This is a genomic window from Limosilactobacillus agrestimuris (assembly GCF_943193105.1).
Classification (GTDB): domain Bacteria; phylum Bacillota; class Bacilli; order Lactobacillales; family Lactobacillaceae; genus Limosilactobacillus; species Limosilactobacillus agrestimuris.
In genome coordinates, this window is the sequence record NZ_CALPCW010000016.1 from 1 (window position 1) to 40,923 (window position 40,923).

The 40,923-nt window shown below is 40.0% G+C and carries 58 protein-coding genes and 2 pseudogenes; 9 read left to right on the forward strand and 51 right to left on the reverse strand.

What is annotated here, in order from left to right:
* The 39 genes and pseudogenes from NFR46_RS08590 to NFR46_RS08770 all read right to left on the reverse strand — a co-directional run.
* A pseudogene (locus tag NFR46_RS08590) lies at positions 1 to 1,328 on the reverse strand (gp58-like family protein); the annotation flags it as partial.
* Positions 1,315 to 3,657: a phage tail protein gene (locus NFR46_RS08595; RefSeq protein ID WP_251576514.1), complete on the reverse strand. Its 2,343-nt coding sequence runs from the start codon at positions 3,655 to 3,657 to the stop codon at positions 1,315 to 1,317. The pseudogene NFR46_RS08590 and the gene NFR46_RS08595, both read right to left, overlap by 14 nt.
* Positions 3,654 to 4,616 (reverse strand): phage tail domain-containing protein, encoded by a 963-nt coding sequence (locus tag NFR46_RS08600; protein ID WP_251576516.1) that lies wholly within the window; start codon positions 4,614 to 4,616, stop codon positions 3,654 to 3,656. Before NFR46_RS08600 ends, NFR46_RS08595 begins: the two co-directional genes overlap by 4 nt.
* Positions 4,617 to 9,071: a tape measure protein gene (locus tag NFR46_RS08605; protein WP_251576518.1), complete on the reverse strand. Its 4,455-nt coding sequence runs from the start codon at positions 9,069 to 9,071 to the stop codon at positions 4,617 to 4,619.
* Positions 9,071 to 9,346, reverse strand: coding sequence for a hypothetical protein (locus NFR46_RS08610; protein WP_251576520.1), 276 nt, complete (start codon positions 9,344 to 9,346; stop codon positions 9,071 to 9,073). Before NFR46_RS08610 ends, NFR46_RS08605 begins: the two co-directional genes overlap by 1 nt.
* Before the next feature lie 71 nt (positions 9,347 to 9,417).
* Positions 9,418 to 9,954 (reverse strand): tail assembly chaperone, encoded by a 537-nt coding sequence (locus NFR46_RS08615; RefSeq protein WP_251576522.1) that lies wholly within the window; start codon positions 9,952 to 9,954, stop codon positions 9,418 to 9,420.
* A 22-nt stretch (positions 9,955 to 9,976) separates the two neighbouring features.
* Positions 9,977 to 10,576 (reverse strand): hypothetical protein, encoded by a 600-nt coding sequence (locus NFR46_RS08620; protein ID WP_251576524.1) that lies wholly within the window; start codon positions 10,574 to 10,576, stop codon positions 9,977 to 9,979.
* A gap of 12 nt (positions 10,577 to 10,588) precedes the next feature.
* Entirely contained in the window at positions 10,589 to 10,978 is a 390-nt protein-coding gene (locus NFR46_RS08625) for a hypothetical protein (protein WP_143455752.1), read from the reverse strand.
* 29 nt (positions 10,979 to 11,007) lie between these two features.
* Positions 11,008 to 11,538, reverse strand: coding sequence for an HK97-gp10 family putative phage morphogenesis protein (locus NFR46_RS08630; protein ID WP_251576526.1), 531 nt, complete (start codon positions 11,536 to 11,538; stop codon positions 11,008 to 11,010).
* Between the two features lie 4 nt (positions 11,539 to 11,542).
* Positions 11,543 to 11,893, reverse strand: a complete 351-nt coding sequence (locus tag NFR46_RS08635) for a hypothetical protein (RefSeq protein ID WP_251576528.1) — start codon at positions 11,891 to 11,893, stop codon at positions 11,543 to 11,545.
* Complete coding sequence (locus NFR46_RS08640; protein WP_251576531.1) at positions 11,886 to 12,245, reverse strand: phage head-tail connector protein; 360 nt, start codon at positions 12,243 to 12,245, stop codon at positions 11,886 to 11,888. The genes NFR46_RS08635 and NFR46_RS08640 overlap by 8 nt, the downstream gene beginning before the upstream one ends.
* Positions 12,246 to 12,389: 144 nt before the next feature.
* On the reverse strand, positions 12,390 to 13,433 hold the full coding sequence (locus tag NFR46_RS08645; RefSeq protein WP_251576533.1) for a replication protein: 1,044 nt from the start codon (positions 13,431 to 13,433) through the stop codon (positions 12,390 to 12,392).
* Between the two features lie 42 nt (positions 13,434 to 13,475).
* The gene (locus NFR46_RS08650) at positions 13,476 to 14,096 is read right to left on the reverse strand and encodes a DUF4355 domain-containing protein (RefSeq protein WP_251576535.1); all 621 of its coding nucleotides are present in this window, start codon (positions 14,094 to 14,096) and stop codon (positions 13,476 to 13,478) included.
* 130 nt (positions 14,097 to 14,226) lie between these two features.
* Positions 14,227 to 15,213, reverse strand: coding sequence for a minor capsid protein (locus NFR46_RS08655; RefSeq protein WP_251576537.1), 987 nt, complete (start codon positions 15,211 to 15,213; stop codon positions 14,227 to 14,229).
* Positions 15,213 to 16,904: a phage portal protein gene (locus NFR46_RS08660; RefSeq protein ID WP_251576538.1), complete on the reverse strand. Its 1,692-nt coding sequence runs from the start codon at positions 16,902 to 16,904 to the stop codon at positions 15,213 to 15,215. The genes NFR46_RS08655 and NFR46_RS08660 overlap by 1 nt, the downstream gene beginning before the upstream one ends.
* Before the next feature lie 13 nt (positions 16,905 to 16,917).
* Positions 16,918 to 18,189: a PBSX family phage terminase large subunit gene (locus NFR46_RS08665; RefSeq protein WP_251576541.1), complete on the reverse strand. Its 1,272-nt coding sequence runs from the start codon at positions 18,187 to 18,189 to the stop codon at positions 16,918 to 16,920.
* Positions 18,176 to 18,649, reverse strand: a complete 474-nt coding sequence (locus NFR46_RS08670) for a small terminase subunit (protein WP_251576543.1) — start codon at positions 18,647 to 18,649, stop codon at positions 18,176 to 18,178. Before NFR46_RS08670 ends, NFR46_RS08665 begins: the two co-directional genes overlap by 14 nt.
* A 50-nt stretch (positions 18,650 to 18,699) precedes the next feature.
* A pseudogene (locus NFR46_RS08675) lies at positions 18,700 to 19,886 on the reverse strand (DNA modification methylase).
* Positions 19,861 to 20,094 (reverse strand): hypothetical protein, encoded by a 234-nt coding sequence (locus NFR46_RS08680; RefSeq protein WP_251576545.1) that lies wholly within the window; start codon positions 20,092 to 20,094, stop codon positions 19,861 to 19,863. The pseudogene NFR46_RS08675 and the gene NFR46_RS08680 overlap by 26 nt, the downstream one beginning before the upstream one ends.
* Positions 20,095 to 20,238, reverse strand: coding sequence for a hypothetical protein (locus NFR46_RS08685; RefSeq protein ID WP_251576547.1), 144 nt, complete (start codon positions 20,236 to 20,238; stop codon positions 20,095 to 20,097).
* Positions 20,238 to 20,495 carry a hypothetical protein gene (locus NFR46_RS08690; protein WP_251576548.1) on the reverse strand — a complete coding sequence of 86 codons (258 nt, stop codon included), beginning with the start codon at positions 20,493 to 20,495 and terminating at the stop codon, positions 20,238 to 20,240. Before NFR46_RS08690 ends, NFR46_RS08685 begins: the two co-directional genes overlap by 1 nt.
* Before the next feature lie 97 nt (positions 20,496 to 20,592).
* Complete coding sequence (locus NFR46_RS08695) at positions 20,593 to 21,246, reverse strand: hypothetical protein (RefSeq protein WP_251576551.1); 654 nt, start codon at positions 21,244 to 21,246, stop codon at positions 20,593 to 20,595.
* Positions 21,247 to 22,329: 1,083 nt separating this feature from the next.
* Positions 22,330 to 22,776 (reverse strand): hypothetical protein, encoded by a 447-nt coding sequence (locus NFR46_RS08700; protein ID WP_251576553.1) that lies wholly within the window; start codon positions 22,774 to 22,776, stop codon positions 22,330 to 22,332.
* Positions 22,777 to 22,861: 85 nt separating this feature from the next.
* A complete protein-coding gene (locus NFR46_RS08705; protein WP_251576555.1) occupies positions 22,862 to 23,329 on the reverse strand; it encodes a hypothetical protein in 468 nt (155 codons plus the stop codon).
* A 9-nt stretch (positions 23,330 to 23,338) separates the two neighbouring features.
* Entirely contained in the window at positions 23,339 to 23,851 is a 513-nt protein-coding gene (locus NFR46_RS08710) for a DUF1064 domain-containing protein (protein WP_251576557.1), read from the reverse strand.
* Between the two features lie 109 nt (positions 23,852 to 23,960).
* Positions 23,961 to 24,131: a hypothetical protein gene (locus tag NFR46_RS08715; RefSeq protein WP_251576559.1), complete on the reverse strand. Its 171-nt coding sequence runs from the start codon at positions 24,129 to 24,131 to the stop codon at positions 23,961 to 23,963.
* Between the two features lie 3 nt (positions 24,132 to 24,134).
* Positions 24,135 to 24,284: a hypothetical protein gene (locus tag NFR46_RS08720; protein WP_251576561.1), complete on the reverse strand. Its 150-nt coding sequence runs from the start codon at positions 24,282 to 24,284 to the stop codon at positions 24,135 to 24,137.
* A 91-nt stretch (positions 24,285 to 24,375) separates the two neighbouring features.
* Positions 24,376 to 24,552 carry a hypothetical protein gene (locus tag NFR46_RS08725; RefSeq protein ID WP_251576563.1) on the reverse strand — a complete coding sequence of 59 codons (177 nt, stop codon included), beginning with the start codon at positions 24,550 to 24,552 and terminating at the stop codon, positions 24,376 to 24,378.
* 166 nt (positions 24,553 to 24,718) lie between these two features.
* On the reverse strand, positions 24,719 to 24,844 hold the full coding sequence (locus tag NFR46_RS09410) for a hypothetical protein (RefSeq protein ID WP_277612866.1): 126 nt from the start codon (positions 24,842 to 24,844) through the stop codon (positions 24,719 to 24,721).
* A gap of 11 nt (positions 24,845 to 24,855) precedes the next feature.
* Positions 24,856 to 25,668 (reverse strand): ATP-binding protein, encoded by an 813-nt coding sequence (locus NFR46_RS08730; protein ID WP_251576565.1) that lies wholly within the window; start codon positions 25,666 to 25,668, stop codon positions 24,856 to 24,858.
* 5 nt (positions 25,669 to 25,673) lie between these two features.
* Entirely contained in the window at positions 25,674 to 26,549 is an 876-nt protein-coding gene (locus NFR46_RS08735; protein ID WP_251576567.1) for a hypothetical protein, read from the reverse strand.
* 3 nt (positions 26,550 to 26,552) lie between these two features.
* Positions 26,553 to 27,263, reverse strand: a complete 711-nt coding sequence (locus tag NFR46_RS08740) for a putative HNHc nuclease (RefSeq protein ID WP_251576569.1) — start codon at positions 27,261 to 27,263, stop codon at positions 26,553 to 26,555.
* 12 nt (positions 27,264 to 27,275) lie between these two features.
* Positions 27,276 to 27,860, reverse strand: a complete 585-nt coding sequence (locus NFR46_RS08745) for a DUF669 domain-containing protein (RefSeq protein WP_251576570.1) — start codon at positions 27,858 to 27,860, stop codon at positions 27,276 to 27,278.
* A 2-nt stretch (positions 27,861 to 27,862) separates the two neighbouring features.
* Positions 27,863 to 28,543: an AAA family ATPase gene (locus NFR46_RS08750; protein WP_251576571.1), complete on the reverse strand. Its 681-nt coding sequence runs from the start codon at positions 28,541 to 28,543 to the stop codon at positions 27,863 to 27,865.
* Between the two features lie 10 nt (positions 28,544 to 28,553).
* On the reverse strand, positions 28,554 to 29,048 hold the full coding sequence (locus NFR46_RS08755) for a host-nuclease inhibitor Gam family protein (protein WP_251576572.1): 495 nt from the start codon (positions 29,046 to 29,048) through the stop codon (positions 28,554 to 28,556).
* On the reverse strand, positions 29,048 to 29,176 hold the full coding sequence (locus NFR46_RS09415; protein ID WP_277612867.1) for a hypothetical protein: 129 nt from the start codon (positions 29,174 to 29,176) through the stop codon (positions 29,048 to 29,050). Before NFR46_RS09415 ends, NFR46_RS08755 begins: the two co-directional genes overlap by 1 nt.
* On the reverse strand, positions 29,176 to 29,385 hold the full coding sequence (locus tag NFR46_RS08760) for a hypothetical protein (protein ID WP_251576573.1): 210 nt from the start codon (positions 29,383 to 29,385) through the stop codon (positions 29,176 to 29,178). The genes NFR46_RS09415 and NFR46_RS08760 overlap by 1 nt, the downstream gene beginning before the upstream one ends.
* Positions 29,386 to 29,417: 32 nt before the next feature.
* Positions 29,418 to 29,609: a hypothetical protein gene (locus tag NFR46_RS08765; RefSeq protein WP_251576575.1), complete on the reverse strand. Its 192-nt coding sequence runs from the start codon at positions 29,607 to 29,609 to the stop codon at positions 29,418 to 29,420.
* Positions 29,610 to 29,944: 335 nt separating this feature from the next.
* Positions 29,945 to 30,214, reverse strand: coding sequence for a hypothetical protein (locus NFR46_RS08770; RefSeq protein ID WP_251576577.1), 270 nt, complete (start codon positions 30,212 to 30,214; stop codon positions 29,945 to 29,947).
* Between the two features lie 75 nt (positions 30,215 to 30,289).
* Here NFR46_RS08770 and NFR46_RS08775 point away from each other — a divergent pair, with 75 nt between their 5' ends.
* Complete coding sequence (locus NFR46_RS08775; RefSeq protein WP_251576579.1) at positions 30,290 to 30,550, forward strand: hypothetical protein; 261 nt, start codon at positions 30,290 to 30,292, stop codon at positions 30,548 to 30,550.
* On the opposite strand, the gene NFR46_RS08780 is transcribed toward NFR46_RS08775, so the two are convergent.
* From NFR46_RS08780 to NFR46_RS08795, 4 genes are all read right to left on the reverse strand, one after another.
* Positions 30,537 to 30,743 (reverse strand): hypothetical protein, encoded by a 207-nt coding sequence (locus NFR46_RS08780; protein WP_251576581.1) that lies wholly within the window; start codon positions 30,741 to 30,743, stop codon positions 30,537 to 30,539. The genes NFR46_RS08775 and NFR46_RS08780 overlap by 14 nt on opposite strands.
* A 360-nt stretch (positions 30,744 to 31,103) precedes the next feature.
* On the reverse strand, positions 31,104 to 31,328 hold the full coding sequence (locus NFR46_RS08785) for a helix-turn-helix domain-containing protein (RefSeq protein WP_251576583.1): 225 nt from the start codon (positions 31,326 to 31,328) through the stop codon (positions 31,104 to 31,106).
* Positions 31,315 to 31,614, reverse strand: a complete 300-nt coding sequence (locus NFR46_RS08790) for a hypothetical protein (RefSeq protein ID WP_251576585.1) — start codon at positions 31,612 to 31,614, stop codon at positions 31,315 to 31,317. The genes NFR46_RS08785 and NFR46_RS08790 overlap by 14 nt, the downstream gene beginning before the upstream one ends.
* Positions 31,615 to 31,618: 4 nt before the next feature.
* Positions 31,619 to 31,828, reverse strand: a complete 210-nt coding sequence (locus NFR46_RS08795) for a sigma factor-like helix-turn-helix DNA-binding protein (protein WP_338146936.1) — start codon at positions 31,826 to 31,828, stop codon at positions 31,619 to 31,621.
* Positions 31,829 to 32,076: 248 nt separating this feature from the next.
* Here NFR46_RS08795 and NFR46_RS08800 point away from each other — a divergent pair, with 248 nt between their 5' ends.
* From NFR46_RS08800 to NFR46_RS08830, 7 genes are all read left to right on the forward strand, one after another.
* Positions 32,077 to 32,382, forward strand: coding sequence for a helix-turn-helix domain-containing protein (locus NFR46_RS08800; protein ID WP_251576588.1), 306 nt, complete (start codon positions 32,077 to 32,079; stop codon positions 32,380 to 32,382).
* A 1-nt stretch (position 32,383) separates the two neighbouring features.
* Entirely contained in the window at positions 32,384 to 32,785 is a 402-nt protein-coding gene (locus NFR46_RS08805) for an ImmA/IrrE family metallo-endopeptidase (protein WP_251576590.1), read from the forward strand.
* Positions 32,786 to 32,834: 49 nt separating this feature from the next.
* Entirely contained in the window at positions 32,835 to 33,830 is a 996-nt protein-coding gene (locus NFR46_RS08810) for an SHOCT domain-containing protein (protein WP_251576592.1), read from the forward strand.
* A gap of 49 nt (positions 33,831 to 33,879) precedes the next feature.
* The gene (locus tag NFR46_RS08815; RefSeq protein WP_251576594.1) at positions 33,880 to 34,272 is read left to right on the forward strand and encodes a hypothetical protein; all 393 of its coding nucleotides are present in this window, start codon (positions 33,880 to 33,882) and stop codon (positions 34,270 to 34,272) included.
* Positions 34,265 to 34,528, forward strand: coding sequence for a hypothetical protein (locus NFR46_RS08820; RefSeq protein ID WP_251576596.1), 264 nt, complete (start codon positions 34,265 to 34,267; stop codon positions 34,526 to 34,528). Before NFR46_RS08815 ends, NFR46_RS08820 begins: the two co-directional genes overlap by 8 nt.
* A 129-nt stretch (positions 34,529 to 34,657) precedes the next feature.
* Positions 34,658 to 34,975 carry a hypothetical protein gene (locus NFR46_RS08825; protein WP_191683965.1) on the forward strand — a complete coding sequence of 106 codons (318 nt, stop codon included), beginning with the start codon at positions 34,658 to 34,660 and terminating at the stop codon, positions 34,973 to 34,975.
* Between the two features lie 2 nt (positions 34,976 to 34,977).
* Positions 34,978 to 36,108 carry a tyrosine-type recombinase/integrase gene (locus NFR46_RS08830; RefSeq protein WP_251576598.1) on the forward strand — a complete coding sequence of 377 codons (1,131 nt, stop codon included), beginning with the start codon at positions 34,978 to 34,980 and terminating at the stop codon, positions 36,106 to 36,108.
* Between the two features lie 117 nt (positions 36,109 to 36,225).
* Here NFR46_RS08830 and rplS read toward each other — a convergent pair whose 3' ends face one another.
* The 8 genes from rplS to NFR46_RS08870 all read right to left on the reverse strand — a co-directional run bounded on the left by rplS (position 36,226) and on the right by NFR46_RS08870 (position 40,723).
* Positions 36,226 to 36,585, reverse strand: coding sequence for a 50S ribosomal protein L19 (gene rplS / locus NFR46_RS08835; protein WP_251576600.1), 360 nt, complete (start codon positions 36,583 to 36,585; stop codon positions 36,226 to 36,228).
* Between the two features lie 113 nt (positions 36,586 to 36,698).
* A complete protein-coding gene (locus NFR46_RS08840) occupies positions 36,699 to 38,135 on the reverse strand; it encodes an APC family permease (protein WP_251576602.1) in 1,437 nt (478 codons plus the stop codon).
* 12 nt (positions 38,136 to 38,147) lie between these two features.
* Positions 38,148 to 38,906 carry a tRNA (guanosine(37)-N1)-methyltransferase TrmD gene (gene trmD, locus NFR46_RS08845; RefSeq protein WP_251576604.1) on the reverse strand — a complete coding sequence of 253 codons (759 nt, stop codon included), beginning with the start codon at positions 38,904 to 38,906 and terminating at the stop codon, positions 38,148 to 38,150.
* Positions 38,906 to 39,415: a ribosome maturation factor RimM gene (gene rimM / locus NFR46_RS08850; protein ID WP_251576606.1), complete on the reverse strand. Its 510-nt coding sequence runs from the start codon at positions 39,413 to 39,415 to the stop codon at positions 38,906 to 38,908. The genes trmD and rimM overlap by 1 nt, the downstream gene beginning before the upstream one ends.
* 57 nt (positions 39,416 to 39,472) lie before the next feature.
* A complete protein-coding gene (locus tag NFR46_RS08855; RefSeq protein WP_251576608.1) occupies positions 39,473 to 39,733 on the reverse strand; it encodes a KH domain-containing protein in 261 nt (86 codons plus the stop codon).
* Between the two features lie 12 nt (positions 39,734 to 39,745).
* The gene (gene rpsP, locus NFR46_RS08860) at positions 39,746 to 40,021 is read right to left on the reverse strand and encodes a 30S ribosomal protein S16 (protein WP_003717360.1); all 276 of its coding nucleotides are present in this window, start codon (positions 40,019 to 40,021) and stop codon (positions 39,746 to 39,748) included.
* An 83-nt stretch (positions 40,022 to 40,104) separates the two neighbouring features.
* The gene (locus tag NFR46_RS08865; protein WP_251576610.1) at positions 40,105 to 40,317 is read right to left on the reverse strand and encodes an LPXTG cell wall anchor domain-containing protein; all 213 of its coding nucleotides are present in this window, start codon (positions 40,315 to 40,317) and stop codon (positions 40,105 to 40,107) included.
* A gap of 46 nt (positions 40,318 to 40,363) precedes the next feature.
* Positions 40,364 to 40,723: a hypothetical protein gene (locus NFR46_RS08870; RefSeq protein WP_251576612.1), complete on the reverse strand. Its 360-nt coding sequence runs from the start codon at positions 40,721 to 40,723 to the stop codon at positions 40,364 to 40,366.
* 118 nt (positions 40,724 to 40,841) lie between these two features.
* On the opposite strand from NFR46_RS08870, the gene NFR46_RS08875 reads away from it, so the two are divergent.
* On the forward strand, positions 40,842 to 40,923 hold an 82-nt coding region (locus NFR46_RS08875), incomplete at its 3' end, for a helix-turn-helix domain-containing protein (RefSeq protein WP_251576614.1).

A 40,923-nucleotide genomic window follows, 5' to 3' on the forward strand; every position in this document is an offset into this window, starting at 1 on the left:
GGAATAAAAGCTTTACCAGAGAAAACAACCGAATCTGCATCTAAGAAAAGTTTCTTCGATTGAATCAAAGTCTGCCCTGCTTCTAGGTTAATCTGACTGATTAGGTCACCCTTTTGCACACGAGCGTTAATATCGTCACCAAGCTGTGTGATAGCACTCTTATAGTCATCCTGATTAACCTTTGTACTGATTAAGTTGGTAAGCTGAGTGATTTGACTCACATCAGCCTTGTTCTTCACGGTGGCTTGAACCCCGTTCAGATCAGCCGTGATATTTTGAATATTACCATTGATTGATGTAATCGACTCATTAATCTTGTCGTTAGCCTGCTTAATCGAAGACTCAACAAAATCCTTACCAACCGCACCAGCGACTTTAGTCGACAGTCCGTCAACACTGGTGTTGATTTCCGTGAGTTGTTTCTGGTTGTTGGTGATCGTTTCTTTCATACCAGTTGCATCTTGCTTGATGGTGTTGATATCGTTTTGTTGATTACCAATGGTGGCCTGAATGCCCTTAGCGGTTTGTTCAACCGTACTGATTCGCCCGTCTTGATCTTTGATGGAAGCGTTAATCTTATCAGCAGTCGCATTAACCGAAGCAATGTCTGACTTGGCGTTTTGCAGGTCGATTGAGGCGCTACTTGCCGTGACTTGCAATTGAGTGATATCGCTCTTGTTGTTTGATGCCATGACTGCCGTAGCACTCGCATTGATCTTTAACTCGGCCACATCACCCTTGGTGTTAGCAACGTCCGCTGTGATTTCTGCAGTGGACTTTTTTAGATCAGCAATGTCTTTGCCTTGATCCTGTGCGGTCTTAGCATACTGAGTCATTTCTGATCGAGCATTATCTAACTCTTTGCTAGTGCTATCCAAGTTCTTGAGCTGATCGGTCACGCTCGACTTCATCGCATTAGCGATATTAGTAGCGTTCTGAGCATCACTCTTAGCTTCACTTGCCGCTGATTGCATTGCTTTAATTGCATCGGAGTTAACCTTGCTATTGGCTACCGCTGAATCGGCTCGTTTAACAGCTTCACTAGCATTTGAAACAGCACTAGGAATTTCAGCAGTAGCAGAATCAACCTCTTTTTTGACTTTATCCTTAGTACCAGCATCCCATATAGCATCAATGTCTGACCCGTCAAAAATGAATCCATCAAAAGAAGCAAAGACATGAAAGTTTAGACCGTTATCACGTGAGTATCCCATGCCATATAGCTTAGGATTATCAGTATCCCAACCTAATTTGCCAATGATCGGTTGAATATATTTATCGTTATCGCCTGGGCTTTGTACATTCTCATGTTGATTATTTGTCGCCATTGCCTTTACCCTCCGATCTGCTGATTTTGACCATATCATCCACCTGGTTTTTAGAGAATAATAAGTTGTCAAAATGATTTTCATTACGGCCACCAATAGCACCATAATAATCAAGTTGATCAACGTTTTTGTTAATTTGATTAATGTCTTGATACATAGCAAAAATGGCATCTTTCATAGTCAAACCATTGTTGTTCCAAGTTAGTTCAGAATCGGCATTGGGATTGAACGGGTTAAAATGATACCCCATTAGCGTGACCTCTGTGTTCATGCTATTCTCTGGGACGACAAGTCTTCCTGTATTGCCTAAATGAATGTCCATGTTACCAACATCAACAACGTTATTGCTCAAGGTTGTTGGCGGATCATGCTTGACAGTATTTTCTGTATAGTTCTTTAATGCATTCATATCATAGATAGAGTCCATAACGATTTGTGGGCCCCGATGCAGGCCATACTTCTTGATGCTATCTTCATCACGATAGTGGAAGTAAAGAGCATAATAAGTTTCTGATACAGATTGGGAGTTATCACTACTGTTAGATGGAATATTAGCACCACCTGATTTAATCATTGCTTGTGGGTCTAACCACGTTCCATCGTTGCTAAAAGCATGGTGAAAAGCTTCAGGGAAGCTGTGTCGAGTAATACCAACATGTAAATGATTAGTAGCCCGACGACCAATTACTTGGCCCGTTTGAACATTGTCGCCAACGTTTACATAGATATCACTTGCAGAACCAAAGGCTTCCTGATATTCAACGTTCAATCCAGTTGAATCAGTGATTACGCAATACCAGTTAATGCCACCACTACCCCAAGCACGGCTAATTGTACACTTACCGCCGTGAATGGCATGTACTTCTGAACCCGGATGATCAATTGAACCAAAATCAAGGCCGTCGTGAAAACTATTAGTACGATAACCGCCATCATAGCCGAACTTTTGGCCTTGTGAGAACGTGCCTTCACCACAAGGGAAAGGCCATCCCCATCCACCTCCGCCTCCAGAAGCGACAGTATGGCCTCCCCATGCTTTGATTTGGTTGACACATCCTTGCAATGGTTTTCCATATCGTCCCATGTTTTCGTTAGCTAGTTCCATAACAGCCGCCGCAGTTCCTTGCAAATAAAGCCTACCAATAGTGCCTTTACCAAACTCTTGGTTCCACTGCGCAGTTAATTGTGGACTAGCGTACGCTCCATATCCTGAAGCAGGTGTAAAACCGTCACTGAAAGCCCATTGTTTTATCCAATTGCATACACGCTGTGCATCGGCATACGGGTCGGACAAATGGTTTCCAAAGTGATTTAACCAACTAAATGATGTCGGATTGCCTTCTTGTAAGTCATATGCAAAAAACCACTCGGGACTAACGCCAGCACTCTTCACAGTATCGTATAGCTTATTAACATCTACTCCCCAAGCACGAACACGAACATCACGGTTAGCGAAGTCTTGACACATTTGGCCCTTATTAACACCAAAGCTAGCGTTAATCGGCGATTTAGCAAATCCAACAGCGCTATCAAGGTTACCACCGCCACCAGCACCACCATTAATGTCTTTTTCCATCTTCCCACCATAAACATCACATTCATTAACCATGTCGTTACCATCCATTTGAATGTTGACATTGGTTGTGTTGTTCATGTAGTAAAAGACTTGATCGGTTGGCCGTTTCAAAGATGGTAAGTCGTAAATTTCAAGAACAAAATTGTTAGGGATATAGTAAGCACCAAAAGTTACTAAATTTTGCCCTAGCCACTCATACAGTGATCCCGTGCAGTCAACAGCCGCTTGCGGGAAATCACCATGTAACTCATATTTAATGCCTTGATCGTTACCGTTAAAGAATTGATCTAACCGGTTCTGAAGTGTATAAGTTTGCTGTTCATCGGTTTTCTTAATTACTTCAGCTGGTTGTTGCTGATCACTCTTATCGTCACTAGAATCAGACGAATCATTTCCGCTTACATCAGGATTATCTTCAGTAGGCTGTTTTTTATCCAAGCGAACGTTTTTCATTAGATCAATCAACATAGCATTTGCTGTTACGTGCATCGTTGGCAAGCCATTCTCATCAAGTCCTTCTTCTAACTGCTGAATTACATAATATTGATCTTTGTACCACAGATAACGCTTCATTTTTAGCATGTTGAAAGCGTACTTATACTGTTCAGTATAAGTTGCAGTAAATGAGATTTCATATGCAGAGTTAATTTGAAAATTAACTTGAAATGAATTAAATAGATCGTTCCAGTCAAAAGGTTCAGCCATTGTATCAGTCTGATTATTCAGACTATTAGTAATTTCGAGCAACTTCATGATAGCCACCAGAAAGGAAAGTCAAAAGCAACTTTTCCTGAGAAGTTCTGAATTTCAATGGTATTTGGGCCTTTGTCGAGAACTATAACGCCACCATCGCAATTTAGATAATCAGATTTACCATTTAGTGTTGGCCTAATACCATTGATAACATACCTACCACTAAAATCAGACTTCTTGGTTTTGCTTCCATCTTTTGAATCAGTAACCATTCCAGTTCTACCAAACTCGGTATTAGTTGTCTTGTTAAAAATTCTCATATTGCCACTTGAACTCCCGTCAAGAGTTATCTTCAGCTCATGTCCACGCCGTTGTGGGTCAATCATGACGTTTGACGAGTTATAAACAGTAAAAGAGTTGCTGGTGAATGTGTAATGTAGTTTCTTATCAGGGAAATTATTACCAAATCCAAGGTAGTCTTCATAGTTGACCGATGTAGTAACACTTCGACTCAATCCGATAAGGTCAGTAAAGGTTACCGTAGCAGACCAGCTATTAGCGGTAAACGTAGGCGCTGATAGTTTGGCTCTAACATAGTACATTCTTTGAGGCCATTGAGAGAAACAAATCCAGTAAGCTTCACGGCTAACCAGAAATCTCTGTAATGCGTCATAAGCTAATAGAGAATCGCTTTCATCAATGTTATCCATTGTAACTACCTGCATTGTAATCTGTCGAGTATCGTACGAGCTTGAAAGTAATCGTTGTCCGTCCATTAGCCCAACCTTTTTCAGGTTGTCGGTTTGAACAGCCGGCTGAACGTCAGGAGAACGATAACAGTAAACTCCCTCAAGATCCGGAACATCAAAACAACTATCCCAAGTCTTACCATCAGCTGAAATTGAATACTCAATCGGTTGGTAATGATAATACTTTCTTGCACCTACCCCATTCTCAGTAGGAAGCAAGAAAGGATACATACTTGGCACATCCTTTTTAGTTGAGAAAACTTGAACCATCTATCTTCCTCCCTTCATCATTCCAATTCGTTTAGCGTTGTACTTATTAGTAGCTCTAGCAGCGTCATCAACAAAGGCAACAGGTTGTAGGTTAATCCCATCAATCCGTTCAATTACCTGTTTTACTAATCCTACAAGTGGGTTAGTAGAATCGTTGTTCTGCGATACTGGGTAATTTGCTGGTTGATATTGAGCAGTCGTTATTTTAGGCATGCTAAATCGAATGTTAGGGTTTCGATGTACAACGTCTCTAGCTGCTTCTTGAATCAATTTCATGGCATTAGGCTTATTAGGGTTGATGACGTATTCGTCACCATCTTCACCAACCAAGCCAAACTGAGCCTGCATGATGTGACCACCATTAGCCCAGCCATGACCGTTACCGATGTTCCCCCAGCCACCTTCACCACCGTGATTAAGGGCATTAATGGCAGCTAAAATTTGGTCAAAACCTTTATTGATATCGTGATACTTACCAACCGCCCACGTGTTAAACGTTGACGGAATGAACTGAAGCAACCCTTGCGACGGATGCCCCGCCTTAGCGTTGCTATCCCAATTGTTGGTAATTACTTCACGACCGCCTGATTCAGTCTGAATCTGACGTAACAATTTAGAAATTTGCCAACCAGCAATGTGAAAATGAAGTAAGCGAGCAGCGGATTTAATTACGGGAGTCCAGTCACCATTGATTGGTTCCTTAATGATTCCTAGTAAGTCCTTTAAGACATTAGCAATTCCACGAGAGAAGCCAATAGCGGTCGCCTTACCAAAAGTTGGCACAATTGGGGTACTTGAACTCCAATTAGTAACCTTTAAGACTAAGTCGCGCGAAGCCTTTACCGGATTATTAATAAAGGCTTCCGCAATCTTATCCTGTTCATCCTCTGAAAGTGTCCCGCTGTCATAGTGCGGAATTGAATTAGCGCGTAAGATTGAGTCAGAATGTTCAGCGTCAATAACTTGGGAACCGGGTTCTAGATTAACTAGACGATTTAACCCAGCAAATACTTGCCAACCACTTGATGGTTGCCAAACAAGTTCTTGCTTATGTGGGCCAAGACCATCATTGACCATTGCCAGGCCACCTGGGTGACCCGAGTAACCACTCATTGATGTACCTTGTGCATAGTGAATTGAGCTTAGCTTCTTATCACCGCCGAAGTCACCAATAACGTTATTGATTGCTGAGATACCACTATTTAGCCGGCTAACAATGCCTGACATTGCCTTTTGAGCAATTCCGGGAAGCTTATCAAAGCCACTCCGCATTGAACTAACAACATCACTAACCCAGCTTCGCCAACCGCTTAAGAACTTACTAGTGAAGTTAGCTTCTCGACTTTCAATTGAGGATAATCGACTTGAAACAGTGCTATTAACCTTAGATAACCCCCGAGATGGGTAAGTATCAATATGTTCCCAAGCATTCTTCCAATCCCGATCAAAAAGACGACCGAAAGAGCGCAGTTCTTTTTCGATCGTCTTTGTCATTGATGAGAACTTACCAACGAAACTATGCTTACCACTCATCGACTTATCAGCAATAGTCATCTGCTTAGCCAACTCTTTACCAAACGGATACTTCTTAACCGTCTTGTATAGGCTAATAACGCTATTATCTAGGCGGTCAAGTGGATTATTCTTCCCCTTGAAGTCTTTAAGTGCCTTATCCATTATCTTGAATGAATCAGCAGATGCTTTGACTGGTTTAGCCAACTCTTTCCAATATTTAGCACTTCGATTAACGGAAGTGTTCATCTTATCCAGAGTCTTAGTAAGATTTGCTTTCTTAAGTTCACTAGATAGCTTCTTAATGTATTGAGCAATCTTATTGTTTTTTAGATTCTTCTCGAGCTTAGGTAAATCTTTGTTAAGCTTAGCAAATGCATCGTTCTTTCCCATTTCCTTGTTAAAGGAATTGAGTGATTTGAATGCAGTACCGATTTTCTTAATTGGTGTGGCTAACTTATCCCATGATTTTATCGACTTATTGAGCCGACTATTCATGCCGTTGAGTTGTTTAGTTGGGTCATTCTCCTTGATAGCTGCCTTTAGTTTCTTCAATGAACCGGTATAAGCCGTGATGGCTTTGTTCATTTCCTTAACGTTAGCAATATCTTGTTTAGAATAGTTATTCCCACCTAGAGAATCAACGACTTGTTGGGATGGTTGCTTTGAACTGCTAGAAGAGTGTTTACTCGATGGGGTAGATTCACCATTCCATAGGTCAACAATCTTCCCCCATTCTTTCTTAACCCAATCAAAAGCACCAGACACTGAATTTTTAATGTCATCGCCTAGTTTTTTCCAAGTTAAATGAGTAACCCAATTGTGGAACCTTCCGGCTGCATCTAATGCGCCTCTCATTCCTTTACCAATGGCACCGAATGCGTTTGCAACAGAATGGGAAACTGCTCCTCCAATTGTTGAGCCTAGCATTCCACCGATCATAGTTCCAAAAGGTCCTAAGAACGAACCAATGCCTGCGCCCAACAAAGCACCGATACCTTTACCGGCAGTTTTAACACGATCTCCTTTAAAAGATGGTGTTATTGCTCGAAGAATATCAATGGTACCTAGAACGATGGTGATTCCAGTACCTAACTTACCAGCGATACCTTTACCAATTTCAATCACTCGGCCACTACTAAGCAAGCCAGTCAACCGGCTCATTAAACCTTTACTAGTAGCTTCAGCAGCATGCTTGCCAGCAGAACTACCTAATACAGGTAATGAACGTGAGAATCGACTCCACGAAGCCTTAAAGCCCCGTTCATCAAGGTATGGTGTAATCTTTACACCTTGCTTTTCGACATTACCATAACGAGCTAGTCGAGTAGTAGCAGCTGCATCAACTACTTTTGCTTCTCGGCCATTAGCAAGGTGCATTAAATCGCCAAATAAGCTACCGGTAGGAGATTGAACTTTACTCAATGTGGTAATCGCCAACATATTCTTATAAAGCTCATTCATCGCCTTAGCAGCACCCATAATTTTAGATGTCACAAAGTAGGTAGCCCAGATTCGACCGATAATCTGTAAAGCGGTTTTGTGCTTAGCAATCTCAGCAAAGGCATCAGCAATTCCTTTCATCCCTGAGCTGTGAACGCCCGGAATTAGGTGTAAGAAATCAGACAGTGCGTAGATAAACCCGGTGCCAACACTCTTCGCAATACTACCAATTGAAGCAAATATTTTGATAATACTTGCTCCGTTACGAGCTAACCAATTAGAGAATTGCGTAACGGCATTCGTAAGTCCGTTAATCATATTATCTAACGCTTTACTGATTGAGCCATCACCGAAAGCGTCAGCGAAGGCTTTTGAAATAGAACTTATGCCTACTCCTGCAGCCTCACCTAGTTTGCTAAATTCTTTCGTGGTTTGTTTATCTTCAACCCAATTAGAAATCTGCTTCATAATCGGATTAACTGCTTTGTTTAGCGGCTCAGCCATCGCACCAAGCAAGACCTGGCCATTTGCTCTGATTTGCCGAAGCATTCCGGAGAATGTTTGCATCAAATTTTCCGAAGCATCTCTATATTTATCCCCCAGCTCATTCATTACATTTTCAGCATCTTTTGAAGATATTTTCCCAGCTGAAATTTGCTTACGCAGTTCACTCATTGTTAATGACGAACTGTGTTGAACTCGCCGTTCATATTCAAGAAGTTTCCCACTAAACATTGGGAAGGCATCGGTAATTTGGTTTAATTCTCCCAAGTGCAACGTTGAGGTTGAAAGCATGTGAGTGAAATCCATTCCAACCTGTTGAAGTCTATCTCCAGACAAATGGATAGCATCACCCATAATCAAGAACGATTTGGTTAGCTTTTCTGTTTCCGGCTGGTTATCAAAGACGTGGTAGAACTGCTGTGAAAGCTCATCAGTAACATCAACTGATTGTCCTAGTGAATTAGACAGGCTAACAATTGACTTTGTCATCCTCTCAGCTTTGCTAGCAGAACCAGTTAAAGTCGTCCAGGTGGCGTTCATCGTATCCATTTCAGAATTAAACTCAAACCCAGCCTTAACAGCACCAAGAATTCCGTCTTTAACTCTACCCAGGGCATTGCTAAATCCATTAGCAACGCTTTGTCCAATAGCGGTACCAGCGATAACATCACGCAACCGATGGGCGCTTTCCCCCGTTTTACGCATATCAGATTGGATTGAGTTAAAAGTAGTTGAAGCTCGTTCTTTTAATCGGCTAAAAGAACCTAGAATCCCCTCAGTCCCACTAACACCTAAACGTGTTTCGTGGCGAGTTGGGATTCTCTTTGTTTTTTCATCAATCTCATTGAGTTTATTAGACGCTTGGTCTTGAACACCCACATGAATATCCTTGCCTTGATCATGCTTCAGCTTCATATATTCGTTTTGAATTGCTTGAAGCTGAGTAATTGCATTACCAATAACGTTGATATCAATGTTGTTTCCGTATACGGCCATTATTTACCTCCTTTCTGCTTTGATTTCCTCATTTCAAGAACTTTAGCCATGATGTCAGCTTGCTTAACTTCCTCATCATTAGCATCTAGCTCGTTCTTATGTTCTTTATCAATACGGGATAATTCCTGTTCAATTGATTCCTGAATGGCAGAGCTGATTTGAGAAATACTGTTTTGGTCAAGGGTTACCCATTGAGCCATCAGTGGGGTTTGTTGAAGCATATTAGCCAACTTCACCCGCTGATCTAGTTGCTGACGTTCATAGCCTTCTATCATTGCGTCTAGGAGGTAAGGATTAAGCTGTTCAAAATCACTAATTGAAGTGATTCCAGCTTGTTGTCGGGCAATTACAAGGCATTCCCGGTATCCTTTAGCATTTTGTCGAATTCGTCGAGCAACGGCTTGGATTGGTCTTTGAGCAAGTCGTAGCGTTGAACTAGGTTGTTGTAACGTTCCTTTTCTTCCGCTGGAGCGTTCTTCGCTGGTTTCTTGAGTTCCTTGAAGAACTTGTCGTAGCCTTTGATTTGACGCTCGATGGAGTTGATCCATTGCTTCATCGAACCCTTGAAAAAACCATTAGCGGTTAATTCAGCCATCAAATCTTGAGCTAACTTGTCGATACCTTCGCTACCCATGAGGTCGGAGGCAGCATCAAATACTTCAGAATACGTGGGCTTGTCCTTGTCTAAATAAGCCAGTCCACCGTTCAAAATATTCACCAAGGTACGTGGATTCTTTTGAACCAATCCAGTAAATAAAGCATCAAAAATCTCACTATCTTCTTGCTTCTTACCGTCGCTATCAACGATCTTTTCTTCCCAAAGAGAGAGACTTGCAAAGTTGAACTTTACCTGTAATTCCTTATCACCAAATTTTAATTCCATTAGCCTTACCTCCTAGTTAAAACTACTTGCCTTGATTAACAGTGGCATCTGTTGAAACGCTTCCTGGAACTTGAGTAGCAGTACCATCACCAACTTCAGTAGGCTTAAGCATTCCGTACAATGCATTACCAAGATCAAAGGCATCATCTTCAAGTTGGTCTTCAGTAATCACGCCATCTTGGGCGATTCCTTGCACTTCAAAGACAACAGAAGATTGGAATACAGAGTTAAGCGTTTCAGTGTTTGGCAAGGTTGAGATAATGCATTGCGCATATTCAACTGGCGCTTGACGACTTGGTTTAGTTCCGGTTACTTGGTTAAAGTCAACCCGGTATAAGTGAATAGTGATTTGATCCCTCCAAGCGTGCTTAAGGGAATCCCATAAACCATCACCAGTTTGGAAGTAAGCTAATACGGTCCGTTGTTGATTAGCAGAACCCGCCATCTTAACATCGAACATCTTAGTTTGGAGTGTTTGAAGTTGACGGGTGTTAGTACCAGAGGTTTGACCTTGTAATCCAATCATGCGAGCCTTGTTTGCCTTTGGTTCATCATCTAGCTTCATGAAATAGATGTACTTATTAGCAGCATCCATTTTTACAGTCTTAGTTTTAACTGTCATTATTTATTCCTCCTAATTTTCAGTAATAAAAAAGTCGGCTCGAACAACTCCGTGAATTAACTTCGTTGAAGTTGTTGTGTCGACTTGTGGTTGTGGAGATATCAGGCTATCGGTCTGATATTCACACGGGTATTGAGTTAATTTGAGATGAGGTAACAGGATTTCTAGCTTGTCTAGCGTATCCATTAGCGAACCCACCTCATCAGCGTTCCAATAAAGATCAATTTGTTGGGTATAGACACCAGTGGTCACTAACTTGTAGCGAGATTGTTCAACTCGCCAAGGAATCTGCACAATAATCTGTGGATACTCTAGCTGAAAAGTATTCGGATCATTAGCTTCATCCCCAGTTAAAACAGTTGTCGCATAAGGACTTACTAGCTTAATGACACTCTGCAACATGTCCGTACGTGGTAATAGTAGATTGTCGATTAGAAGCCAGCTCCTTTCATTAGTTCTGCTACTTCTTTGCTAATAACTGGTTGCATTTCCTTATTAGATTGATACATAAATGGCTCAGGTGTTGGGTGCTTTCGCGTTCCATATTCAACGAACCCACCATACTCAGTACCTTTCTTAGCTGTTGCTTCCGGATAAACTTGAAGTCGTCCATCGGTAAGCTTGTGAATCTTAATCGACCGCATTAAATTACCAGTAGGAACATAACCGCTTCGTCCATGCCCTACCATTCCTCGTTCAATTATTTGGGCTTTTCTTACGTTTTGACGACCGAGTTCAGTAAGCATTGATTCCGAACCAGAGTTAATCAATCCAATCTGACGAATAATCCGTTCAGCTTCTTCATTCATCCCTAGGGACTTTAATTCAGAAGCTACCTGTGTCATTGGTTTAGAGTAATTATCTGTTACACGATATTCAACTACCGGCCTGATGTTGTCATCGGTTAAACTGCCAGCATTGTTCATGTCGATCAATTTACCAACGATATCTTTCATCGACATCTAATCACCCCACCTTTGATTTAGTGTTGAAAACGAAAAAAGCCACACTGTTGGTATGACTTCGTGGCATTTTCACATCATAAAGAATGCCCTTTTCAGTTTTAGGATCATATTCATCAACGAATGCAATCTTATCTGGTAGCGGTGGACTACCATTAACAATCACAGTTTTGGCGTCTTGATATAAGCTATCTCCGCCAAATAGTAACGTCTGTTTTTGTAAACCCAAGTCATTTACTCGACAAAAGAGAGCTTTCTTCAAGACAACATAATGCGAGTGCTTATCGAACGGGTTCCCACCACTACCAGGAGTAGCTGATTTTTTCAATAAGTAAACATCTCTAACTCTAGTCAAGACTCATCACCCAGCCTTTACGACCAGACTGTGCCTTGTTATCACGATAGGCGTTCAGCTGGCTCATGTAAGGCGCTAAGTCATCCTCACTCCACTGGTCAGTTAGCCCCTCTTCACCCGCTTGGGTCTTACCTTCATTACCTCGCTTAGCAAATTTAGCAAGTGCCATCTCGGTAATGATTCCAGTAAGTGCGTCTGGCAGGTTGTTGTAATCTTCACCGGTATAAAGAGCAACCGACTTACAAGCCAACTTGATATATAACTCAATCATTGGTAGATGGTCTTGATCATCAATCCCTAGCGCTGTTGTAACGTCATCTAAGATTTCTGATTGAATACTAGGCGTTGCCATTGGTATCACCACCATTTGCTAAATTGAGCAGGTCGGCTTTCTTCATAGTAGAAGTATAGTCAATCCCTTGGTTATCAAGATGTTGTTTAATCTCGGCTACCGTATTATCAGACGTAACGCCCGCTCCGCTATTGTCGAGCGGTGTTATTTTCCCTGATTATCTTGTCCCGCTTGAGGTGTAGCTGGCTTGGCAGTAGGAACAACTGGGGCGAATTCCTTATCTAACTTAGCCTTGTAAGCCACAACTTGAATGTGGCGTGGGTCAACGATTGAAGCCCAAGTGTCGCCCTTGGCAAGTTCAGCCATAGTAACGGTTTGACCAGCAGGTGCGAAGGTCTTAGATACAGAAGTACCAAGTACGTGAGTAGTAACTACCCGACGGTTGATAACATTAGTCCGTCCACCTTCTTTACGTGCTTCACGTTCGATTTCAACAGCGTTTTGTGGGTTAGCAACTGAGTAGCCAACAGCACCGTTAGCAAAGACGTATGAAGTTACAGAACCATCATCGTTAATCAGGTTAGGATCATCGTCTTGTACAATTTGCATTCCGTTGTAAACAGAAATTGGAGTTACAGCGTTAGCAGGTTGCACTGTTTCAATCAATTGTTGAGCCTTCATTTCAGCGTAAGTTGAAGAGTGAACAATAATCTTGTTGAAGGTGTTGTCTTGGAGGTCACCGAGCTTAGCAATAGTAGCAAGGAAACCACGAGCGCTAAATACTCCAGAATCTTCATACTTCTTAGCAGTAGCAATATCAGAGTTAGCGAAGACACCCTTTAATGTAGCGAACAACAACTTTTGGTCTTGGTTGTTCCAGTAAGCACTAAACCGATTTGAAATGGTTGATTGTGCAGGTGCACCTGATACTTGTTGTGAAATATCGGTGTAACCGAATGCTTGAGCTTGACGGAACTTGAAAGCCCGTTGTTCACCGGTAGTAAGACCGTTAACAGCGATGTCTTGGGTATCAGTCCAAGTTTGAGCGTCTGGTCCTTCCATGATGTCATTGATGTATGGCATGTGGATAAAGTCACCGGGTGCTAGTAATTGACTGCCAAGTGATGAGTCATTGGTTAAAATTCCAGACTTAACCAAGCGGTTAGTCTTCATTGATTGATTTAGTACGTAGTTAGCGAACACTTCAGGAATGATTGCGTCCGCCAAATGAAAGCGTGTATCCGTCATTTAATATTCTTCCTTTCTAATTTTGACAAAAATAAAAACGAACTAGCGACTTGCTAATTGGTTATAGAGAGCTGGATTTTCTTTGTAGAGTTTCGTCTGTTCGTCCAATGAAAGATCCGATAGTTTTTTGGTGCTATCAATGTTGGCTTGCGAGCCAATCTGTGGTTGCTTGGTACCAGCTAATCGACTATCAACCCCAGCTTGAACCGCCTTATTGTATTCATCAGCGAATGACTTCATATTATTTTCAGTCTCTTCGTTAGTCTTACCGATTAAACGCCCAACCATGCTAGATGGTACGTTGTACTTATCAGCAATTGAGTGTCCGAAAGAAATTCGGTCGCGTTGCTCAATTTGAGCGCTAAGTTGAGCGTTCTTTGCTTTGAGCTTCTTAATATCATCGGCCGCTTTTTCTTCAGCACTCATCTTGGCCCGCCGTTCTCGTTCAGCTAACTGTTCGTTAACCTTATCTTCAACGGCTTGGCCCATTTTTTGCTCATAATCAGCCATCTTTTGCTTATTCTCGTTCTTGATTCCACTAACGATTCGATCGATATAAGCTTGTTGTTCATCTGTAAATTCCGGCTTAGATTCGTTTGTTTTTTCCTTGTCCTTTGGTTCCGGTTCAGTATTGACAACATTCTTTTTTACTTCTTCTGACATTTGAAAATCCTCCCGTTTTACGCCCGTCGGCTTATTCCGTTTAACCCCCGTCGGGTTCACCGTCCGGCTTAACCTCCTGCCTGCACGTTTGAGGGCATTAAAAAAGCAACCATTCTAATTTGAATGATTGCTATAAACTTATTGATTCAATATCTTCTTTGGTTGATTCGACAATATCGCATTGGCAGTTAGGGTGAAACGGTGCACAGTTAACACCCGGTTGCATGTCGCTAACCTTAAACGTTTTCCCATCCATTCGTTCGCAGAACTTGCATGTATGACTACCCAGCACCGAAACGTTGGTAAAATACTTAACTTTGCGACGCTTGAAATCGTCCTTCAATGCATTAGCAAACGTATACGCCGATTCAGTTCTCAGTAGTCTCTCAGCATTGTAAACAGCACCTCTACTTGTTGAATTACTGCCTGTAAACATCTCAGCTAGTTCTCGGCTATATTCCTGTGGTTTGATGTGATTAACGTTAATCTTATCAACTAACTGGTTAACCTTATTCATCATTGCCACAGTATTACGATTAATCGCTTCATCAGTATCAATACCAGAGCCAAACTTCTGAACCATCTTAGATACAGACTTTTGAGCAAGCACTCTGTGATACTTGCCTGGTATTCTTCGAGCTAGTTCATATTCATGTTCAGCAGTAGTTGGTGGTCGGCCATTAAGGCGATTGAAGTAACGATTAATCTTCTTTGTAGTCTTATGATAGCCAACCGTCCTAACTTGTTGTGGTATTTCTTGCAATGTATCAGCAAGTTGTAATCGTCTTTGATGTGCAAGGGACAACAATGCAATACTAGCGCTTACCTTTACGGCTTCGTTAATCGTAGCTATTGAACGTCCAGCCATCGAAACAGCAATCAACGCTTGATCACCAGAATCCGCCTCACGATACATAGTCATTAATTCGCTTAATAACTGCTCTTTTAGCCGCTTTGGTGCTGGCAGGTTCCAATTATCATCATCGGAGACAAACTGCGTAATTATGCCCTCTATTTGAATTTGAGTGGCATGATACATTGATTGAAGCTCTTTGACCCGCTCGTCTGACTTGCCATAAATCTGCTGGGCTAATTCAGTGAGTTCTTTTTGGCTCATTACTCATCATCTTCCTTGCCAGAATCCTGTTCATCTTGGTTCTGGTTTTGTTGATTGAACATGTTAGCGTCTAAGCGGTCAGGGTCGTTCTCAGCTTGTTCTTTCTTCCGTTGCATCTCTTCCTCTTGCTTAACGCCAGTAGCAGCGGTTAAATAACCGAACACAGTTTCTTGTGACGCACCAGCTTTAAGTAAGTTCATCGCATTGGTAATCGTTTCGGTATCGTTCTTAGGTAAGTTAGGCGGGAAGTTAAGAGTAACGTTGTTAACGAGTGTTTCATCAGGAATGACATTCTTAATTCCCCAGAAGTGAGCGACTAAACGCAGACGACGCTTAACCCCACGACTGAACAGGTCGTTTTGCGTTTCTCGAATCTGGTCACTGCCGAACAGCTTATAAGCCATCGCAACGCCTGAACTGTTACCACCGAAGTTCTCGTCACTAACATTCGGTGTGTTAGTGTCCGTATAGATATCACGAATAATCTCATCAAGGTGGCTCTTCCAGTTGTCAATTGGTAGCTCCTTAGTCAAATATTCAGCACTAGAAGGAACAACTGTTACTCCACCATTAGCATTGTTAATAATTGATGGCTTTAAGTACATGACTTTACTAAGAGTGTTCAGGTATGGGCTGTTAGGGTCAATCTCCCAAACCAAGTCACCATTATCGTCATATACTGGGTTACCGTCCTTGTCCTTAACAATCTTTTTCATCGTTTGAGGTACATCAATATCGCCATTAACCACCAGCGTAGCATTACTAAAGTCTTCTTCACTATTAGCCATTTCACTAATCGCCTTGTCGTAGCTGTCGATTAAATCTAAATCAGGCTCCCAATCTCCAAGTCGTTCATCATTGTTAGCATACTCAGTAATTGGTACTCGACCGAAGAAGTGTTCCTCTGGTTCGCCTGCAAGGACTAAATCATCCCCGACGCTGTTAATTGGTTCATAGTGATAGACCTTGTTAGCAGTGTAAGCAGTCACATAGAACTGTGGCTTATCGTTGTAGTTGACCATGTAGTAATAGACACCGAACAGTGAGCTTTGATGAATGTTCGTGTCATAGACTACAAAAGCATTAGCTGGGTCAAGCACCGTTAGTTCAACGTTGACTTCGCTATTGCCATCTCCAGTGGACAATACCGTTGTGTATAGCAGTTCAAAAGCCCGTCCGGTAACAGACAGGCTCTTTTTAATAGTCTTCTCAATGTAATCCTCATCAACAGCTTTATTGAATTCATCAATCCGTTGCATAAGGTTATCAGCTTCAGTGTTATCAACACCCGGCTTATCTGTCGGTGAGTTGTACTGATACTGAATCCCCTTACCTAACGAATAGCCAACCCGCATCGTTGTAATGTAGTGGGGATGACCACTTGCAATCCGATTATCAGCTCGATTCTTGCTCTTATCACTCTTCCAGTAGTGAATATCACTATCGCCCTCGTAATAGCGTTGAAGTGTGGCAATTCTCGTTAACTGATGATTGTAATGATGTTCAAGAAACATGTGAACATAATCGCTAATGTTGTCTTCGTTATATTGTGAGGTGGGAATCCGGTAAACCTTGTTTGATTCACGGTCGAATCTCGTCCCACCTTTCAACATACGAATTGAATCCTTTTGTAATCCAAACGGTACACTATCATAGTAAGCTTGTGAATCATCACTTGTGTTAATTGCCATTTTATCCTCCTTTCTAAACCAGTCCTAAATCATTCAAGTAACTAGTAGAACGTTGACGGTTCTTGTTTTGCTTCCGTGCTTGTTCTTCTTTCCATAACGGTGTGGCAATACAGTACCGAACAGCGTCTTGAGCGTGATCATTCTCTTTAACCGGCGCACCCGTTTTTTCATCCCAGATGTATTGGTAAATCTCGTTAATAAAGTTAGGCGCTGCATCCTTAACCACATAGAACTTGTGTTGCTTGATGATACTTGCTACTCGCTCAATACCATCAAGCACATTCTTATAGCCATATTCAGTTTTGATATGGTGCTGTCTGAAGTTGTTAATATGTTCTGTTCTGGCTGTATCAGCAAAGAATATTAGACCCATGCCGTACTTCTTTTTGAATCGCTGAGCAACTCTAATCCAGTGTGGATCAACTTGTTCAAACTGACCATACGCTTCATCGACCAAGTAATAGTTACCTTTATCATCATGACCAATAACTTCAATCGCTGTTGGGTGGTCAAATCCCCAGTCAACACCTGCCGTATAGGTTAGATTGTCTGGTAAATCTTCACGTTCAATGGTCATAGTTCGCTCATCGAAGTCTTTATAGACGGCACCTTCACCAGTGACCCATAGACCTTTAATCGCTCGATCATAATACATCCCCGATGGAGTCGAAGCTTTAATCCGTTCAACATAATCTGGCGCCAAGTGGGTATTGTCGTCAATCGTAAAGTGATAGACAAGTTTCTTCATCTTCTTGTCTTCCTTGTCGATATAATCCACTTTCAACCAGTGTTGAGGGTTATCTGGGTTGGTATCAACGATAATATGTGAACCGGGCATTGAACACCGCTGGAGTATTTCTTGAAATACAGGTTCTACACCAAGCGTCGCTTCGTTAACATAGCCTCCATACGCAGTAAAACCACGAGCGCCTTTCAATCCTGCCATCGTAGCAGTCGAAACGGGTGTTATATCAACGCCAAATAAATGATAATGGCCGTGACGGTCAAGTTTAAACTCAACACCAAACTGGTTCATGCACGAGATAATCACGTTCTTGTTAATACTGTCTGAACTAGCACCAGCAAGAATATACTGAGGGTGTTTATCGCCATGTTCTTTGGCAAGTCTAGCTGTCCTCCTTAACTCATAGATAAACAGCAGATTATCAATGAAAGTCTTACCTGAACGAACAGCACCAGTTAGAATCATCATCCCAAAATCATCATTCAGATAAGAGTGAAGCACTTCTAGTTGTTTTGGTGCTAAGTAATCACCTAGGCTCATTGCTCTTATCCTCCTTTGTAATGGTGTCTAACATCTTATCAAGCAACAGTTCCATATCCTGACCGTTATCTTCAAGCGCCTTCGCTCTAGCCTTGCTGATTCGGGTATCAGCTTTAAGCTTTTCCATACGAGCAGTGGCAAGCTTACGCTCTTCTGGAGATAATTCGCTGTCGTTATACTTATCTCGCCAGTTATTTTTGAGCCAAAAAATCATGGCGGTGGTATTACCTGACATAGCCTTTTGGAGGAGCTTGTTTTCAACGGCATAATTGGCCTGCTCGTGGCCTATTTTTAAAGCCTGCCTAATCCGCCCATACTTTGCTTTCCATTTGTCCAACGTCCGAACATTAATTCCAATATTCTTGGCGATTTGTTCATCGGTTAAACCGTTCCTCTTCCAGCCCTGAAGCAAGATTAAGCTGTCATCTTCTAACCACTTTTTGTAAATGCCTTTAGCCATTGCAAGTAATCCCACCACCTTTCATGCAAAATAAAAAGACCAGTTGTTAACTAGTCCTCAATCAATTCAGCTTTCTTTCCTGTAAAGTCTTCCCAGCGTTTGATAATCACATCAACATACTTTGGGTCGAATTCCATAACACAAGCGTTACGCCCATCTTGCTCACATGCCATGATAGTTGTCCCACTACCACCAAACAAATCTAGTACCACGTCACCCGACTTGGTACTATTTTTAATTTGATAATCAAATAGAGCGACCGGCTTCATGGTTGGGTGTAAATCAGCACGCTGTGGTTTATCGAAATGCATAACAGTCGTTTGTTTTCGGTCTGAATACCACGAATGACTACCGCCCTTAACCCAGCCATATAAACACGGCTCATGCTTGTGCTGATAATCTTGACGACCTAAGACAATGTTGTTTTTCTCCCAAATGAGAGTTTCTTTAACTAATAATCCTGCTTCATTGGCAGCGTTATTAAATTCAACGGTTGCCAAATCGGAGAACCAGATATAGAACGAAGCACCATCTTTAAGATTATTCTTAGCATTTTGGAATACCGATAACAAGAATTTGTAGAATTCACCCTGTGTCATCTTATCATTGGCAATTTGATTATTCTTTCTGGTTTTAGAAGCCTTATCTCTGCCATAATCTTTAGCCGAATAATCTACATTATATGGTGGATCCGTCAATAGCAGGTCACATTGTACCCCCCCACTAGTTTTTTTACCATCTCAGACTTGGTGCTATCTCCGCACATTAAGCGATGTCGTCCTAACTGATAGATTTGTCCTAATTTTGACTTGGGTTCTTCGGGTACTTCTTCATCAAAATCATCCTCTTGTACCTCGGCTTCATTATCACCTAAATCTAAGTCAAAACCAAAGTCGCTCATATCAATATCAGCGATATCAGCTAACTCATCATCGAGTAGTCCCATATCCCAATCGGTCAATTCTCCCGTCTTGTTATCAGCTAGTCGATAGGCTTTAACTTGTTCCGGAGAAAGATTATTAGCTACCACAACAGGTACTTTATCAATACCGAGCTTCTTAGCAGCTTTGTATCGGGTATGACCCACGATGATGACGTTATCCTTATCAACTACAATGGGTTGTTGCCAACCGAATTCCTTAATCGAATTAGCTACTGCTTCAACCCCATCATCATTGTTACGTGGGTTATTAGGATAAGGTTTAACCTCATCAATCTTCATGCTTTGAATTTGCATTCTTCAGTCCCCTTTTCTTGATAAGAAATCGAAAGAATTCTACCAACCAATAAATAATAATTACAATCCACGCTAGTAGAAGAATTACCGCACCAGTTCCCCAATAAATAATTGCCGGGCTAAATACTAACCACCATGACCAACTAATCGCTTTTGCTAATTTTGCTCCGGTGAACATTGCTGTAAGAATTATCACTAGCCATTTCATTTATTCTTTCTCCTTATTTACTTTAAAAGCTGGCAAGCGTTGACCTGTCAGCTTTTTCTTTTGTTTCATATGTCTATCTGCTCGGCATAGCATCATGTACTCTTGCTTAGATGCTACTAATCCGAATCGTTTAGTCTGAAACATTACAACGACCTCACAAACTTATGGAAATTGCGGTGAGCACGGTTGCGCTTCTCAATTGAGCTGTTGCTCCATTTCAATTCTCGAATAATTCTTTTAGCATTTTCCTTAGTCCGATTTTCTAACCACACGTGTTTCATCTGCGCAATGATTTCATCAGCTTTGAGCATGCACGTCTCAACTTCATATGATGACGATAAGCAATCTAGCGGACCATTTGTATCATCATCAATACACTCATCAATACGCACTTCCATCATTGGTGCATCTGTCGTGTTTTGCTTTACGTATATGACCAGGTCATTATTCATATGTATTCCTCCAAACAAAAAAGCCAGCGCTAGGCTGACTAATGAATTATTTATCTTTTTTATTTTTAAATTGGTTTAGTAAATCAACAGGCACAGCAATACTAGTAGCTTCTTTAGACTCGGCTTCCTTATCCATGGACTCGTATGCCTTACTATATTTTTTCTCAAATATATTTTTATTTTCATCGATATATCGACTATCTTTTTTTAGCTCTTTTCTAGTAACAAATAAAGACTTAAGAATGTATTTTCGCCAATGAATCCTCGTAGCAGTTTCATCATCAGTTGTTTCTAACTCATTACCAAATTTTTCAATATCACTTTCTAATTTATAAATTATTTCTCTTAAATCTTTTAAATATGTTTGATAATTTAACGTTGAATCCACTGATAACTGATCTAACCTCATTGACTTTACTAATTTCAAATTATCTTTAAGACTTTCTATTTGAAATAATAATTGTGTTTTATCAAACTTAGAATCATCAACATGGTTTACCTTAAATATCAATAAATCGATATCATATAATGCTAATAGAATCGAATTAGATATAACAACATCTGTTTGCTTTGAGTATTTTTTAGAAAAGTTATATTGAGATATCCAACCTGAAATTGAAATTACTAAGGCTATTATTGAAATTACTATTGGTATCACCTTATCCCAATGAGCCACAAAGAAATCATAAACAATTTTCATATACATCACCGATAACATAATACAAAAGGCCCAGTCGTTTGACTAGGCTTCGGTGATGTATATGTGTACTCAGTTTTCCACGCTGAGTACGACTTCAACAAGCGGTGTTGCTATTAACAAACAATATATAGATTTTTAATATATTTTTGTTGGGTGCTTGCTGAAGCATGTAAGCAATCGAGTGTGTCTAAAAATAAAGGACAAGTAAAGGGCCTTATCACATCCCTTTGTTGAACTTTTGATGATTGCTCACAAAGCTAGAGAGCGGAGTCGAACCGCTGCTGTGCGTGAATAGTCTAGCGTGCAGTTGAGGTGACTGCCCTATTCATGCCCTACCGAGGACCATAGCTGAAGCACTGTTAATATCAAAAGAGGAGGCTTAACATCTCCTTTAATTTCTTGTGCTTCAATATGGAAGGCATAAGACGAGTGAGGTGCTAGCTTCACCTCCAGATATATATTGCCTTCCAATGCTGATGGACGGAATCGAACCGCTCCCGTAGGACGTCAAATCCTACACCTTTATCAGCGTAAACTTACGTAAGGAGTTGTCCCCTTGCCGCAAGTATAATGTGCACTCGTTAAGCCGTTGAAGTTGAGTGCGAACTTCTTTCGTTGTGATTTCAACGTGGTTGCCGTGAGACTAGCAGAGCCGGCTATTTAATACGTAAATTTTAAAGGAGTAATCCTAATTAGCACAGATTCAAAGGAAATTCATCTCTAAAGCCAAACCGCTGTCATTTTAGAATCGAGGTAAATTTGTAAATGTAAAGTTGGTACATGCTAGTCTCAATGCGTAACTATGGTCATCTGCCACCATGTCGTCGGCTTGGTTACCGGATTTACGCAACAATTAACAGAGAGATCCTGAGTCGCTGGTAGTAACTCGTCTACTCCTCTGCCAAAGAGTCCGTGATTATTAAGCAGTTTAAGGACGTGAATGCTGAAGTCATTCGTGCTCGGGTCACAAGTATTTGGTAATTGTAAGTTCAATTAAATTTTTGAACAATACCATAATACGGCTGTTTTCTAGATAAAAACGGCAATAGACCGGCAAACTTTCGGCAATAAACAGGCAATGTTTTACCGCTTAATACGAACAGAATCATCAGGACACATCAATGCACCTTCCCATAGTGCCTGTTCCTGCTTCATTCTGAACGTTCTCTCGCTCATATAGGCGTTATATTGCTCGTTAATGTAATTCATCGTTCTAATTGCTGACCAGTTCTTAATGAAGCGATGAAGGAGAATATCGCCTAAGATTTCTTCTTCCTCTCCCACGCTCATCAATACCTCACAGCACTTGATTCTTGTTTTGTACTGATAAACGGCTTCAGCGTGATTAACGAACTTCTGGTCCGGGTCATGTGGTGTCCCATCATTTGGTTGTCCGTCCATGCTAGGCGACTTCAAACCTGGGAACCGTTGCATTGCTTTAAGCTTGTACTTCTTCCATTCCCTTAGATACTCCTTAAATGCTTCCTTAGTGGCTTCTTTATCCAAATTACCAAATACGCTGTCAACCACGCTCTACACCCCTCGTCCCTTGTGATATAATTGATTTGCTTTTATTTTTATACCAAACCGGGCGTTCCTATTAGGGGCGTCTTTTTTAGTATTGATAGCTTTTAAATGTTTTGTCGTCTATTCCAGTCATTCCATTACGCATCAAGACAAGAGCGTCGATATAGTGAATTGAGTTCTTACCTTGAACGCTGGGGTTTTCTTTACGAAGCTTGAGTATTCTATCAGCGACAGTATTATGACTAAGTTTTAATATCTTACCTATTCGAGTACACCCTAATCCAATGCTATATAGGTAATCTATCTGCACTCCCTTGTCAGTAATACCCCGTTTACCAATCTCACCACGGATATCATTAATCACTCTTGACTCACGACTATCTTCAGTAATTTTAATTCGTCTTCTAAACGCTTTGATAGCCTTTAATCGCCAATCATCGGGAGACAAAATATCTTCAAGCTTTTCATGTGGCTTTCCCCATCCATCAATTCCATAATGGTTGCGCTTATCCAGTGAACGTAATGCTGCTTTGAAATCTTCAGTTATACAATCCATCTTTACCTCCTAAAATCCGATTAAATCATGCACATCATAGTCAATGCTCTTATACACGTTGTAGTAGTCGTAATACGGCTCTCCGTTCTTTCTTCGTCTAACATTCCCGTGTATATCATGACGAGCATATGCTTCTTGAATTCGTGGATTAGTGAAGCCGAATAGTTTCATCTTGAAATCATGCTTTCGAGGAACAACAACTTCAACAGGTAATCCTGTTTTCAAAGAAAATAGCTTAAAACGTAACTTAGCGGCCGTGTCGACTGCTCGTTGATTAATTCCCGTCTTTACATCGTAAACGTGCGCTATGGCTCCCTCGTCGTCAAATACTACAAAATCTGGAGCATATGTAATGCCTCGTTGGTTATATCCACCAACTGGGAACTTATCGACTACCTTGTAGCTCGGATGAACTTTGAATCTCTTACCGCTGCTTTCAATGAAGCGAATAAAGAAATCTCTCTCCTTTTCGCTATCAAAGTCCCAGTCCTTGTAATGAACTTTCTTACCAAAATGATTCACTTGCGACTAATCCTTTCATGCATATCGTCAACTTTAATCGTGGTTACTACTCCCAGCACGAAGCCACCAGCGCCAACGATGAAGATTGCTAGTAAGTCATATATGCTCATTAGTCGTCCTCCCATAGTCCGCTACCCTTACGAACTCCTTTTACGAAATCTTGAAAAAATGTAATTGCAATAAGCGTCTCTTCATCGATTACTAACTTCTCATTTCGATATATTCCTCTACTTGGAACATATTTATAACCTTTACCAAAATCAAATTGTGTTTCTGCCATAAGTTACCATCCCTCTCGCATCTTCCCAGCAATGAAAGCCAGGATAATTACTAGCACTACCGGCAGCAGTACCCAGCCACCAGCAAATTTCATTGTTGTTACTGCGATTAATGCAATTGCAAACCACAGAAACGCATACAACACACTATCCATTTTCTTTACCACTCCTCTAGCCCCCACTTGTAGACACTGCTAAACTCCCTTTGAATAATTAATTGCAATCCAATCACAAGTGGGATAAATACTAAGACCAAGGCAACGTACTTGGCTTAAGTCGAACCCTGAAGCCATCCGCAACTTCGTAGTCATCATTAACGACTACTGCAATGGTTTTGGGGTTCTTTTCGTCTGTTTCGATAATTACTCTCGTCCAATTTTCCATTGGCTTATCAGCGTTATTTGTCTTTTTATCTAAATCCATTAATCCAACTCACTCGCTTTCACTTCAACCACTGGTGGGAACATCTGGTCCACCTCTGCTACTTGTGCGGTCTGCTTTAAGGCGTTAATGCTGATGACCTCGCACAGCTTGCCTTTGTAATGTACGTAACCTTTACCACGTTTCAGGGCTTTCAGTCGTTCGAACCTCATACCAGCTCTACCTCACTCCGCTTCACGTTGAGATTGTGGTCAAGGTCAACTGTCCCATCATCGTAGGTACTAGTCACCTCGTACGTATTGCCTTGATACTTAACTTTTTCTCCAAATAACATGTTCCTGCCTCCTATCGAACATCCACCATGTTCTTGAAAACCACTGTCTTATCAACATCATGGGGAATTAATCGGCTTAATAGTTTCTCGTTATACATCTGTTTCAGTTGGCCCATCGTGTTGTTAGTCGTGATGATGGTTGACTTAATCCGGTGCTTGTTGTTGTCATCATCCTTGATGGTTGCTAAACGAGCATCGGCAACGTTAAAGGAATATTCTTGTAAATCTTTTCGCACTGGCTTGAAGCCACCCTCTGCTTTCATTCCGGCTTCTGTCCCGAAATCATCGAGCAACAACACATCGACTTTTTTCATTGCGCTAATAATGCGGTCTAGCTTTTGCTGGACTTCCCGATTATCAAATCGTTCAGTGAGCAGTAGCGAAAGAGCCATCGTCGATACAAACATTGTCGTCTTTCGTTTAGCATGAACAGCTTCTAGCATTGCTAACGCTAGCGAAGTCTTACCAACTCCAGGAGTTCCCATAAGCATAACGTTGAAGTTATCCGTCAACATTTCTTTAGCTAACGTAAAGCACCGATTGCCAATGTCTTTAGCAGCGTTTACATCCTCTTGCTTGGTAGGATCCCAATCATTAAAAGTGAAGCTGAGCTTTTCATCACCTGAGTACAGGCTGATTGCATCAAAGAAACGCATATGTTGTTGAAATACGTTCTCTTCGATTTCATCATGAAATTCTTTATCTCGACGCTTCTTAAAAGCTTCAATCTCATCGGGAGCAGTCAAGATAACTGCTCCATGTTCCTCAGCCATGCGCTTAATTTCGTCTTGGTGCATGCCAATAATTGGTGCTCCAATGTTCATCTAGCTCACCTCCTGAACCAATCATCATCTTCAAAATTAACTGTCACTGGTTGCTTTCTTCGCCATTCCTTCATAGCTCTTGGAGCCATCGTGTCGTACTGTTTACGCAATTTTGCCGTACTTAAAATGTTCTGTCGCCAAAAGTCATCGTCTTGGCACCAGTCAATCATGTTACGGATCTGCTTGGGCGTCCGTTTATCTCGCTCAATCATCAAACGGATATGGTCTGCCCATTTTTGTTGTTGAGATTCGGTTAGCTCCAGATGGTCAGGATTGTTCTGTTTGATTTTGTCGAACAGATACATAGCCAACTGATACTCAACAGAATCAGGGGTGAATTTTTTCTTTGACTTGTGGGAAGGCGATTTCGACTTGCCACTATTCTCTGTTGTAGTCTTTGATGTAGTCTCTGGTAGTCTATGGTATTGTTTAGGACTATCAGTCCCTTTCTGAGAGGGACTAGGAGTCCCATTCTCAACAGGACTGTCAGTCCCCTTCCTTTGGTCTTGCGAGTCCCCTTCCATTTGGTCAGATTGTCCTAATGCATTGGTCAATTTGTCCAACTCGTTATAGTCAATTGCGTACCACTTGGTACGGTCAAACTTCAGCTTATTTAAATTGTTAGTTAGCAATATTTTTTTGTCTTCTAAATCTTTCAGATAGCGTTGAACAGTTTTAGAAGCAATCCAAGGAAATTGTTTGTGCCATTCATCAACAGTGTTCCGGATCCATTTCCGACCGTCTGCTTCTTTACCAACTTTTGGGTTGTTTAACCAGTATTGAATCTGTTGAAGAATCAACGCTTTATCCGAATTTCCCAGTGCTTTAGCTAACGTTGGCAAGAATTGTAATGGTTGCTCGTTAATTAACAGCTTGCTCATCGTCTATCCTCCTTCACCATAATTACCTTTAATTTCTAGTTTCTTTAAATCTTCCTCACTTAACTTGATACCAGGTTTAGTTAAGTGATACTTCTTGCAGAACTCACTAGGACCAATTTTGTGGTATTCCGTATGATGAATCCTACATAGCGCCATTACTCGGTGCTTAGTGTGATCCACCTTTGTTCTGTCTCTTCCCATGCCCACCGTGTCGACATGGTGAATATCTGCATGCTGTCCGCAAATTAAACAGCTCTTATGCGTTACGCTTTTATACTGGAAGTGCTCTTCGTTTCTCGGTAATAATTCATAGCCCTGTTTAACCGGAACCTCATTGTCGAAGATAAAATCAATCACATAATCGATTAATTGCTTAGCATCACTCATACTATTTCTAGAGCCATCTTTTAAGCTGATTTCTTCCCCACAATTCTTTTCCCAGTAAAGATTATGAAAATATTCATCAATAATTTCTTTGTTTTCGCCAGACCATTCAACGATATCGCCAAGCAATGCATAATAGAAATGACGTTGTAATTCGCTGATTTCACGATTATCAATAAAGGTGATCATCGCAGGTACTCCTTGAATGTTACCGTCATTAATGTTTGCTACATGTTCCCAGTTAACTTTTTCTAAGAAATCATTTATCCCGTAACATTTGCCATTCTTTTCTTGAACATAAATGTTAGCCGGAACTTTCATTGATGGCATTTGTATCAATCCTTAGAAAGGCAATTGGCTGTCATCAATATCAATTGGTGCACCGTCACCACCGTATGGTTGTGCTTGCTGTTGATTAGTGTTGTAGTTGTTATTACTAAATCCACTATTAGTATTTTTGCTTGGATAATTACTATTGTCTTCTGGTCTCTTTACCCCATTTGGCTTGCTTCCACCATCTAATGGAGCGCCATACCCTTTAACGACTAGATAATATTGTTTGTTGTAATCCGATTGTTGCCAATCAACTGTGATAGAGATATGCCGATTAAGAATTGAGGTTAGGATTTCTTGAATGCTATTAGGTTCATAGTTGTCCGGTGCACCGCATGCCACTAAAATCGTGTTGAAGCGCTTGATACTCATATCTTTCTTATCTTGATCGCTATCATCCCAAACCAGATTGTCATAGCGGATTTGTCCTCCCGCATAGTCACCATCTTCTACTTCATAATTGAGTACCAGCATAGGCTTCTTGCTTCGGCTTTCCTTAGCTACTGAACTAGGCAAAATTTTAACGTTGTATTGCCCTGCTTCCTCAACAAACTTTCCCATGATATTGTTATGATTTACTTTGAATAATCCCATGATTAAGCAGCTCCTTTTTCTTTTGGTTCTTCTTGTTTAGGTTCGATTAATTCTTCTGCATGAAATTTCTTTCGCTCATCAATTCGGTTCTTACCGTGATTGCCACTTTCTGGGTTGCAGTCAATCCAGCGTTGGTCATCTTCAACGTACAAGCGTCCGACAAAATCAAACACGCTAGTAAAGGCGTTGAACGTTTTCTCGTTCATATCAGCACCATAGCGTCCTGCTCCGGTAAGTCCTCCTGCACCGTTATCTACTTGGTGTGCTGTTGCATAAACAGTGATATTACTTTGCCGTAGAAACATTGCCATGTTTCTAAACCACGACTGTAATTTTTGATAATTCTGTCGATTATCTTTAGAAGCATTATCAATATTTTCTAGAACTAAATTTTGTAATGATGAAATATTATCTAAACAAACAACTTGATACTTATTGTTTTTAATGTCTTTTCCTAAAAATCCACTTACTAGATTTTGGATATTCGGGGCATCTGAAGATTCAAATATTCTAAAATCAGTATCTTCTTGTCCTCTCAATGGATTGGTTGACATATCAAAGCTATAAATAATCTTTTTCCCATTGAACTGTTTAAGCAGGCTTGTCTTACCTGTTCCACCGTCTCCATAAATAAAGTACATGTGTGGAACTTCTGGAATTTCTCCAGCTTTATAGAACTTCATGATGAACACCTCACTTGTCCAATCGAATGACTACTTGTTTTTGACCGCCTTTGACACCGGATAAGCCATTGATGATTTCTCCGGTATCATTCAGAACCACCTTGCCATCATCGGTGATAGTAGTTGCTTCCTTGATTTTTGCTTTGTCTAATTCAGTTACGGTCTTAGTTAGTTCACTTGGTAATGACTTCATCACCTTCTGCTGGGTACTCTTACTTCCCCACTTCCAACTATCTTTTGTAGTTCGCGCTTGAACGTTACCCATTGAAGTTGTTACTGATGTTTGACCATTCTCGGTATCAATGAATCCAAGTAGCTCTTGTTTAAGTCGTTCATTATCTTCTTCAAGTTTGCTTCGCTTGTAGGTGTAGAAATCTTTTACCTCTTGCAGTTCAGAACGTTCAGACTCATCAATTGCTTCAAGCTTATTTTTGTTAGCCTTGTATTCTCGTAGACGCTGATTAATAGCCGCTGCTTCATCGAGTGCATAATCGATCGTTTCCATCAGTCTTCCTCCTCGTCTTTGTCACTGTAGTAAGTGCCATCATCGTATGGTTCGTGGTCAATCCAAGGACAATTAGGCATTGATTCGCTATCGTCCTCGAACCACTTATCCCAATTAATGTTATTCATTAGATCCACCCCATTTCTTCGGCAAATCGCTCATCAAAAGAATCTGCTAGCAGATAATAAACTTTGATGCGTCCTATCTGGGTTGGAGTAGTCTTAACCTTAGCTAGAGCAAGCTCATCAGCTAACTCTTTCCGATAAGCGTCACGCTTACCCATATAGTAAGCAGCCTTTAATGGCATATCTTTAATTGCATTTAGCATGTTTTCCATGATATGATTACCTCGAATAATGTTTATTTAAGTTATTTATTTTGAGCGTCGGCGTTACCAGCACCGTCGCTCTTTTTTTGATCTAAATAGTTGAGTAGCAGTAGTAGTGCATAAATCATCGGGATAAACAATGCCCCGTCATATGCACCGATTGAACCGCAGTAGCACATCCAAGCGCCTAGGGCGAATGCTATCAACCGTGAGTGCAGAACTTCGTTAATCATGACTTACACCTCCTTCCTCTGTTACTTGATTTGTATTCTTTAGTCTTACTCGACGGGTTTGTATCGCCCCAACACTTCGTTTTATCTCTTGCGACAAATCCCTGTCGGATAATGTACTGGTTAAAACCTTTTTATCTTCCTCAGAAGTCCAAGAACGGGATTGGAACATTCCTGCTCCGGTTTGCTTCCGATACCTTCTCTTTTGGATAATTTTGGTTTTTCGCCACTTATCTAAATTCTTGTACTTGCTTTTTCTCAGCATTTTTATTTTTTCCTTCTTGACAACTGTTAATTAGCACAATCAACATTGCGATTGCTACCGCTGTGAAAAAATACTATCTTCGCCATTGCATTTCCTCCAAAATCTTTAAGTGTGGGTCTTGATGAGCTTCGTATTGCTTCTCGGAATAAAATGATTCGAATTTCTGATATTCCTTCAAATCAACTCGCCCATCGAAAAGGAAAACTTTTCTCCATTGTGGGTAATGCTCCTGTGCCCAAGTTCTTCTTCTCCAAAATGTTGTTTTTGACATCGGCTTGTTATGTTGAACACTCCATTCTTTTCTAAACTCTTCGCTGGTTAGCTGGTATCTGAATGGACTCATATGACCGCCTCCTTATTGATTTATTACCGTCCGAACACGTTTGATATAATCACCTACTAGAAAGGTGGTGATTACATGGATAAAGAAGTTAAAAGTTGCATGATTGACTTACTTCGATTTCTCAATAGCGACACCTACAAAAATGTTGAAAATTTAGCAGGTGTCGAGATTAGTCACAAGTACTCAAAAAAGATAATTGATTCCGCTGCCGAACAATTAATAGATAATGGTTATGTTCTAGGCGGTAAAAGTAAAAACAATTCTGAAATTAATTATTTTGAAACTTGTGTTACTGATAAAGGAATTCAATTCCTTAAACAAATTAAGGAACATTGATTACTTCCCAATCATCAGCTTCAAAATCTTTACTACCAATCTCAACATTTTTATCGAACATTATTTTTCCTGTTATTAATCCTTTTGGAGTATTGATTAATACAGGTTTTAAAATTGCATCATTTAACTTCCACAATTTTCGACAAGCGACTTTACTGTTGCTTGTCTTTTTTAATGCTTTACTTAGTTTCATCTCTCCGCCTCCTTGGTTAGCCGTATCGTTTTTTGGCTTTCTTTTTTAAGGAAAGTCTTATAAAATTAATTAGTTCAAAAAATTTCTTGAAAAAGGAGTTGGTCATAATGACCCAAGTTTTGAACTTTACTGTGTCTCAATAAGCAAACAAACCAACGGTCTTTAGCTGGTGGGCCCTACTCGACGGAGGTTAAACGGATAAATACGTATTTGATACTTTTCAAATACTAGTCAGCGTAAGGCTTTAGTAGCTTATATCAATAGCAGTGCTGGGCGACGATACCAGTTAATTATTGATGGTTAGCCCGTAATAGCTTGTAGACTTTAATAATTTCGCAGCCTTTTCGAGTACGGGATCGATTAGGCTTTTTCTTTTTTAAAAAAGTTATTCATATCCACTTTGGGAAAAACTTGCTTAAATCGTGAAAGTACATCAAAACTTGGTTTAACAAAATTTCCTTCTAATTTTGAATAATGTGACAATGAAACTTTCAATTTAGACGCCATGTCTTCTTGACGCAATTTATATTGTTTTCGGATAGTTCTAAATTCGTTTATCTTCTCCGCCTCCTTAGTTAATCTCACTTGAAAAGTTATCCCTTTTCTCCGCTAGTTCATGGAATACCATTCTCGCTAAATCGACTTGACTTCCACTCAGCTGGTCAATTTGACTTATTCCTGTCACAAATCGAATTGCACCATAGATAAAATTCTGCTGTGTTGAAAAACTTCGACCCATCATTCTATGTGAATGACAATAATTTGTAATTTCTTTGCGCAAATCAAGCCATTCTCTACTGAGTTTGGGCTTACGATGCTCAAGATATTCTGTATATTCAGTAAACTCTTTCGCAGTCATCTCTACTTTCATAGCGTTACTCCATTCCAGCATAAGCAGCAAACTTCTTACGCCATTCGTCTGACTTTTTGCCGTGCTGTTTTTCAGCAACAATTGAACTTACATACATCTTCGATAACCCAAACTTAGTAGCTATTGCTTGCTGAGTTGAAGGCTGTAGTCCAGCTTTTTTATTTCTTAAAAGCTGAATTGTCATTCGCTCTCTATACGTAAGATTTGGCATCATCTCACCTCACTTAGTTATTTTTCAAATATGATTGACTTTAGTTAGTTTTTAGACTATTCTTAACTTAAAAAAATAAGCTTACATATAAGTTATTTATTTTTATTAGTTCTTTTAGTCTTTTGACTATTGCCAACTTATGTAAGTGCCTGTCAATCAACTTACAAGTAATACTATAATAGCCTTTTGACTAATTGTCAACTAAAATATTAGTTTTTTAACTATTAAATTATTCGAAAGGCCCTACAAAAATGAATTTAGCAGATAGAATTAAAATTTTAGCAAAAAAACACGGGATAACTATCGCAGAATTAGAGCGAAAAACAGGAATTTCAAATGGACAAATATCCAAGTGGAATGTTAGATCGCCTAAAACTGAAAATCTTGAAAAAGTCGCTAATTATTTCCATGTGTCATTAGATTATCTAACTGGAAATACTAGTAGTAATAGAACTGCTGATCTAGACGATGACGATGTTATTTTCACCTATCAAGGAAAGCCACTATCCGACGAAGATAAGGCGCTGATTAAAAGGTTAATGAACGGGAAGGATTAGTATGAATAACTTGATCTCTTATTTGATCAATTACGGATTTGACCAAGGAATCTCTTCAACTTTAACCGAAGAACTTCCACCAGATTTCCCTTCGAGTGCTAGTAGTAAATATCAAAAAGTGTTAATCAATATGAATTGGCGCAATAAATGGGAAGTCCCTTTCTCGTTCGCTCATGAATTAGGACATTTAATTAATCGCGATAAAGGCATTAACTACTATCACTCACCAACTGTGCACACAAAAACAGAATATCGTGCTAACTGCACTGCAATCGACATTCTACTCTCATATTGTTATGACAATGATATTGAGATTAACAATCCGATTATTTTTTGCAAACAATTCGGAATACCCTTCAATCTCGAATATATTGTCAGCCTTAAATTGAAAAATATTATGTAACATACGTCCAATCGTGATCGACGTTAAAAGCTATTGGGAGAAAATAAATATGTCAGAAAAAAATGAAGTTTCCAAAAATACCGAATCAAAAAAAGTTACTAATTATAATGAATATCATTTAAATAATGACGTTTCATATTATCGTAAATATACAAACTATCAATGGATTACTGGTGCTATAACTGTTTTACTTTTACTATGGAATCCCTTTATTGCCGTTATCTTTTGGATTATTACTTGGAGTTTAGAGAAAAAAGTAAAAGTTTCTCCAGAGAATGAAAGTATTTGGTTTACTGTTCCTAAAGAAGAATGGAAGCAATATAGAGAGTCACACAATATTCCAATTTACAAACAGTATTCTAAAAATCATGCAGCAAAGTTTGATAATGATGTTACTAATGAAAAAAAGATTGAGGCTAAGGATCAACATAATCAAGAACTTCAAGCCGAATACCAGAAAGCTGTCGCACCATTTAAAAACGACGGGGCAATAAAAGCTGGAAGATATTATTTTGATCCACATAGAGAAGAAATCTTCATGGATACAACATTACTAGATAAAACATATAAGATATATAAATTCTCCGACATTGTCAGCTTTACTCCCATTGAAGAAGGACATAACGAAACTAAAAAGCATGGTATTACTCGTGCAGTAGTTGGAGGAGCTATTGCCGGAGGGGCTGGTGCTGTTGTTGGTGCTATGACAGGTGGTAAGAATTATGATTATATTAATAAATTAGGTGTAGTCATTACTTTTAAAAACAACGAAAATATTCGATTGATACTCCTTGATGCAAACTTTAAAAAAGGAAGTTTCGTTGCTAATAGTTACTACCAAAAATTCCACGATGTTTGCGGAGTTCTAGATGCCACGATTAGTAAAAACACCCAACGCCTGCAACTAGAACAACAGAAAAAGCTTACGCATTCTCAAAATATATCCACTGCTGATGAAATAGAAAAATTTAAAAAGCTTATGGATAACGGTGTAATTACTCAAGGAGAATTTGAAGCCAAGAAGAAACAATTATTAAACTTATAAATCTCAAGCAAACTAAAACCACAATTTTTCTGAGAAAGGACGTGAAAACTTGAAATTATTTCTTAACACTGTGTTTGTCACAAAACATAAAGAACGTATCCCTATCATGTTCTATAAAATAAATAATCAACCATTCGAGGTTGATATTCATGTCCAATTAATTGACGTTGAAATTAGTAAAACTCACACCATTCACGTTAAAGTTACTAATAAGTATACGAATGAAATTATTTTTGAAGGTGACCAGAGTTTTAACATGGAAAAAGAAGGTAAGAAGCCGGAAGGTTACGAAAACGTAAATGCAGGTATTGCAGAGCTAGGTATCCCCTTGTCTATGAACCCTGATGAGATTAAAGGAGTGAATACTTTGAATATTGAAGTTACAATTGAAGGTAGTAAACAAACTGTTCAATTGTTTTTAGCAGGTGATATAAATGGCTGAACTCAAAAATCCCAAAGTTGTTCACCCTGATTTCACCTCTAATGGATCTGGAGGTAACGGAAATATGGATGATAAATATGTATCACGCCGTGAATTTGAAAGTACAGTTAAAAATTTAGATCGAAGATTTGATGAAACAAATAGTAGAATCGATAGATTAACTACTGCTCTCTACTGGCTTGCTGGTATCGTATTCACCGGCATAATTGTTCCACTACTAATGCTAATGATTAAGGCCTTATTTCTATCCAAATAGATTTACTTAACCCCGTCGAAATCGACCGGTTTAAAAGAAATGAAAAATAAAAAGAACCGCCCCACTGGTATTTGTGGAGCGGTTTAAAAAGAAAGCAAAAAGAACATATGTACGAAAGGAAGTCTTTTTATGAATAAAGAGGAATTACTAGAATATATTGGTAACAACTCAACTGCTGTTGCTAACTTCAAAGATAAAGTTAGAGCAGATCAACAAGTCAAAAATAAAAAGCGCCAACCAGCTAAACGATGGAATGACGCACGGATTGAACGGCAAGTTGATAAGTTCACCGATCAATTTATTGGAAATATTTACGACAAGCTCGCTCGAGCAATTAAAGCTAACAATCATACCCCTAAGGAAAAGTGGATTAAGTTTATCGAAGAAAATGAACTTTTAGATGATTTGGAAGAATCCGTTAGCATGATTGATTTTGAGGAGGAATAATTATGTGGAAGCAACAACGAGATAAGAAGTACCGCTTCTTTGAGCAATACAAAGACCCACTGACAAATAAACAGAAAACCGTAAGTGTAACCATGAATGACGATAAGAAGAAGACCGCTAAACAGGCTCAAATAATACTTAACAATAAAATCAACAAAATAATAAGCCGAGTTAAGCGAACTACTTTGATTCATAATGTTACCTTCGAATCTTTACTCACCGAATATCTTGATGATGAGAAGAAGCGAGTCCGTCGTTCAACTTACTATAACCATATGACTATGAAACGAACTCTTCTAAGCATGCTCCCTCCAGATTCGTTAGTTGAAAATATAACATCATTGGTTATCTCACAGAAATTAGAAGAGCTTATGTATGGTGACAGAAAATTATCTAGCGGTTATGTATCAAAGTTCAAGTATTTCTTACACTCTATATTTGATTATGCTGTCGAACACTCTTATATCAAATCTAATCCCGTAAACGATGTCAAAATAAATTACAAGTCCCCTATTAGTGGTCAACAAATACAAAATAAATTTCTGGAAGAAAGCGAAATGAAGGCCTTGCTCGATTACACATATAAGCGAAACAAGAACTATGCTCAGCTATTTGAATGGCTTTACTTAACAGGCTCAAGGATTGGTGAAGCAACTGCCCTTAATTTTGATGATGTCTATAAAAAGGATGATCATTGGTTCGTAAATATTGACGGTACCCTCGAATATAACCATATTAAAATATCTCAACAAAAGAAAAGTGAACATACAAAAACAGCCTCATCTACAAGAACCGTTATTCTTCCAGAAAAGGCCGTTAAAATATACTTTGATCGTAAACATAATCATAATAGCAGAGATTTTATCTTTTGCACGCAAAATGGAACACCAATTCAAACCTCAGCTGTAAATTCCTTTTTACGTACAGCAAAAAATAATCTCAAAATCGACAAGCCACTAAGTAGTCATATTTTCCGTCACACTCATATTTCAAAATTAGCAGAACTCGGTGTTCCCCTATATGTAATTCAGAAAAGAGTTGGGCATAGTAACGGAAATATTACTCGACAGATTTATCTTCATGTAACGCAAAATGTTATTAATGAGGAGGCAGCTAAACTTGATAATTTGTAGAAAAACCTACCAAAAACCTACCATTAGCTTTTTAGTTATTATTTTTTTGCTCTATTTATTACCCCAAATTAAATTTAAAAACAAAAAGAACCCTTGCTACACAAGGGTTCTCTCTTACTACTTGTCGCGACGCTTTTCAGCGATACGAGTAGCCTTACCAGTACGTTCACGTAAGTAGTACAACTTAGCACGACGTACACGACCATGACGAAGAACGTCAATCTTAGCAACACGTGGTGAGTGTACTGGGAAAGTACGTTCAACACCAACACCGTTACTGATCTTACGAACAGTGTAAGTAGCACTGATACCAGCACCGTGACGCTTGATAACGATACCTTCAAACATCTGAACACGTTCACGTGAACCTTCAACGATGAGCGCGTGAACCCGAATAGTATCACCGGCACGGAATTCTGGAATATCATCCCGTAATTGACTTGCAGTAATCTTTTCGATTAACTTGTTTTGACGCATAAAAATTCTTTCCTTTCGCCGACATTCATGTCCGATGTGGGCAGCGGAATACCGTTTCTTATGGCTAAATAGCCATTTATTACTATACTAGCTTTTACTCTCCCTTTCAAGGGTTATTTTGGTTGATGTTCTTGATTAATCACTGAATGACGGATTCCATAAACCAAGTAAATAATTAACCCAATCAGGAACCAAAGCGCCATCATAATCTTTGCATCAGCGTTTAACCCCCAGAAAATTATCAATGAGAACAAAGCAGAGATTGCTGGCAATACTGGGTAACCGGGCATCTTGAATTGGGCTTCCGGAAGATCCTTTCCTTCACGCGGACGGAGCGCATAGATGCCAAACGAAACAAAGATAAATGCCACTAACGTCCCAGCCGAAACCAGTGTGGCTAAGAATGTAAACGGAAATACGGATCCCAGGATCATTGCCAAGAATGTAATCATCCATAAAGCTCGGTTAGGCACATGTTTTTTATCAACATGCCCTAATCCCTGAGGAAGAAGGCCATCGCGACCAAAAGCATAAATCAACCGTGATGATGCTAGTAGAATCGCAATCAGTGCGGAAAAGATACCGACAATGGCCACGATGGATAATAAGTTAGCAGTAACATAGTGTTCTGATTGTCGTAATGCCCAGGCAGCCGGTTCAGCGTTATTCGCGTAACGACTATATTTGAACATCCCAACAAGGACCAGCGAAACCGCAATAAAGAATCCAGTCCCCAAAACAAGAGTCCAGATTAGGCCACGTGGCATTGTTTTCTGGGGATTAATTGTTTCTGCAGTGTTTGCCGCAATCGCATCAAAGCCGACATAGGCAATAAATATCTGAGCAGTTCCGGCAAGGATCCCCTGCCAGCCGCCAAATGATGTTCCTGCAACGTGTGGCGGAATAAACGGGGTATAGTTTTGCGGGTGAATGGCGGTCATCCCCACGACAATAAACATCAGAATGACTAATAACTTCACGCTTACAATCATATTCTCGATCCGACTAACCTGGTGGACACCACGCGAAATGAGGATTCCTACAGCCAAAATCGCAATCGCTGCTAAAATATCGACATACGAACCCTGGTGTGGATTAAAACCTCCCGTCAATGCCACTGGCAATTTTACACCAAAGCTTGCCAGGAAGCCCTGCATATAAGCAGACCACCCAGACGCCACAAAGGCAACTGAAATAAAGTACTCGGCAAGAAGAGCCCAGCCGGCAATCCAGCCAAAGAATTCACCAAAGAGGACATTAATCCATGAAAATGCTGAACCAGCAAATGGCAAGACTGATGAAGTTTCCGCATAGGCTAATGCGGATAAGCCAGCACCAATTGCGGCAACGATAAAGGCTAGAGGAACGGCCGGACCAGTATGATCTGCCGCTACAATCCCAGGTAAAGTAAAGATAGCTGTACCGACAACCATCCCGGTTCCTAGGCCAATTAAGTCAATTGTCCGGAGACTTGGAGTTAATTTAGCATCTTTACTCCGGTATAGTGCTGGATCTTGCTTCCAAAAAAGCCGTTGAATAAACTTCTTCATTAAAACTCCTTCCTAATCCGGAACATCCGGATCTTGTTCGAGTTTCAAATCTTCCAGCATCAGCCGTTGCTCATGATTCAACTTAGCCGTTTTTAACAAATCGGGGCGTCGTTCAAGTGTCCGCCGCAACGATTCACGTTGACGCCATTCCTTAATCTTTTGGTGGTTTCCACTAGTCAAAACTTCTGGAACCTTTATTCCACGAAAATCTGCTGGCCGAGTATATTGTGGATATTCAAGCAATCCATTACTAAAGGAATCGCCCATTGGTGAAGACATATTTCCTAACACGCCTGGAACAAAGCGCACTGTCGCATCAATCATTACCATCGCAGCTAATTCCCCACCAGTAAGGACATAGTCACCTAATGAAGCTTCATCTGTTACAAGATTGCGAATTCGCTCATCGTATCCTTCATAATGACCACAAATAAAGGTAAGGTGCTCTTCTTGTGATAATTCTTGAGCATATTCTTGATCAAACTTTCGTCCAGCGGGATCCATTAAAATTACCCGTCCCTTTGGATATCGTCCTTTGGTTTCCTCGTCGATTGCAGACATTGCGTCAAAAATTGGCTGTGCTTGCAGGAGCATTCCCGCACCACCACCAAATGGCGTATCATCAACCCGATTGTGTTTGTTGTCCGTGTAATCCCGAAAATCGGTAACTTTTATATCAAGAAAGCCATTATCCTGGGCTTTACCAATAATTGATTCACCTAGCGTTGCTTGGAACATATCAGGAAATAAGCTTAAAATATCAATCCGCATTATTCGAGGCCCTCCAATAATTCAACTTTAACTATGCCGTTTTCAAGATCAACGTTTTTAATCACGTCATCAATCTTTGGCAATAAGAGATCTGATTGGTTAGGTCGTTGAACAACCCAAACATCATTAGCACCAGGTGAAAGGATTTCCTTAATTTTTCCTAATTCTCGACCATCAACAGTCTTGACAGTCAAACCAATGATTTGATGATAGTAATAACTACCGTCTTCAAGCGGCTGTTGATCATCCTCACTAACCATTAACTTATGGTTACGAAATGCTTCAACATCATTAATATTGTCGTACCCTACAAACTTAACAAGAAGTGAGCCCTTGTGTGGCCGTGCAGATTCAATTGTTAAGTCTAATGGCTCTCCTTGAGATTCATCTAAATATAATTTTGCACCCTTAGCAAACCGTTCATCGACAAAGTCAGTAGTCGGAATCACCCGAACTTCACCGCGAATTCCATGGGTATTAACAATTTTTCCAACATTATAGAATTTCATTCAATTTTCTCCCTAAAATCGACAAAAACTCCCACAGATTAGTGTGGGAGTTTTATGTTAGTGACGGTGGTCATTTATTAGTAACCGGACTTTTTTTGAATTGGAGCGTCGTGGACGTGCTCCTTCAACGACCGTACGCAGCGCTGAAGCAATATGTCCCTGTCGCCCAATTAAGCGACCAACATCTTGGGGATGAACATCAACAACGTATCGTTGAAAACGATCATCTTCAGATTGAGTAATTGTTAGATCATCCGGATGTTCTAACAACGGGGTTACTAAACTACGAACCAGTCCTTCAATACTTGTCTCAGTCATGACTAAACATCACTACTTCTTAGCATACTTTGATTCGTGGAACTTCTTCATAACACCGGCCTTTTGAAGCATGTTACGAACAGTGTCAGAAGGTTGCGCACCCTTTTGTAACCAATCCATGATGGCATCTTCGTCAAACTTGATTTCCTTAGGAGTGGTCAATGGGTTGTAAGTACCTAAAGAGGTAATGAAACGACCATCACGTGGTGCACGTGAATCAGCTACAACAATACGGTAGAATGGACGCTTCTTTGAACCCATACGCTTTAAACGAATTTTAACGGACATTCTTTGCACCTCCCTGTAAATTTCTTAACAGATAATAATATACCAGTCTTCCAAAAGAATGTAAAGTATTTTTTCTTGACAGGCTAAATATTTTTCTTCTTTTTGAATCCGAGACCTAATGAAGCCATCAATGCTGTAAAGCCAAGTGCGATTATTCCCTTACCAGATTGTGAACCAGTTTGTGGTAACTGCAATTCTGAAGAAGGTTGATTCTTCTCAGTATTTTGAGTTGTTGGACCACTTGGTTGAACTGGTGTTGTTGGCCAAATAGGATTCTCTGGATTATTTGGTACCACTGGTTGAACAGGTTGTGGTTCAGGATTGGTTGGAATGCTTGATTGTTCAGAATTTGGTTGCGGTTCTGGCGTTGGTTCGGGTTTGTGGATTAGGGGATGGTTGAGGCTTATCTGATTTAGTTAAATAAACCATATATTCTACATAATCATCATGAGGAAAGGTTAACTGAGGTTCTTCACCAATTTTACTAATAGGTGTTTCACCAGTCTTTACTTTACCATTTGCACTTTTTTCTATGACATTATTTTCATCTTTAATTCCCTTATAGGTAACATAATTTGTTACTGGTGGAATATAAATATCATCAAATGAGCCTTCTGCTTTAAAAGTACCGCCTTCTACTGTATCACTAACAAATTTTACATACCTATTTACCTCAGAAATTGGACTATTACTATCGTTCATTTGGTCTCCATTTTCATCTGGCGAATTTACAATTGAAATGCAACACAAAGTAAAAAAATAAACCCATACCGGGTAGAATATGTTTAACGACCAAATCAAACAATTCGAGGTACCCGGTATGAGCTATAAACATCTTACTATAAAAGAACGTGAAATGCTTATGTTTTTACGAGCTAAGGGTTTATCTATCCGGGCTGTTG

What these genes read in the sequence shown, in the direction of transcription:
- NFR46_RS08605 (WP_251576518.1), bottom strand. Translation starts at nt 9,071, where the DNA reads ATGGCCGTATACGGAAACAACATTGATATCAACGTTATTGGTAATGCA.
- rimM (WP_251576606.1), bottom strand. Translation starts at nt 39,415, where the DNA reads ATGAAATTCTATAATGTTGGAAAAATTGTTAATACCCATGGAATTCGC.
- NFR46_RS08830 (WP_251576598.1), top strand. Translation starts at nt 34,978, where the DNA reads ATGTGGAAGCAACAACGAGATAAGAAGTACCGCTTCTTTGAGCAATAC.
- NFR46_RS08870 (WP_251576612.1), bottom strand. Translation starts at nt 40,723, where the DNA reads ATGAACGATAGTAATAGTCCAATTTCTGAGGTAAATAGGTATGTAAAA.
- NFR46_RS08800 (WP_251576588.1), top strand. Translation starts at nt 32,077, where the DNA reads ATGAATTTAGCAGATAGAATTAAAATTTTAGCAAAAAAACACGGGATA.
- NFR46_RS08650 (WP_251576535.1), bottom strand. Translation starts at nt 14,096, where the DNA reads ATGTCAGAAGAAGTAAAAAAGAATGTTGTCAATACTGAACCGGAACCA.
- NFR46_RS08735 (WP_251576567.1), bottom strand. Translation starts at nt 26,549, where the DNA reads ATGAGCAAGCTGTTAATTAACGAGCAACCATTACAATTCTTGCCAACG.
- NFR46_RS08805 (WP_251576590.1), top strand. Translation starts at nt 32,384, where the DNA reads ATGAATAACTTGATCTCTTATTTGATCAATTACGGATTTGACCAAGGA.
- NFR46_RS08630 (WP_251576526.1), bottom strand. Translation starts at nt 11,538, where the DNA reads ATGTCGATGAAAGATATCGTTGGTAAATTGATCGACATGAACAATGCT.
- NFR46_RS08655 (WP_251576537.1), bottom strand. Translation starts at nt 15,213, where the DNA reads ATGAGCCAAAAAGAACTCACTGAATTAGCCCAGCAGATTTATGGCAAG.
- NFR46_RS08725 (WP_251576563.1), bottom strand. Translation starts at nt 24,552, where the DNA reads ATGGATTTAGATAAAAAGACAAATAACGCTGATAAGCCAATGGAAAAT.
- rplS (WP_251576600.1), bottom strand. Translation starts at nt 36,585, where the DNA reads ATGCGTCAAAACAAGTTAATCGAAAAGATTACTGCAAGTCAATTACGG.
- NFR46_RS08715 (WP_251576559.1), bottom strand. Translation starts at nt 24,131, where the DNA reads ATGGCAGAAACACAATTTGATTTTGGTAAAGGTTATAAATATGTTCCA.
- NFR46_RS08855 (WP_251576608.1), bottom strand. Translation starts at nt 39,733, where the DNA reads ATGACTGAGACAAGTATTGAAGGACTGGTTCGTAGTTTAGTAACCCCG.
- NFR46_RS08645 (WP_251576533.1), bottom strand. Translation starts at nt 13,433, where the DNA reads ATGACGGATACACGCTTTCATTTGGCGGACGCAATCATTCCTGAAGTG.
- NFR46_RS08825 (WP_191683965.1), top strand. Translation starts at nt 34,658, where the DNA reads ATGAATAAAGAGGAATTACTAGAATATATTGGTAACAACTCAACTGCT.
- NFR46_RS08740 (WP_251576569.1), bottom strand. Translation starts at nt 27,263, where the DNA reads ATGCCATCAATGAAAGTTCCGGCTAACATTTATGTTCAAGAAAAGAAT.
- NFR46_RS08760 (WP_251576573.1), bottom strand. Translation starts at nt 29,385, where the DNA reads ATGGAAAACATGCTAAATGCAATTAAAGATATGCCATTAAAGGCTGCT.
- NFR46_RS08730 (WP_251576565.1), bottom strand. Translation starts at nt 25,668, where the DNA reads ATGAACATTGGAGCACCAATTATTGGCATGCACCAAGACGAAATTAAG.
- NFR46_RS08755 (WP_251576572.1), bottom strand. Translation starts at nt 29,048, where the DNA reads ATGGAAACGATCGATTATGCACTCGATGAAGCAGCGGCTATTAATCAG.
- NFR46_RS08610 (WP_251576520.1), bottom strand. Translation starts at nt 9,346, where the DNA reads ATGATAGAAGGCTATGAACGTCAGCAACTAGATCAGCGGGTGAAGTTG.
- NFR46_RS08595 (WP_251576514.1), bottom strand. Translation starts at nt 3,657, where the DNA reads ATGAAGTTGCTCGAAATTACTAATAGTCTGAATAATCAGACTGATACA.
- NFR46_RS08810 (WP_251576592.1), top strand. Translation starts at nt 32,835, where the DNA reads ATGTCAGAAAAAAATGAAGTTTCCAAAAATACCGAATCAAAAAAAGTT.
- rpsP (WP_003717360.1), bottom strand. Translation starts at nt 40,021, where the DNA reads ATGTCCGTTAAAATTCGTTTAAAGCGTATGGGTTCAAAGAAGCGTCCA.
- NFR46_RS08720 (WP_251576561.1), bottom strand. Translation starts at nt 24,284, where the DNA reads ATGGATAGTGTGTTGTATGCGTTTCTGTGGTTTGCAATTGCATTAATC.
- NFR46_RS08685 (WP_251576547.1), bottom strand. Translation starts at nt 20,238, where the DNA reads ATGTTTCAGACTAAACGATTCGGATTAGTAGCATCTAAGCAAGAGTAC.
- NFR46_RS08690 (WP_251576548.1), bottom strand. Translation starts at nt 20,495, where the DNA reads ATGATGGAAGTGCGTATTGATGAGTGTATTGATGATGATACAAATGGT.
- NFR46_RS08705 (WP_251576555.1), bottom strand. Translation starts at nt 23,329, where the DNA reads ATGGATTGTATAACTGAAGATTTCAAAGCAGCATTACGTTCACTGGAT.
- NFR46_RS08695 (WP_251576551.1), bottom strand. Translation starts at nt 21,246, where the DNA reads ATGAAAATTGTTTATGATTTCTTTGTGGCTCATTGGGATAAGGTGATA.
- NFR46_RS08790 (WP_251576585.1), bottom strand. Translation starts at nt 31,614, where the DNA reads ATGAAAGTAGAGATGACTGCGAAAGAGTTTACTGAATATACAGAATAT.
- NFR46_RS08820 (WP_251576596.1), top strand. Translation starts at nt 34,265, where the DNA reads ATGGCTGAACTCAAAAATCCCAAAGTTGTTCACCCTGATTTCACCTCT.
- NFR46_RS08640 (WP_251576531.1), bottom strand. Translation starts at nt 12,245, where the DNA reads ATGGCAACGCCTAGTATTCAATCAGAAATCTTAGATGACGTTACAACA.
- NFR46_RS08840 (WP_251576602.1), bottom strand. Translation starts at nt 38,135, where the DNA reads ATGAAGAAGTTTATTCAACGGCTTTTTTGGAAGCAAGATCCAGCACTA.
- NFR46_RS09410 (WP_277612866.1), bottom strand. Translation starts at nt 24,844, where the DNA reads ATGTTATTTGGAGAAAAAGTTAAGTATCAAGGCAATACGTACGAGGTG.
- NFR46_RS08600 (WP_251576516.1), bottom strand. Translation starts at nt 4,616, where the DNA reads ATGGTTCAAGTTTTCTCAACTAAAAAGGATGTGCCAAGTATGTATCCT.
- NFR46_RS08780 (WP_251576581.1), bottom strand. Translation starts at nt 30,743, where the DNA reads ATGAAACTAAGTAAAGCATTAAAAAAGACAAGCAACAGTAAAGTCGCT.
- NFR46_RS08620 (WP_251576524.1), bottom strand. Translation starts at nt 10,576, where the DNA reads ATGACAGTTAAAACTAAGACTGTAAAAATGGATGCTGCTAATAAGTAC.
- NFR46_RS08775 (WP_251576579.1), top strand. Translation starts at nt 30,290, where the DNA reads ATGGATAAAGAAGTTAAAAGTTGCATGATTGACTTACTTCGATTTCTC.
- NFR46_RS08615 (WP_251576522.1), bottom strand. Translation starts at nt 9,954, where the DNA reads ATGGAATTAAAATTTGGTGATAAGGAATTACAGGTAAAGTTCAACTTT.
- NFR46_RS08680 (WP_251576545.1), bottom strand. Translation starts at nt 20,094, where the DNA reads ATGAAATGGCTAGTGATAATTCTTACAGCAATGTTCACCGGAGCAAAA.
- NFR46_RS08770 (WP_251576577.1), bottom strand. Translation starts at nt 30,214, where the DNA reads ATGAGTCCATTCAGATACCAGCTAACCAGCGAAGAGTTTAGAAAAGAA.
- NFR46_RS08670 (WP_251576543.1), bottom strand. Translation starts at nt 18,649, where the DNA reads ATGGCTAAAGGCATTTACAAAAAGTGGTTAGAAGATGACAGCTTAATC.
- NFR46_RS08745 (WP_251576570.1), bottom strand. Translation starts at nt 27,860, where the DNA reads ATGGGATTATTCAAAGTAAATCATAACAATATCATGGGAAAGTTTGTT.
- NFR46_RS08795 (WP_338146936.1), bottom strand. Translation starts at nt 31,828, where the DNA reads ATGATGCCAAATCTTACGTATAGAGAGCGAATGACAATTCAGCTTTTA.
- NFR46_RS08750 (WP_251576571.1), bottom strand. Translation starts at nt 28,543, where the DNA reads ATGAAGTTCTATAAAGCTGGAGAAATTCCAGAAGTTCCACACATGTAC.
- NFR46_RS08660 (WP_251576538.1), bottom strand. Translation starts at nt 16,904, where the DNA reads ATGGCAATTAACACAAGTGATGATTCACAAGCTTACTATGATAGTGTA.
- NFR46_RS09415 (WP_277612867.1), bottom strand. Translation starts at nt 29,176, where the DNA reads ATGAATAACATTAATTGGGATAAGTGGTTCGAGGACGATAGCGAATCA.
- trmD (WP_251576604.1), bottom strand. Translation starts at nt 38,906, where the DNA reads ATGCGGATTGATATTTTAAGCTTATTTCCTGATATGTTCCAAGCAACG.
- NFR46_RS08765 (WP_251576575.1), bottom strand. Translation starts at nt 29,609, where the DNA reads ATGATTAACGAAGTTCTGCACTCACGGTTGATAGCATTCGCCCTAGGC.
- NFR46_RS08625 (WP_143455752.1), bottom strand. Translation starts at nt 10,978, where the DNA reads ATGTTGCAGAGTGTCATTAAGCTAGTAAGTCCTTATGCGACAACTGTT.
- NFR46_RS08665 (WP_251576541.1), bottom strand. Translation starts at nt 18,189, where the DNA reads ATGAGCCTAGGTGATTACTTAGCACCAAAACAACTAGAAGTGCTTCAC.